The 51,933-nt window shown below is 44.1% G+C and carries 52 protein-coding genes and 3 pseudogenes; 15 read left to right on the top strand and 40 right to left on the bottom strand.

Going from position 1 to position 51,933, the window contains the following annotated elements; genetic code table 11:
* The 3 genes and pseudogenes from UA76_RS09620 to UA76_RS09610 all read right to left on the bottom strand — a co-directional run.
* Positions 1-609: hypothetical protein (locus UA76_RS09620; protein WP_047045377.1), on the bottom strand; the 609-nt coding region annotated here is incomplete at its 3' end.
* A 91-nt stretch (positions 610-700) separates the two neighbouring features.
* A pseudogene (locus tag UA76_RS09615) lies at positions 701-1,494 on the bottom strand (hypothetical protein).
* A 67-nt stretch (positions 1,495-1,561) separates the two neighbouring features.
* A complete protein-coding gene (locus UA76_RS09610) occupies positions 1,562-2,596 on the bottom strand; it encodes a DUF1214 domain-containing protein (RefSeq protein ID WP_052772000.1) in 1,035 nt (344 codons plus the stop codon).
* Positions 2,597-2,971: 375 nt separating this feature from the next.
* On the opposite strand from UA76_RS09610, the gene UA76_RS09605 reads away from it, so the two are divergent.
* Together UA76_RS09605 and UA76_RS09600 are read left to right on the top strand one after the other, a co-directional pair.
* The gene (locus tag UA76_RS09605; protein WP_047045375.1) at positions 2,972-3,958 is read left to right on the top strand and encodes a LysR family transcriptional regulator; all 987 of its coding nucleotides are present in this window, start codon (positions 2,972-2,974) and stop codon (positions 3,956-3,958) included.
* A 14-nt stretch (positions 3,959-3,972) separates the two neighbouring features.
* Positions 3,973-4,899, top strand: coding sequence for a LysR family transcriptional regulator (locus UA76_RS09600; protein ID WP_047045372.1), 927 nt, complete (start codon positions 3,973-3,975; stop codon positions 4,897-4,899).
* Between the two features lie 14 nt (positions 4,900-4,913).
* Here the strand turns inward: UA76_RS09600 and UA76_RS09595 are convergent, their stop codons facing one another.
* The gene (locus UA76_RS09595; RefSeq protein WP_047045368.1) at positions 4,914-5,894 is read right to left on the bottom strand and encodes a sugar-binding transcriptional regulator; all 981 of its coding nucleotides are present in this window, start codon (positions 5,892-5,894) and stop codon (positions 4,914-4,916) included.
* Between the two features lie 447 nt (positions 5,895-6,341).
* Between UA76_RS09595 and tal the strand changes: the two genes are divergently transcribed.
* Positions 6,342-7,292: a transaldolase gene (gene tal, locus UA76_RS09590; RefSeq protein ID WP_047045365.1), complete on the top strand. Its 951-nt coding sequence runs from the start codon at positions 6,342-6,344 to the stop codon at positions 7,290-7,292.
* A gap of 83 nt (positions 7,293-7,375) precedes the next feature.
* On the top strand, positions 7,376-9,367 hold the full coding sequence (tkt, locus tag UA76_RS09585; RefSeq protein WP_047045363.1) for a transketolase: 1,992 nt from the start codon (positions 7,376-7,378) through the stop codon (positions 9,365-9,367).
* A 131-nt stretch (positions 9,368-9,498) separates the two neighbouring features.
* On the opposite strand, the gene UA76_RS09580 is transcribed toward tkt, so the two are convergent.
* The 3 genes from UA76_RS09580 to UA76_RS09570 form a co-directional block, all read right to left on the bottom strand.
* Complete coding sequence (locus tag UA76_RS09580) at positions 9,499-11,367, bottom strand: methyl-accepting chemotaxis protein (protein ID WP_047045361.1); 1,869 nt, start codon at positions 11,365-11,367, stop codon at positions 9,499-9,501.
* Positions 11,368-11,608: 241 nt separating this feature from the next.
* Positions 11,609-12,301, bottom strand: coding sequence for a hypothetical protein (locus UA76_RS09575; protein WP_157617613.1), 693 nt, complete (start codon positions 12,299-12,301; stop codon positions 11,609-11,611).
* Positions 12,302-12,417: 116 nt separating this feature from the next.
* Positions 12,418-13,020 carry a 2OG-Fe(II) oxygenase gene (locus tag UA76_RS09570; protein ID WP_047045358.1) on the bottom strand — a complete coding sequence of 201 codons (603 nt, stop codon included), beginning with the start codon at positions 13,018-13,020 and terminating at the stop codon, positions 12,418-12,420.
* 226 nt (positions 13,021-13,246) lie between these two features.
* Here UA76_RS09570 and UA76_RS09565 point away from each other — a divergent pair, with 226 nt between their 5' ends.
* A complete protein-coding gene (locus UA76_RS09565) occupies positions 13,247-13,750 on the top strand; it encodes a copper resistance protein NlpE (protein WP_047045355.1) in 504 nt (167 codons plus the stop codon).
* A 104-nt stretch (positions 13,751-13,854) separates the two neighbouring features.
* On the opposite strand, the gene UA76_RS09560 is transcribed toward UA76_RS09565, so the two are convergent.
* From UA76_RS09560 to UA76_RS09510, 11 genes are all read right to left on the bottom strand, one after another.
* Positions 13,855-15,081 carry a hypothetical protein gene (locus tag UA76_RS09560; RefSeq protein WP_047045353.1) on the bottom strand — a complete coding sequence of 409 codons (1,227 nt, stop codon included), beginning with the start codon at positions 15,079-15,081 and terminating at the stop codon, positions 13,855-13,857.
* A 359-nt stretch (positions 15,082-15,440) separates the two neighbouring features.
* On the bottom strand, positions 15,441-16,022 hold the full coding sequence (locus UA76_RS09555) for a hypothetical protein (RefSeq protein ID WP_047045350.1): 582 nt from the start codon (positions 16,020-16,022) through the stop codon (positions 15,441-15,443).
* Positions 16,015-17,160: a T6SS phospholipase effector Tle1-like catalytic domain-containing protein gene (locus tag UA76_RS09545; protein ID WP_075202560.1), complete on the bottom strand. Its 1,146-nt coding sequence runs from the start codon at positions 17,158-17,160 to the stop codon at positions 16,015-16,017. Before UA76_RS09545 ends, UA76_RS09555 begins: the two co-directional genes overlap by 8 nt.
* Positions 17,161-17,404: 244 nt before the next feature.
* Complete coding sequence (locus tag UA76_RS24610; protein WP_052771999.1) at positions 17,405-18,223, bottom strand: hypothetical protein; 819 nt, start codon at positions 18,221-18,223, stop codon at positions 17,405-17,407.
* Positions 18,224-18,234: 11 nt separating this feature from the next.
* Positions 18,235-18,642: a hypothetical protein gene (locus tag UA76_RS24605; RefSeq protein WP_047045345.1), complete on the bottom strand. Its 408-nt coding sequence runs from the start codon at positions 18,640-18,642 to the stop codon at positions 18,235-18,237.
* 256 nt (positions 18,643-18,898) lie between these two features.
* Complete coding sequence (locus tag UA76_RS09530) at positions 18,899-19,741, bottom strand: class III extradiol dioxygenase family protein (RefSeq protein WP_047045343.1); 843 nt, start codon at positions 19,739-19,741, stop codon at positions 18,899-18,901.
* Positions 19,742-19,743: 2 nt separating this feature from the next.
* On the bottom strand, positions 19,744-20,097 hold the full coding sequence (locus UA76_RS09525) for a protocatechuate 4,5-dioxygenase subunit alpha (protein ID WP_047045339.1): 354 nt from the start codon (positions 20,095-20,097) through the stop codon (positions 19,744-19,746).
* A gap of 4 nt (positions 20,098-20,101) precedes the next feature.
* A complete protein-coding gene (locus UA76_RS09520; RefSeq protein ID WP_047045337.1) occupies positions 20,102-20,980 on the bottom strand; it encodes an amidohydrolase family protein in 879 nt (292 codons plus the stop codon).
* A 45-nt stretch (positions 20,981-21,025) separates the two neighbouring features.
* Positions 21,026-21,835: a PrpF domain-containing protein gene (locus UA76_RS09515; protein WP_272946015.1), complete on the bottom strand. Its 810-nt coding sequence runs from the start codon at positions 21,833-21,835 to the stop codon at positions 21,026-21,028.
* The gene (locus UA76_RS25195; RefSeq protein ID WP_272946014.1) at positions 21,829-22,092 is read right to left on the bottom strand and encodes a PrpF domain-containing protein; all 264 of its coding nucleotides are present in this window, start codon (positions 22,090-22,092) and stop codon (positions 21,829-21,831) included. The genes UA76_RS09515 and UA76_RS25195 overlap by 7 nt, the downstream gene beginning before the upstream one ends.
* Positions 22,085-22,762, bottom strand: a complete 678-nt coding sequence (locus UA76_RS09510; protein ID WP_047045333.1) for a 4-carboxy-4-hydroxy-2-oxoadipate aldolase/oxaloacetate decarboxylase — start codon at positions 22,760-22,762, stop codon at positions 22,085-22,087. The genes UA76_RS25195 and UA76_RS09510 overlap by 8 nt, the downstream gene beginning before the upstream one ends.
* A 304-nt stretch (positions 22,763-23,066) precedes the next feature.
* Between UA76_RS09510 and UA76_RS09505 the strand changes: the two genes are divergently transcribed.
* Together UA76_RS09505 and aroQ are read left to right on the top strand one after the other, a co-directional pair.
* Positions 23,067-23,918, top strand: coding sequence for a shikimate dehydrogenase family protein (locus UA76_RS09505; protein ID WP_047045332.1), 852 nt, complete (start codon positions 23,067-23,069; stop codon positions 23,916-23,918).
* Positions 23,919-23,952: 34 nt separating this feature from the next.
* Positions 23,953-24,393 (top strand): type II 3-dehydroquinate dehydratase, encoded by a 441-nt coding sequence (gene aroQ / locus UA76_RS09500; RefSeq protein WP_047045329.1) that lies wholly within the window; start codon positions 23,953-23,955, stop codon positions 24,391-24,393.
* Between the two features lie 133 nt (positions 24,394-24,526).
* Here aroQ and UA76_RS09495 read toward each other — a convergent pair whose 3' ends face one another.
* Positions 24,527-25,087 carry a TetR/AcrR family transcriptional regulator gene (locus UA76_RS09495; protein ID WP_047045327.1) on the bottom strand — a complete coding sequence of 187 codons (561 nt, stop codon included), beginning with the start codon at positions 25,085-25,087 and terminating at the stop codon, positions 24,527-24,529.
* Positions 25,088-25,186: 99 nt separating this feature from the next.
* Here UA76_RS09495 and UA76_RS09490 point away from each other — a divergent pair, with 99 nt between their 5' ends.
* Positions 25,187-25,720 carry a dihydrofolate reductase family protein gene (locus UA76_RS09490; RefSeq protein ID WP_047045325.1) on the top strand — a complete coding sequence of 178 codons (534 nt, stop codon included), beginning with the start codon at positions 25,187-25,189 and terminating at the stop codon, positions 25,718-25,720.
* 137 nt (positions 25,721-25,857) lie between these two features.
* Here the strand turns inward: UA76_RS09490 and UA76_RS09485 are convergent, their stop codons facing one another.
* The 4 genes from UA76_RS09485 to UA76_RS09470 all read right to left on the bottom strand — a co-directional run bounded on the left by UA76_RS09485 (position 25,858) and on the right by UA76_RS09470 (position 28,465).
* The gene (locus UA76_RS09485; protein WP_157617612.1) at positions 25,858-26,079 is read right to left on the bottom strand and encodes a hypothetical protein; all 222 of its coding nucleotides are present in this window, start codon (positions 26,077-26,079) and stop codon (positions 25,858-25,860) included.
* 35 nt (positions 26,080-26,114) lie between these two features.
* A complete protein-coding gene (locus UA76_RS09480; protein ID WP_047045319.1) occupies positions 26,115-26,879 on the bottom strand; it encodes a hypothetical protein in 765 nt (254 codons plus the stop codon).
* A gap of 132 nt (positions 26,880-27,011) precedes the next feature.
* Entirely contained in the window at positions 27,012-27,212 is a 201-nt protein-coding gene (locus UA76_RS09475; protein ID WP_047045316.1) for a hypothetical protein, read from the bottom strand.
* A gap of 404 nt (positions 27,213-27,616) precedes the next feature.
* Complete coding sequence (locus UA76_RS09470; RefSeq protein ID WP_047045313.1) at positions 27,617-28,465, bottom strand: SDR family oxidoreductase; 849 nt, start codon at positions 28,463-28,465, stop codon at positions 27,617-27,619.
* Positions 28,466-28,564: 99 nt separating this feature from the next.
* Between UA76_RS09470 and UA76_RS09465 the strand changes: the two genes are divergently transcribed.
* On the top strand, positions 28,565-29,467 hold the full coding sequence (locus UA76_RS09465) for a LysR family transcriptional regulator (protein ID WP_047045311.1): 903 nt from the start codon (positions 28,565-28,567) through the stop codon (positions 29,465-29,467).
* Between the two features lie 191 nt (positions 29,468-29,658).
* Here UA76_RS09465 and UA76_RS09460 read toward each other — a convergent pair whose 3' ends face one another.
* From UA76_RS09460 to UA76_RS09435, 7 genes and pseudogenes are all read right to left on the bottom strand, one after another.
* Positions 29,659-31,998 carry a family 20 glycosylhydrolase gene (locus UA76_RS09460; RefSeq protein ID WP_238322246.1) on the bottom strand — a complete coding sequence of 780 codons (2,340 nt, stop codon included), beginning with the start codon at positions 31,996-31,998 and terminating at the stop codon, positions 29,659-29,661.
* Positions 31,992-32,435 carry a hypothetical protein gene (locus UA76_RS24600; RefSeq protein WP_238322245.1) on the bottom strand — a complete coding sequence of 148 codons (444 nt, stop codon included), beginning with the start codon at positions 32,433-32,435 and terminating at the stop codon, positions 31,992-31,994. Before UA76_RS24600 ends, UA76_RS09460 begins: the two co-directional genes overlap by 7 nt.
* Positions 32,436-32,584: 149 nt before the next feature.
* Positions 32,585-33,466 (bottom strand): DUF7916 family protein, encoded by an 882-nt coding sequence (locus UA76_RS09455; RefSeq protein ID WP_047045308.1) that lies wholly within the window; start codon positions 33,464-33,466, stop codon positions 32,585-32,587.
* Positions 33,447-33,808 (bottom strand): annotated as a pseudogene (locus UA76_RS09450) (PTS lactose/cellobiose transporter subunit IIA). The gene UA76_RS09455 and the pseudogene UA76_RS09450 overlap by 20 nt, the downstream one beginning before the upstream one ends.
* A pseudogene (locus tag UA76_RS09445) lies at positions 33,792-34,997 on the bottom strand (PTS sugar transporter subunit IIC). Before UA76_RS09445 ends, UA76_RS09450 begins: the two co-directional pseudogenes overlap by 17 nt.
* A 142-nt stretch (positions 34,998-35,139) precedes the next feature.
* Positions 35,140-35,463, bottom strand: coding sequence for a PTS sugar transporter subunit IIB (locus tag UA76_RS09440; protein ID WP_047045305.1), 324 nt, complete (start codon positions 35,461-35,463; stop codon positions 35,140-35,142).
* 314 nt (positions 35,464-35,777) lie between these two features.
* Positions 35,778-36,776 carry a LacI family DNA-binding transcriptional regulator gene (locus tag UA76_RS09435; protein WP_047045303.1) on the bottom strand — a complete coding sequence of 333 codons (999 nt, stop codon included), beginning with the start codon at positions 36,774-36,776 and terminating at the stop codon, positions 35,778-35,780.
* A gap of 258 nt (positions 36,777-37,034) precedes the next feature.
* Between UA76_RS09435 and UA76_RS09430 the strand changes: the two genes are divergently transcribed.
* Positions 37,035-37,373: a hypothetical protein gene (locus UA76_RS09430; RefSeq protein ID WP_047045301.1), complete on the top strand. Its 339-nt coding sequence runs from the start codon at positions 37,035-37,037 to the stop codon at positions 37,371-37,373.
* Between the two features lie 101 nt (positions 37,374-37,474).
* Here the strand turns inward: UA76_RS09430 and UA76_RS24595 are convergent, their stop codons facing one another.
* The 8 genes from UA76_RS24595 to UA76_RS09400 all read right to left on the bottom strand — a co-directional run bounded on the left by UA76_RS24595 (position 37,475) and on the right by UA76_RS09400 (position 44,336).
* Positions 37,475-37,813 carry a hypothetical protein gene (locus UA76_RS24595; RefSeq protein ID WP_238322244.1) on the bottom strand — a complete coding sequence of 113 codons (339 nt, stop codon included), beginning with the start codon at positions 37,811-37,813 and terminating at the stop codon, positions 37,475-37,477.
* On the bottom strand, positions 37,810-39,297 hold the full coding sequence (locus UA76_RS09425) for a sugar phosphate isomerase/epimerase and 4-hydroxyphenylpyruvate domain-containing protein (protein ID WP_238322243.1): 1,488 nt from the start codon (positions 39,295-39,297) through the stop codon (positions 37,810-37,812). Before UA76_RS09425 ends, UA76_RS24595 begins: the two co-directional genes overlap by 4 nt.
* Positions 39,298-39,320: 23 nt before the next feature.
* Entirely contained in the window at positions 39,321-40,403 is a 1,083-nt protein-coding gene (locus tag UA76_RS09420; protein WP_047045298.1) for a Gfo/Idh/MocA family protein, read from the bottom strand.
* Positions 40,404-40,424: 21 nt separating this feature from the next.
* Complete coding sequence (locus UA76_RS24590) at positions 40,425-40,961, bottom strand: AEC family transporter (RefSeq protein WP_238322242.1); 537 nt, start codon at positions 40,959-40,961, stop codon at positions 40,425-40,427.
* 2 nt (positions 40,962-40,963) lie between these two features.
* Positions 40,964-41,347 (bottom strand): AEC family transporter, encoded by a 384-nt coding sequence (locus UA76_RS24585; RefSeq protein WP_238322241.1) that lies wholly within the window; start codon positions 41,345-41,347, stop codon positions 40,964-40,966.
* Between the two features lie 151 nt (positions 41,348-41,498).
* On the bottom strand, positions 41,499-42,764 hold the full coding sequence (locus UA76_RS09410) for a TRAP transporter large permease (RefSeq protein ID WP_047045295.1): 1,266 nt from the start codon (positions 42,762-42,764) through the stop codon (positions 41,499-41,501).
* Positions 42,765-42,773: 9 nt separating this feature from the next.
* On the bottom strand, positions 42,774-43,268 hold the full coding sequence (locus tag UA76_RS09405; RefSeq protein WP_047045292.1) for a TRAP transporter small permease: 495 nt from the start codon (positions 43,266-43,268) through the stop codon (positions 42,774-42,776).
* 63 nt (positions 43,269-43,331) lie between these two features.
* Complete coding sequence (locus UA76_RS09400; RefSeq protein WP_047045289.1) at positions 43,332-44,336, bottom strand: DctP family TRAP transporter solute-binding subunit; 1,005 nt, start codon at positions 44,334-44,336, stop codon at positions 43,332-43,334.
* Positions 44,337-44,802: 466 nt separating this feature from the next.
* On the opposite strand from UA76_RS09400, the gene UA76_RS09395 reads away from it, so the two are divergent.
* The 5 genes from UA76_RS09395 to UA76_RS09375 all read left to right on the top strand — a co-directional run bounded on the left by UA76_RS09395 (position 44,803) and on the right by UA76_RS09375 (position 49,698).
* Positions 44,803-46,074 carry a LysR family transcriptional regulator gene (locus tag UA76_RS09395; RefSeq protein ID WP_047045288.1) on the top strand — a complete coding sequence of 424 codons (1,272 nt, stop codon included), beginning with the start codon at positions 44,803-44,805 and terminating at the stop codon, positions 46,072-46,074.
* A 70-nt stretch (positions 46,075-46,144) separates the two neighbouring features.
* Positions 46,145-46,837, top strand: a complete 693-nt coding sequence (locus UA76_RS09390; protein ID WP_047045285.1) for an NAD(P)-binding domain-containing protein — start codon at positions 46,145-46,147, stop codon at positions 46,835-46,837.
* 52 nt (positions 46,838-46,889) lie between these two features.
* Entirely contained in the window at positions 46,890-47,840 is a 951-nt protein-coding gene (locus UA76_RS09385) for a Gfo/Idh/MocA family oxidoreductase (RefSeq protein WP_047045284.1), read from the top strand.
* A gap of 9 nt (positions 47,841-47,849) precedes the next feature.
* A complete protein-coding gene (locus tag UA76_RS09380; RefSeq protein WP_238322240.1) occupies positions 47,850-48,899 on the top strand; it encodes an aldo/keto reductase in 1,050 nt (349 codons plus the stop codon).
* Between the two features lie 67 nt (positions 48,900-48,966).
* Positions 48,967-49,698 carry a PIG-L deacetylase family protein gene (locus tag UA76_RS09375; protein WP_047045281.1) on the top strand — a complete coding sequence of 244 codons (732 nt, stop codon included), beginning with the start codon at positions 48,967-48,969 and terminating at the stop codon, positions 49,696-49,698.
* A gap of 594 nt (positions 49,699-50,292) precedes the next feature.
* Here UA76_RS09375 and UA76_RS09370 read toward each other — a convergent pair.
* Together UA76_RS09370 and UA76_RS09365 are read right to left on the bottom strand one after the other, a co-directional pair.
* Entirely contained in the window at positions 50,293-50,640 is a 348-nt protein-coding gene (locus UA76_RS09370) for a hypothetical protein (RefSeq protein WP_047045279.1), read from the bottom strand.
* A gap of 80 nt (positions 50,641-50,720) precedes the next feature.
* Positions 50,721-51,164 (bottom strand): hypothetical protein, encoded by a 444-nt coding sequence (locus UA76_RS09365; RefSeq protein WP_047045277.1) that lies wholly within the window; start codon positions 51,162-51,164, stop codon positions 50,721-50,723.
* Positions 51,165-51,933 lie beyond the last annotated feature (769 nt).

Below are 51,933 nucleotides of genomic sequence, written 5' to 3'. Positions count from 1 at the left end.
GGTGTCGTTCCAAGGCTGAAGACCGTATAGGTTTACCGATACCAAGTGTGCATCGTCACCGCCCAATGCGTCTTTTGATGAGATTGCGCCTAGCGTTGCTGCCTGGCCAGAACCTGTTGAGTAACCGTTTAGTGTGTTCGAGTAAGCGTCGTGGCTTTGAGGTGCCATGCTGTCTAGGTAACCCGTATCAATATCGATGTACGAGTAGTTCACCGATGGGAATAGCATGGTTACGCCGTTAGTTGCAGTCAGTGGTAGCATGTAGCCCGCTGTGTACATGTTTGACGGGTCAGACAAGTTAACGTCTGCATAAACACCACCAAAACGCTCGTCAAAGTTTGCCAAACGGAAGCGGAAGTTCTCTGATTGCGTGAAGTACTCACCAATCATAATGGTTTGAGTCGTGTATTCGTTGTTGCCGTATAGGTTATTAAAACCGCCACCAGCAACCAGCTTGATTTCGCCGGTATGGTCGGTTGCGATACCACCACGCCATGCTGTGTTACGTGGGTCTGCGTCGTGAACGTCTGAGTCCGCTGCGAACGCTGCGCCAGAAAGAGAAAGTGCTGCTGCTACGCCAAGTGCTAAAAGAGATTTGCTGCTTTTCATTATATGTGCCTTTAAGTATTAACTTGTTTGTTTAAAGACACATCCGTGTGCTTAAATTCCGTGGATGTTTTCAGGGTTGAGATTGTTTGAATTAGAACTGATAGTTCACTTCAATTCTGTGGTCGCCGTTCGCGTAATTGGTATTTTCAGTCCAGTTAGCGAAGTAACGTACATTTGTGCGTGGATTGATTTGGTAACTCAATGCAGCTTCATGTAAGAAAACACTGTCATCCCCATCCATACCATGATTTTTAAACGCATCTGAACCTGACATTGTACCTGTGTACATTGGGTTGTAGTTCAGCCAAATGTTGTCTGTAATGTCCAGTTTTCCGTAAAGTCCAGCCACATAGAAAGTACCATGTAGGTCCCAGCGATCTTGCGCCTGGGCTTCGCCCACGCCAGAACCATCGAGTGATTCACCAAATGCCACGCCCATACCTGCAAGTGGGTACAGATTGATAGGTCCCATTTTTGGCAATGCCTGAATGAAACTGTATGACGCCGTACCCTGTGTTCCACGGTCAGTAAAACCGAGATTCACATCAACTTGAGCACCACGGCCATTAGTCATATCAACATTAAAATTGCGGTAGCGGATAGAATCGATACTGTCGTCAGCACCACGGCCATTCCAGCCACTGCATCCCCAGCAAAACCTTTCACTTCGACAACATTCATACCCATAGTGGTATCGCTGCCTGTGTCATACGTTTGACCGATTTTTAGATTTAAGCCTTTGTCTGTGTAGCCTAGACCTGCTTGTGTGTAGACTGCAAGCGGGTCAGACATGTCCTGAACGTCCGCATCGTTTGCGATTGCGTGTGCTGAAAGGGTCAATGCCGTTGCGATACCAAGACATAAAATTGTTTTACTGCTTTTCATTAGAAGTGCCTTTTTATTTGTTAAGGGCACGTCCTTGTGCTGATATTATTTATTTACTTTGAATAGATTACATTTGTGACAGTTTTGGCATTACATATTCGCCATCAATGATGTTTTGAGCCGGCTCATAAACACGCATTAGTAGGTTCCAACCTTCTGTTGTGTCGAGGCGGTTGCCTACATCACCACACACCTCCGGATTGCCATAGTGCATCGTAAATGTGCCATCTTCATTCATCTCTGCTACTTCGCTATTAATGTTGTTGGTTTCAGAAAACATGTAACCAGAGTCGTTGTATACCGTGATTGACCAAAACGCGTTGTTTTCTGGCACTTCGTATGTCGCGGTATAGCATTCACCTACTCCTTTATGAGGAGCTTGTGCGATATAGACGGTCTCTTCACTTGGGAATAGGCCCCAAGACGTTGCAACTGCCATGTTATGGCCTTCGTAACGGTCGACTTCACCACGCTTACCTTGCCAATCATTCGGGTATTGAGTAATGGTGTCACGCATCTCTTTTTCATAGCCTGCGCGCATCTCTACCATGCCTTCCCAATCCCAATTCACCATTGGTTTAGGCTCAACACTGCCAGACTGAATGTCTACACCATTGAGTAAGTCACGTGCGATTTGCACATCGGCATCATCTTTAGCATCAAACAGCTGAATACGTGGAATAGCAACAATGTAGCGAGTGTCAGCTTGTTCATCGAAAGTATGTGTACCTGTCCCTTTGACAATATCAATTGTTTTGTGGTCGTTATCGAGTAAGTAAACAGACACATAACGATCTTCAGAATGCTTTGGTATCGTGATACTGAAACCGTCAGCGGTATCAATTGGTACGCCTGCATAGAGCGTGTCGCGATTCATTCGTGGTACGGGCTGCACTTCTGTTGGCGTTGGTTCAGTGAAAACAATACCTGTATTCATGCCGCCAGCTTGGTGAAAACGGAAAATGCGTGCGTCCATTTCAGCTTGAACAAAGTTTTCTTTCGTTATTTGAATTGGCGCTTCTTCTGCAATAGCATGTGAAGCAGCTAGCGAAAGTGCTAAAGTTAAACCAAGTGCGATTGGAGATTTAGTTAGTATAGACATAGCTTATTTCTCTTTTAATTCATTAAGTTGTCCATCCCTGCTGCTTTTTAATTTGTGTCACATCACTTGACGGGGAGTAATATATCCAAAGTGATATTAGATAAAAAAGGAATTGGAGTTGTTTTAAATATTCCTCAGATTCATAGATTTTATTTTATAAAATCTGCACAATGAATTAATGACCTACTCCCTCCAATCACAAACTTCAAGAACCGAAAATACAATGAGTTAAGAGTATCACTCAGCCCAAAACATCCAGAGCCAACCTCTAATTACAACATTGTTATTAATAATTGTTGTGGCTATTATGAAAGTTAGTTATGTTTAGTATTCCTCAAATTCATAGCCAATAGTGGTCACTACGGAGGGTGGGGTATGAAAGACGAAGATATGTTTAGGTTTGATTTCAATAGCCTAAAAATACTTAAAGTGCTCGGTGAAGAAAGAAATACCAAACAAGTTTGTGAAAGACTCGGTATTGGGCAGCCAGCCGTAAGTAAAGCCTTGAATAAGCTAAGAACACAATTTTCAGATCCGCTGTTCACCCGAACACCTGAAGGGCTTGAGCCAACACCCAAATGCGAACAACTTCTGGTTAAACTCCCTCAAGTTGTCTCCGATATAGATGAACTGTTCAAAGATGAAACCACTTTTAATCCAGCAGAATATGAAGGCGATATTCGCATACACATTAACTCTTCTCTTTGTCACCCACTGACCAGCATACTGATAGAGGAGCTCAGCCAGCTCGCTCCTAAAGCAACATTGCAAATGGAAGATTGGTCATACGATACCGAACAGCAGTTGATTTTTGGCCAAGTAGACATTGGCGTAAATTTTTACCCTATTCAAATCTCGCAAGAGCTCGCTCAACATATCATTTGTTACCCTCGATTTAAGTTGTGCTGTCGAGACGATCACCCACTTCTAGATAAACTGCCTATTACAGTAGAGAACATTGCCGATTCTCCGTTAATCCTTGCAACGATGCCGGGATTTAGCGAAGGTCAAAACTACATTGAGATGTATCTAAAACGGCGTGGCTTTCTACCAAATGTCGTTCTGCGCACCGACAAACTCGATATTTGCAGTCACATTCTCAAGAAGACAGATGCAATAATGCCCGTTTGCGAAGTGGTGAAACCACTAATGAAAGAAGAGCGTCTTGCCCTCATTGATGTTGATCATCTCGATGAAGTGACCCACAGCCCCATCGCTTACTATATTTCTCACCGCACCATCGAACGTCCGTATTCTCAATGGCTCATAGAAAACTTATGCCGGATCATGAATGACATCAAAGAGATGTACACTGACCCTGACTTTCATTATGTCTACCCAACAATCTACGATGAAAAGTAAGCGAGGAATGATCAATGAATGATAATGAAATGCTCAGCCTCGACTTCAATAGCATTAAACTGCTTAAAGTACTTGGAGAAGAGTTAAACACCACACGAGCCGCTGACAGACTCTACCTAAGCCAGTCTGCTGTGAGCAAAGCCTTAAAACGCTTGCGAGAACAGTTAGACGACCCACTGTTTAGCCGAAGTACGAATGGGTTAGAACCGACGGAAAAGTGTCAGCGCTTACTTAAGAAGCTACCAAACTTGATGACATCGTTAAACGATCTTTATGGACATAAGGAAGGCTTTGAACCCCTTACCTATACGGGTGATATTAAGATTAATATCAACACTACCCTGTGCCGCCCGTTAATGACCAACCTGTTTATGCGTTTGCATGAACTCGCCCCACACGCAACGATCTCTCTAGAAAACTGGTCCATGCGAACAGAGGCTAAAATTAAACAAGGGGTGATTGACCTTGGCATTAATTACAGCACGGTCGATCTTTCAAAAGAAGTAGTAGCGGTAACCACCAACACACCAGAATTTCGTTTGTGCTGTCATAAAGACAGCCCTTTGACCAAACTCGACAAAGTATCAGTAGCGGATATTGCTCAGTATCCAATCGTTCTGGCCATCATGCCTGATCACAATCAGAAAGGCAGTCACATGGTCCGCTATTTCCAAGAAAGAGGTTACAACCCGCACATCTTACTCAAGTCAGACAAAATCGACATCTGTATGGATACCGTGCGCAAAGTGCACAGTGTGATGGGCATATGTGAAATCGCTCAATCAGAAATGTTCGAAGAGCTAACATTACTAAACATCAATCATTGGGAAGATATTTTCCACAGACCGATTGCCTGCCATGTTGCCTACAAATTTAAAGACACCTCTTATACAAAATGGCTGATTAACATTATACAAGAGGTGATTGAAGAGCTGTATTAAACCAACTGAGTAGATTATTTCATTTGTTCGTCTAGGTTCAATACCGTCAGCGCGTTACTGACACTGGTGGCAATCACATCCACTACTCCAGTTCGTAGCGCGCCTAATAAAGCCAGTGGCTTACTGTTTTCAGCAGCGATGGCAATCACTTCTGAAATCGGGCGATATTCTTCTATACCCAGACCAATAACGCGATCGCTCATGACAGTTTCTGCAGAGTTACCGTGAATATCAAAGAAATCGTACCCCGCAAAATCGCCGACAACACCTTGATGGAGGCGAGATTGCACCACTTCATCCGGAGTAAACCAGCCTAAATCCACCATATAACTATTCTCACTCATGTCGCCAATACCCACCAGCGCGACATCAGCCTTGCGTGCTAAATCGAGAGTCTGTTTAACCGTGCCATTTTGCATAAAGGCAAGTTTCTGTTCGCGGTTTTCCGCGTAAGCGGGCGCATACAGAGTTTCCGAGCTACCCCCGTATACTTTGGCAAACTGCCTACAAATGTGATCGGCGTTAAACATGCCGCCTCTAGGGTGAATGCCACCAATACCACAGACAAACTTACAATCTCTTGGGGCGATGACCCCAGTGTGGTGGGCGACCGCAGAGACATTACGCCCTTGTCCTACCGTTACAACCATGCCGTTTTGTAAGCTATTAGACATGTACTTGGCTACCAAGCCCGCCACTTGCAAGCGTTGCTGCTCTTCATTAGGTTGGTCTAGCGCCACCAGTGCTCGCTTTACACCAAAGCGTTCAATTAACCTTTGTTCGATCTTCGCACTAAATACAGGATGATATTTCACGGTGATCTCTACAATGCCTTCATCCCGTGCTTGTTTTAGCATTCGGCCAATTTTTGCACGTGATACAGAGAACTTTTTTGAGATCTCTTCTTGAGTTGCGCCATCTTGATAGTAAGCGACGGCAATCTCAGTCAGCAGATCCGTATTGTCATCGGGAAGGTCATGAGTAGATTGAGTCATAAGTACCTCTAATAATTTTCCTGCAGCAGATCATCTGCTCATTGACCTAGCATATGTTAACCCCCTACCTAAATGCAACATTTGCTCACTGTAATGACAAATTCTCACGGTTATAAAATGGGTATTTTTCGTGCCTCTAGCGCCTATTTCATAAGGCAAACGTTTATTTCGCGCAGGCAAGAAAGTTAAATCAAAAAAAGTAAGGCAAAAGTCACTAATCCCTTACCGTAGTAATTGACTTTAAATCTAGATGAGTTAAATATGGATACATCATTTACTCAGCAGACGAGCAAATGTTCATAGCAATTGTTCTACTGCTGAATTTAATTAGTGCAGCTAGTCGTATTTGTTTAATACCCCCAACAAAAACAACTGGCCGCGCAGCTTGCAAATATATGAGCCGAACTCAACGAAACTCGGCTTTGCCCAAGAAATAGGATGATCGAAATGAGCAACAAATTAGAGCAGCTACGCAAACTGACAACTGTGGTAGCAGATACTGGTGAAATCGAAGCAATTAAAAAATACCAACCAGAAGACGCAACAACTAACCCTTCTCTAATTCTTAAAGCGGCTCAAATTGCAGAGTACGCACCACTGATTGATGCTTCAATCGAATACGCTAAGGCGCAAAGCAGCGACAAAGCTCAACAGGTTCAAGACACTTGCGACATGCTTGCAGTGAACATCGGTAAAGAAATCCTGAAAACAATCCCAGGTCGTATTTCAACTGAAGTTGACGCTCGTCTTTCTTACGACACTGAAGGCAGCGTTGCAAAAGCACGTCAGCTAGTAAAAATGTACAACGATGCTGGTATCACGAACGATCGCATCCTAATCAAACTGGCTTCGACTTGGGAAGGTATCCGCGCTGCTGAAATCCTAGAAAAAGAAGGCATCAACTGTAACCTTACTCTTCTATTCTCATTCGCTCAGGCTCGTGCTTGTGCTGAAGCAGGTGTATTCCTAATCTCACCATTCGTTGGTCGTATCATGGACTGGTACAAAGCGAAAGAAGGTCGTGACTTTGAAGCGTCAGAAGATCCAGGTGTAATCTCAGTAACTGACATCTACAACTACTACAAAGATTACGGCTACAACACTGTTGTTATGGGCGCAAGCTTCCGTAACATCGGCGAGATCCTAGAACTTGCTGGTTGTGACCGTCTAACTATCGCTCCAGCTCTTCTAGCTGAACTAGAAGCTGCTGAAGGCGAAGTTGTAGAGAAGCTGGTTGACTCTAAAGGTTCTAAAGAGCGCCCTGCTCCTATGACTCACGCTGAGTTCCTATGGGAGCATAACCTAGACGCAATGGCCGTTGAGAAAGTGGCAGAAGGTATCCGTAACTTCGCCGTTGACCAAGGCAAACTAGAAGACATGATCGCAGCTAAGCTGTAATCACACAGAATTAAAAAAGGGGAACGTTTGCGTTCCCCTTTCAATTTCCAATCCAATATTTAAATTTGAAATCGGTATTCATTATGGATCGTAAAAATCTAGCTAATGCAATTCGTGCTCTAAGCATGGACGGCGTACAACAAGCAAACTCTGGCCACCCAGGCGCACCTATGGGCATGGCTGACATCGCTGAAGTTCTTTGGCGTGATCACCTAAACCACAACCCATCAAACCCAGAGTGGGCAGACCGCGACCGTTTCGTCCTTTCAAACGGCCACGGCTCAATGCTGATTTACTCTCTGCTTCACCTAGCAGGCTACGAGCTTTCTATTGATGATCTTAAGAACTTCCGTCAACTACACTCTAAGACTCCAGGTCACCCAGAGTACGGTTACGCACCAGGTATCGAAACAACAACTGGCCCACTAGGCCAAGGTATCACTAACGCTGTAGGTATGGCGCTTGCTGAGAAAACTCTAGCAGCGCAATTCAACAAAGAAGGCTACGACATCGTTGACCACTTCACTTATGCATTCATGGGTGATGGCTGCCTGATGGAAGGTATCTCTCACGAAGCATGTTCTCTAGCAGGTACGCTAGGTCTTGGTAAGCTAATCGCGTTCTGGGATGACAACGGCATCTCTATCGACGGTGAAGTTGAAGGTTGGTTCTCTGACGATACGCCTAAGCGTTTTGAAGCTTACGGCTGGCACGTAATCCCAGCAGTAGACGGTCACGATGCAGAAGCTATCAACGCAGCTATCGTTGCAGCGAAAGCTGACCCACGCCCTACTCTAATTTGTACTAAGACAATCATCGGTTTTGGTTCACCAAACAAATCTGGTTCACACGACTGTCACGGTGCACCACTAGGCGCTGAAGAAATTGTAGCGACACGTAAACAACTAGGTTGGGAGCACGGTCCTTTTGAAATTCCGTCGGAAGTCTACGCAGAGTGGGATGCGAAAGAAGCAGGCGCAGCTAAGGAAGCAGCGTGGAACGAGAAACTTGCAGCTTATGAAGCAGCACACCCTGAGTTGGCAACTGAATTCAAACGCCGCGTAAACGGTGAACTTCCTGCACAGTGGGAAGAGAAAGCAAACCAAATCATTGCTGACCTTCAAGCAAATCCTGCAAACATCGCATCACGTAAAGCGTCTCAAAACGCACTAGAAGCGTTTGGCGCTATGCTACCAGAATTCCTAGGTGGCTCTGCTGACCTTGCACCTTCTAACCTAACTATGTGGTCTGGTTCTAAGTCTGTTTCTGCTGAAGATCCAGCGGGTAACTACATCCACTACGGTGTACGTGAATTCGGTATGACTGCGATCATGAACGGTATCGCTCTGCACGGTGGCTTCGTACCATACGGCGCAACGTTCCTAATGTTCATGGAATACGCTCGTAACGCAATGCGTATGGCTGCTCTGATGAAAGTTCAGAACATCCAAGTTTACACGCACGACTCTATCGGCCTTGGCGAAGATGGCCCAACTCACCAACCAGTTGAGCAAATGGCTTCTCTACGTCTGACGCCAAACATGAGCACATGGCGTCCATGTGACCAAGTTGAGTCAGCAGTCGCTTGGAAACTGGCAATCGAACGTAAAGACGGCCCAACGTCTCTAATCTTCTCTCGTCAAAACCTTGCACAGCAAGAGCGTAGCGAAGAGCAAGTTGCAAACATCGCACGCGGTGGTTACATCCTGAAAGATTGTGAAGGTAAGCCAGAACTAATCCTTATCGCTACAGGTTCTGAAGTTGAACTAGCAGTTGAAGCAGCAGCACAACTAACTGCAGAAGGTAAGAAAGTACGCGTAGTATCTATGCCTGCAACTGACGCATTCGACAAGCAAGACGCAACTTACCGTGAAGAAGTTCTACCTTCAGACGTAACAGCTCGTATCGCGGTAGAAGCTGGTATCGCTGACTTCTGGTACAAGTACGTTGGCTTCGATGGCAAGATCATCGGTATGACAACTTTCGGCGAATCTGCACCTGCAGGTGAGCTATTCAAGATGTTCGGTTTCACTACAGAAAACGTAGTAAACACAGCGAAAGAGCTACTTGCTTAATCGTCTGAACACCTTAATTTAAAGCTTGTCACAAGCTAAGGCCTAGTCGTTTATCGACTAGGCCTTAATTTTACTTCCATCAAATTTTGTCTATCTCTAGTTACTCATTCAATAAAGCCCAAATCATCTGACTAAACAGTAAACTTGTTCAAAATCGCATCTTGCTCTCGTATATTCTCTGTCTGCGCTTGCATCGCTATATTAGCGTTTTGTGCCGCGTCGGAGACTTGAGTAGATAGGTCTTTAATTTTTACTGTGTTGTTATTGATCTCTTCCGCAACCAAACTTTGTTCTTCCGCCGCCGACGCAATCTGAATGTTCATATCACTAATTCGTTGGATAGCATCGCGAATTCGCTCGAGTGCAACATTCGCCTCTTGAGCCCGTTCCACCGCGCTGATTGCAGTTGTTTTGCTGGTGTTCATAGCATTCGACACTGAGCTAGCTCCTGCTTGAAGCTGCTCAATCATATTGCGAATTTCCGTAGTTGATTCTTGGGTACGTTGTGCCAGTGTGCGCACTTCATCTGCCACCACGGCAAACCCACGTCCTGACTCCCCTGCACGCGCAGCCTCAATCGCGGCATTCAGCGCCAGTAGGTTTGTTTGGTCGGCAATATCATTGATAACTTTCAAGATTGTCTCAATATTGTCGGTCGCCGATTCAAGCACTTTGACTTCCTCTACTGCCTCATCAATTTTCTGCGATAAGTTATCGATGGCCGCTGTCGTCTCACTCACTACTTCAGTACCCGTACTGGTTGCATCATCCGCTTCTTGTGCGGCGGCGGCGGCACCTTGTGCATTATTCGCAACATCGCCTGAAGTCGTGGCCATTTCATGCATCGCCGTCGCCAACTGCTCTAGCTCATGAAGTTGATCTTGCATCGCTGATGCCGACTCTTGTAAGCCCATAGAGGTCATCTCAGAGCCACGCAGAATCTCTTCACCAATTGCTTTCGATTGAGTAATTAACTGCTGCAACTTGCCCGTGAACTCATTAAAACCCGAAGCCAGTGTCGAAAACTCTTTGTCCGTGTTGGTATCGAGACGGATAGTGAGATCACCTTGACCCGTTGCGACATCTTGAATTGCTTCACCTAAGGTATCAAGGGGTCGCATGAGTGTTTTGATCAAGACCAGCAGAATCACAATACTGATCACTAGCGCGATTACGGTATAAATCACCGAGCTGTTTCTCAGGTCGGCAAGTGACTGATACGCGACCGCTTCATCAAGTACGACGCCGATATACCAATCTTCGCCTGGGACTTTAGAAAAGGCCAGCGTATAAGCTTTGTCATCGATCATGGCTTGTTGCGGCTCATCTTGAATCGGCGCGCTGCCTAAGAACTCCGACATCGGTTTACCGTTAAACTCTGTCGTTGGGTGTGCAATGGTTGTGCCGTCTCCAGCGACGATAAACACATAACCTGCATTGAAGAGTTGCACTTTGTTGACCACTTCGGCGAGCGCCGCCAAGCTCACATCATAAAATATCGCGCCTATAAATTTGCCTTTATCTCGAACTGGCGTCGCAATGGATACTAATATTTCACCGGTAGCCGAGTCGGCATAAGGGGCGGTAATCACGAGTTTGCCTGATTGCTTCGCATCCACATACCAAGGTCGAACCCTTGGGTCCCACGTTGGCCCTGGGTTCCATGAAGGGTCATTGTTGATATTCGAACCATCTTTTTCAAAACCCAAACCAGCTAGCAAAAAGGTATCTTTCACGATTGGTCGAGTAATGACTTGAGTAATAGACTCTGGAGATAAGTCCACTTCAAGCATACTAGTTGCGTACTCTGCAATAGCTTTACGCCCATTAATTTCCGCGGCAGTCGTATTTCGTACTCCATCAACAATCTCGGTGACACTAGACGTTACCTGCGTTTTTATCTCGCTTTTTACAGTGTGATATTGCTGAAGTGTTAGGAGGGTGACAGTCGCCAAAAGTAACACAGACGAAGCGGCCACAATCTTATGGCTGAATTTCATTCCCTAGTCCTCATCCAAAAGTAATGCTGCTATTAATAGATTTATAGTTACGAACTGAGTATTCAGCCAGTAAAAGCTGCAATTTTTCTATGTTTTTATCAGGCTTAGGAATCGGAAGTTGGGGTTATTTCTGTCTTCAACCTTCATAGTACTATAGGGTTAACCAGTTCTCGCCTTTGCAAAAAAAAGGCTTGGTTTTAGCCAAGCCTTTAAAGTCTGTCTTTGCTCATCATTAAGGCGCTTAAAACTCGTAGGTATAGGAGCCACCAATTTTTGAGTTATCACCAAAGCTATCGTCTGAAACATACCCAAAGATATTGAAAGACTGTTTATCAGTTAGCTTGTGGCTAACACCTGCGCCATACCAATGACCAGAGTAGTCATCCGAACCGATGGAGCCACCACCAAAGGCCATCAGGCTCCACTTTTCAGTCAACGGTTTAACAGCAAAACCACCCAAATATCCACCGTGGCTACTAGCCGGCATTAGTACATAATCGCTCTCTAACCCTGCATCATCGTGATTTTGGTCCATTAAAAACTCACCATCGTTGTATGAGTACCCCGCCATTGGAAAAATCTGCCAACCTGCAGGTTCAAAGCCAAAGTGAGTTAAAGGAACAAACGTACCAATGCTGTAGTTGTTCTTATATGCACCGTCGTCATAATCAGATCGACTAAAGTTGAAGTTGAGTATTCCCATCGGCAAGAGCCAAGAGCCACCGATTCGCCACTCTTCTCCTTCAAGATCAGTTCGCCCATTGATCATTCGCGCTTCATCTAGGCCAATCGAACCCGAAATTCGCACTGAATCGGTATAAGCAATCCCTGCTTTCGTTACTATTCTTGTTGGATCTTCGTGGTGCTTTTCCTCAGCTGCCACCCCTAAAGACATCACGCTACATAGCGCGACAACCATAGCTGTACTTCGCATTTTTCTTTTCCAAGACAGGATTGTCAGCGCCCGATTGGCACTGCATTAGAACCGTTCAGAATAACGAAGAGAGCCAATTATTTGCGAATATAGGTTATTCCAAAACGCAGGTACTTTTAGTTTGCAATATCCAAAAGATTATCTTTCACGCCATTAGTTCTAAACCATCCCGCAATGCTGAATCGCTCTCTTTCTGTTGGAAGTACTTCGTGTGGAAACTGCTCAGACAAAAATACGAAAAGACGACCTGCTTTAGGCTTAATCTTGAGTAGTTCATTATCATCAAGGTCGTAGACCACCAAATCACCACCATCTTCATCTTTCCATTCGTCATTCATGTAGAATACGGTAGTTAAACGACGATTTTCGTTACCTCTAAAGCAATCCAGATGCTTTTGGTAAAAGTCACCAACTTCATATTTCGCGAAGTGCGCTTCATATTCAAATAGGCCGAGGAAAAACGCTTGATTGGCCGCTTGCCTTATCACTTCCATCTTACTCAAGAATTGTTGAACAGGTTCACCAAGATCGGATGACAGCCAACAGATTTTGTCACTTCTTATGTCGGCGATTCGCGCAGAGTCGTCATTACGTCCAATTTTGGCTTTATTCCACTCGTCAGGTAAACAGCTTTTCAACGTTTCAACTTGCTCAGGAGACATAAAGTCATCCCAAATGTAATAGCCTTGATTGGAAATAGCTTCGATAAGTTTTTGCATGTATTGGTCTGTTCTAAAGGATGTAATGAGAGCGGGGTTATAGCGTACTATCCTCAACTATCAACTGCCAATTTTTATCGAAACGATTAACGAATTTACTCTATCTCATCAACTGATAAAGATTTGACACAACTCCATTAATTGATTGCATTGTTCTGACGAGAATTTAAGGCCATTGTTTACTATCGTTGATGTATTCACGCTAAGTATTCTGAGGAAATCCGCAATGAAAAAGCTAACTCTGCTATTGCTATGTAGCATGGCCATTATTACCGGCTGTGACAACACCCCTATACCTGAGGCGGTCGAAGTTGTTGCATCTGACGCGCCAAGCAGTGATATTTCAGATGCTATCCAGCAAGCTGAAACGTCGGAAGTTGAAGAAGTTATCCTTGCTCAGCCTGCTCACAATGCCAATAACTCATTAGATTGGGATGGTACCTATATTGGCAAGCTGCCTTGCGCCGATTGCAGTGGCATCAATGTGACACTGAACCTCAATAAAGACGGGACTTACATACTGGTTCAAAGTTATGAAGGCGAACAGGAAGGACGGTTTACTTCAGAGGGTCAGTTCATCTGGAATGAACTAGGCAACACCATTACGCTAGAGCAGCAGTCAGCTCCAAACCAATACTTTGTGGGTGAAAACGTATTGATGAAGCTAGGCATGAACGGTGAAAGAATTACTGGGGATCTAGCAAAACATTACTGGCTAACAAAACAATAGCTCTTGCGGTTCAAGCTCCCATAGAGACATGAAAATAGAAACTTAAAAGCCCTCGATTATTATCGAGGGCTTGTTTAATTCTGCTGTAGCGAGTTCGTCTCTTATCAGTCGTACAAAGAAACCATAGGTGGTAGATCTTTGTGTCGCATCTTCTTAGTTTTGACTTTCTTACCTCGAATCTTCATTCCCATGCCCAATACAGCGGTAACTTTCGCAAGACCTATGTAAACAAAATCACTCGCAGGGGTAGCCCCGCCAAGTAGAATTTCTGATTCATAGTCATGTTTCCAGTTCTTAGACTCTTTGGAAAACGCCATGACGATTTTTTTCTCTGAATGGTATCTGTTCCAGTTTTCAATACCGTCTTGGATGATCAGAGGAAACGACTTGTCAGTGACTCTTATTCCCAAACACATGTTGTAAGAGACCCTAAGAGGACTACTGCTAGCTGAGCCTTGAGAATACTGGGCAGCGTATCCTGGCTTACCACTAGTAGAGTGGAATCCAGAACTGGTTACTCCAGGGCCGGATTTATGAGCGTTGGCCATTTGTAATAGTTTGTAGACGTTCAAATTGCCCGCCGACGTTCTAGGTAGGTCAAGAATGAACCGACGACGCAAATAATTGGCTTGACGATCATTTTGAAGTGTTAGCGTTGTCCCTGCCTTCCTCATAATCGATCGATTATTCAGGTACTTCAATGGCACCAGACCGTTAACCAGAATCGATTTCATTACATGCTCTGGTACGGCCTTTAGTCCCATAAAAACCACAGGATCACTCGTCAGATTTTTAGCAATAACATCCGACTTTTTAATTTCCAACTTAGTCCTAGGGTGCTCAGACATATTGGCTTGATTACTTCTAAACTCGTGATCAAATTGATTAACTGCTTCAAGACTGCTTCTTTTGGAAAGGATTTCTGCTGTGCGATTTCTATGGTGCTTGAAAAATGAATCAACACTATGTGTTGCCGGAGCGGCTAACTCTTGCTCAATCAGGATAATCTGGCGAATCAGAAAATCCGGAGACTTATTTTTTACCTTGGGTAAGATGACATTGTTCGTAAGGTAAATAAGATTAGACGTAGAAAAACCTTGGAAAAGGCGCACATCTGCCAATACAGGACGCGTTATAATCTCCGGTCTTAGAACATTGAGCAACTGCAATACAAGCGCTACGTAGCGAACGTGTCCCTCCATTTCATTCAATCCGAGCTGATGCGTTTCAAATCTAGGGAACTGGCACTTAGCAAACTCTACCGACGCCGCTGTTCGGGTAAATCCTTTGGTTTTAAGCCACTCTACTGCCGTCGTTGGGGATTCCCACATATTGCCCTCCTTGGTATTTTATGCGTTCTCTAAGCTTTAATAGGTAACCACTTAGCAGCTATATCTAATTTTAAGTTATCTACTAAGCCTCTGAAAGGTAGCAGAAATAAAGGGAATAAAATGACAAATGTTAATGACATGTGAATCATACATGAAGCTAAACCAAAAAATATGAAATCAACAATTCTGATACTTACAAATCATTTAAAATGCAGATCCAGCATAATAAGCCTGATTAAATAGTGACACTCACTACTTAACAGTCAATCCATCACCTACAGCTTTATCTTGAACACGTTAAACCTATTTGTGAAAACAAAGCCATCAGCATCTAAAGAAATAGAACCTAAAAGTTTTTGCTATTCAAAAGGTGTAAGCGATGTTTCACCTATACCTTCAAACAAGACAACAACGTCTGTCAGGTTCTCAGGGCTTTTTACCACCCAGCCATTCGGGTCAGCGTTATCCTTTGGCGCGCAATTATCTATCTTGGAATAGCAAGAAAATGTGTATAACAACATGATGTTGTCCTCATCAACCACGACTTGCATTACAGGCCACGCGGTAGAGAACTCTTTGTAGTAGTCATGCATTGCTTTCATTTTCTTCTCAGCTAGTGAAGAATCGATCGGCTCATCAATGCGATAGTAGATTAGTTGCTCGTTCAGATCCCACCCTTTTCGCCAAACTCCATTTATGCGCTTAGGTACCCCTGTTCGTCCTATATCAGCGCTTGCACCAGGGTATCCGTTCACCGCCCCAAACCCAAAACTTGTCCACCCTCCACCAGTAGATTGAACAGATACACTCTGAATTCCATAGAAATCTGAAACGCTACCAGCGTTACCAATTTTTGCACCTATTGGCGGCTGTGAGCTTGAGCAAGCCATAGCGGCCAGCATAGGGAAAACACAGCAAATCAGTTTAGATATTTTAGTCATTATCCCAAATATTCCTTTTCAAAATGGTTTTCTCACTATTTTGATATGTCACGCTATTTACTATAGTTTCGTATAACGTCTTGTAAGGTAGGTTGATTACTTTATCGTGTGATCGATGAACATAATCATTTTTGTGATGTTTTAGAATATCTTTCCAGTATTGCTCAGTAACGTCACCCAATGCTACTTTCTCTATTCCGTCCCAAAGCCTCTTACATACATCATCACCAACATAGTCCGGCGTGATATTAGACTGATAATCAGGTTCAACCCACCTAATCCCAGCCACCTGACCTTGCTGCTTCATTCTTTCTAATGCCACACCAGCAAGTCCTCCACTTACCGGCCGAAGTTCGAAGTAATGCAATGTCCAGTTGTACAACTTCACTTCACCGTAATGCCCTGTGGACTCAAAGCATACCTTTCGCCAAGTTTCTGATTTGTCTTTTAAAACGGCCAAAACTTCAGGGCTTTGTTCATACCCTCCTCCACGATATGGGATGCTGAAAGGCTCCGTCTTCACCAACTCACGATTGTAAGACTCTTCTACAGGAAACCCAACGTAGCGGGGCAAATCTTTGCGTCCGTACTGCAAAATAGAGGGATATCCCCCACCAATATCCGCATGACACCCCGGAAAGACTTCTTCATGAAAGTTCTCTGGTAGCCATTGCTGCTGATTGCTCGCCAACGATGTCAAAGGAAAGTTTCTACGATATTCATGGGCCGCAACGATTTGCAGCGCCGTATTCACCATAGTGGGCTCGATACCTTGCTTAAAGTTGCCTTCGTCGTCGTTTCCTGCCAAGTAAAACGAGGCTACGGTGTCAAATAGCCCTAGAAACCGGACGCTAACGGTTTTGGTTTTATCCACTTGGTAACCACCTCGCTTGGAAAACGATGAGCTACTTTCATCAGCAAGTAAATTGGGGATAACTTCCCCGTCAACGGGTTCATCAGAGATAGATGTAGAATAGTCTGGGATACCGTCATAGACAGCATTGACGAAATGTCGGGACAACGCAGCTCCACGGCTAAACCCAATCACATCAAAAGCAATATGAGTAATATCTTCATACACGCCTTTTTGAGAAAGCCCGACTAAGGTGCTCTTTAGTTGACTTAGCAGCTTTGCCATTTGTAAAACGCGCCATTTTCGCCATCAATATAGTTAAACAACGGCACTTTCTGCAATTTCATTGCCTCGTAAAAGTCACCAAGAAACAATTGATTCAAATTCACACCAAAAGCTTGTTCCAATTTGGTCTCGTCTAACTGGTTGTCTACCATTTCTGGTATTTGATTTGGGTCTTTAATGTCCGTTGTTCCTATACCAGAGACATAGATCTTAGCGGACTCGCCATCAATTTGAGGATAAGCAGCTAATAACCTAGCAACATTAGTGCGTGATTTATTCCCACGCAGCTCCTTGTATACATCATTCTATCGTTGTTCCCTGTTCCATCAAAAAACACACCGATACGAAACACTCTCTCTGCACGCAGATTAACGATGGGGATACCACTTGCCACAGAGTTTGAATCATTCAATGCGACAACACTGCTCCCGTGCAACAACCTCCCGGGATGCTCATATATTACCTGAGTTGGAGCATGGTATGTGTTGATACTAGAGTTACTGCCCCGGCCTACGTTTAAAAGCTCATTGAGATTTAAGGCTACTCCTTTTTTATCCAGCCAAGCCTTATTCAGCGATTGAAACTGTTCGGGTGTCATTTTCTCGGGTAAATACAACAAATGCTGGTTTTCGCATTCGGTACCTTCCACTTTCCAGTACACGGGAATAGCGCTCTGCATATTCACAGGCCTGAGTTCATCACTAAGCTTGTTTTCATCTGAATAAGTTAGGCAGAAGCGACAATTACCCTCTCCGAGAATCTTGTACTCTTGAACCAACTTACTGTCATGGAAGTGATAATAGTAGCCTTGTGTAGCAAGTCCTAAACGATCACCGAATTGTACTGCGGGCATGATCGGCATTAACGATTCATTAGGTTTACTGGTTCCCATCGCGACGGGGGATACGAGACTAATACTTACTGGTGCAGCTAACTGAGCGGATTGAGTGTAGAGCTTTCTGGGTAGGTTAGTTTTGGTAATAGCATGCTGAAGAAAACCCAATGAAGAAACTGATTCTTTCCAACTAAAATTTCGCTCATCGTCTACTACCGCCGATAACACAATATCCCACCCTACATGTTTTTGAAATCAGCCATCGAACATGAAAGTGCAAAGCAGTATTCGAACTCTTCTCGCTGATCGACTGTATTCTGGATCAACGTTTCAGATGCAGTCTGTTTGGAGGTCTTATAGGACGTAATCGGATTATGATGGCTAGAGTAAGCGGCACTTCTATAAGTAGCTTGCAGCGGAGTATCGACAAGCTTCCAATTACCACTCTCAATTTGCTGTTTTAACGCTTGTAAGTATGCACGATAGTCCCCCGTCAGCAATGGAGTTAACTGTCTCATCAGCTCATCAGGTAACTCATGATGAAAATCACAAACTTGGCTGTGACTTGTTAGAACTTGCTCTAAATGTCCAAAGTCGGTCAGTTGGTCACCGACTTCTTGCCCATAAGGCACCACTTTTAGTTTCACTCACCCTTCCATATATGCAGCTATCACAATATGGTCGTGAGTTTACAAAAACCGTGCTAGAGGGCAGCATTAAACGTAATCTTTTTTATGATTTATTCGTCACATGCATGACTTAGATGTAATAACTAACACTGACATTTATCAAACCAACTGGCTTACATACAAAACGAGCCACTGACCGTCATTTACCGTGGCTGGCTTACTGACAATCAATGGCTCTCACTGACGTTATTATTGTGTTCTTCTGGAAGTTGGCTTACTTGTGGTTTTCGATAAGCATTGTGCCCGCACCTGTATTTGAAATCGGCGCGTGATAATTACTCATTAGCACTTCCAAGCTACCCGTCAGTGCTCCACGCATTCCAAGCCACATGATGAGCTCCGCCCCTTGAGCACCGCCCTGTTCAACCAAATCAAAAACGGACAGTTTGGTTAATGCTTCCGGCTCACTGATCAGCTTTTCCATACAGTAGAGATCGAATTCTTTGTTAATAAAGCCTGCACGTTCTCCATCAAGTTGATGAGATAGACCGCCAGTTCCAAGTACCACAACGTTCAAGTCTTCACCAAAGCTCTCTACTGCCTCACCAATTGCGCGACCTAAGTCATAGCAACGTTTAGGAGAAGGCATTGGGTGCTGTTCGACGTTAATGCACACGGGAATAACCTTCATGTGCGAATAACTATGACCAGGCCACATTAGCTGCATTGGTACCGTTAAGCCATGGTCGACCTTCATCTCTTGGCAGATAGTAATATCAAACTCGTTCTCTACTAGCTGATTGCAAATATGCCAAGATAGCTCTGGGTAACCGTTGATTGTTGGGATAGTTGGGATGCCCCAACCCTCATCCGCATTTTGATAACTGGCCGCCACTCCAATAGCAAATGTCGGTTTCTTATCTAGAAAGAATTCCAACCCATGATCGTTGTAAAACACGATCGCGACGTCTGGCTGTTTAACTTCTAGCCATTGGTGAATGGGCGGGTACGCGTCAAATAGCGGCTTCCAATAGTCCGTTTGCTGCAGGTTTTGATCGATTGCTCTGCCAATGGCAGGAATGTGTGATGTGGTAATACCGCCGATAATGTTAGCCATAACTATTTCCCTGCCTCTACTAGCATTTGTTTAAATTCTTCCAGTGTTTTACCCGTTTGAATAGCGCCAATGTCTTGTACATTCAGCCCCAACATGCCGACAAACTTAGCGAGATAATAGATGCTGCCACCTTGCTCAATTAGCCCTAGCACATCTCTATCACGCACAGCTATTTTCTGCGCTTCGCTTAATCCAAACTTGTCGCAATACGCCATTTCGTCAGCTTTGAACTCGTCGCGTCCTTGCTGGCCATTGAGCGAATAGCACATTTTGTTCAGCGGATAGCCTTTCTGCGCCATCTCACCATCAAACATGGTGGTTCCTGGAATTTGATGTTTCTTTTCTAAATAAGACATAAGATTACTCGCTCTCAGACCAATACAGTTTCATTGGGTTGGTAATTAGTAGGGCTTGTTGAAGCTCAGGCGTTGTCGCTATTAGTGGAATTACGTCGACAAGGTGTCCATCATCTGGTGTATGGGATTTCATGTTTGGGTGCGGCCAGTCAGTTCCCCACAAAACGCGCGTTGGAAACTGTTCCACTAACGCTTTTGCAAATGGCACCACATCAGAATAATCTGGCGGCGTTTGTGTCAATCGCTCTGGACAACTGACCTTAGTCCAAATGTTTGGATTTCGTTCCATCATGGCAATGAACTTGTTGAAGTTTTCGCTATCTACGCCGGCTGCGATATCTGGGCGTCCCATATGGTCGACCACTACCGTCATATCTAACTCATCAAGGAATGGCGCCACTTCATCTATGTCTTGAGCTTCGAAGTAAACGACTATGTGCCAACCTAGTGGACGTACCTTGTCGGCAATTATCTTTAACACCGACTTAGGGGCTGTATCCACAAGGCGTTTTACAAAGTTAAAACGCACACCGCGTACTCCCGCTTTGTCCATCATTACCAACTCTTCATCAGTGACGTTTTCATCAACGAAAGCGATACCTCTTGCCAAGTCACCAGCCGTATTTAACGCATCAATAAGCGCTGCATTGTCTGTACCATGGCACGAGGCTTGAACAATGACATTACGTTCAAAACCTAAGTAGTCACGCAGAGCAAACAGCTGTTCCTTAGACGCGTCACATGGCGTGTACTTTCGCTTAGGAGAATATGGGAATTGCGACGCAGGTCCGAAGACATGACAATGTGCATCCACTGCACCTTTCGGCACTTCAAATGCTGGCTTACTTGGGTTTGGGTGAAACGGTAAGTAATCTTTATCCATGATCTATCCTTCTAGGTTTGAAGTCCTTGCCAAGCTTGGTTTCGCTTAGGCAAACACGACGCCGTCAAACAGTTTTCTCGCGGTACGCAAATTCGCCGCGGAGTAGACTCGTTGGTTATCTAAGTTCAATACAATGGTCATCTTGCCAATCGGGTGTTCGACATCCACCTCAATACGACTTTGGTCTTTTAAATTTTCTAATAATGACGCCACCATTTGATTAGCAGGAGAACTAGGGATCAAACAGGCTGTCGCAACACTGACTGCGCCAAGAACGCCAATGGAGGCATGGCAACGATGCGGAATAAATGTTCGTGTTGAAACCATACCACCTGATGACGCTGGACTTATCAGCGACATTTTAGGGACAGAAAGATTGGTCACGTCCCCTAAGTTCATTTTGGGACCGGCTTGAAGTCTAATAGACTCTAGCCGCTGCTTCAGTTCGCTATTAGTCTCAAGCTCATCTCTAGACTCTTGCCCTGTTAATCCAAAATCTGACGCCTTTAGAACAACCACTGGCATGCCGTTATCGATTAACGTGACTTCTACACCATCAATCACATCAAGCGCACTCCCGCTTGGCAATAAAGAGCCACACGTCGAGCCGGCCGTATTCTCAAACGTTACTTCAATAGGAGCGGCTGTATTAGGCACGCCATCGATGCTGCATTCACCTTGATAGGTGACTTCTCGGTTTGGCGTTTGCACCGTAACCGTCGCGACTTGCTGAGTATTCTCCATGAATATCCGCACGTCTGTTTGCCCCTGATTGGCAGCCACCAGCCCGCGTTCAATCGCAAAAGCAGCCACACCCGCAAGTATGTTTCCACAGTTTTGCTTGCCACTTACCAAGCTTGATCGACAAACACTTGTAAGAACAGGTAATCGACATCCACATTCAGTCGAGAAGAGCGTTCGACAATCGCCACTTTCGAAGTCAGCGGATCGGCGCCACCGATACCGTCTATCTGACGTGAGTCTGGCGAGCCCATAATGGATAACAGTAGCGAGTCTCGCTCAGTCGTGTCTTCAGGTAGATCTGAACGTAAAAAGTACGCCCCTTTCGATGTTCCTGAACGCATCCACATACACGGAATTCCGCTAGACATACTTCAGCCCTTTTTCAGCTAAGCGGCCTCGCATATCGTAAATATCCAAACCCAACTCGCCATTCGCCAAGCGAACCCTTTTTTGCTCTTCTCGCTCTATACGAGCTAACGACGCATGCAGAACTTCCTCAGCTTCGTCCCGGCGTACCACGACCACACCGTCCTCATCAGCAATAATGACGTCACCAGGGTAAATAATCTCATTGGCGCAATTCATCGGAATGTTTACTGAGCCTAGTGTCTCTTTGATTGTGCCTTCACTGAAGACAGCTTTTGACCAAACAGGAAAGTTCATTTCGCGTAAGTCGCGGGTATCGCGCACTCCACCGTCGATGATTAAACCGACAACTCCACGGCTTTGCGCCGATGTCGCAAGCAGATCACCAAAGTAGCCATGACTGGACGGACTGGTTGGCGCAAACACTAAAAAGTCTCCTGGCTTCGCTTGCTCAATCGCCACATGCATCATCCAGTTATCCCCCGCAGCACCCGAAATAGTAAGGGCCGAGCCAGCAACCGCTTCACATTCAAAGATTGGGCGTAAATAATGAGCTAACAGCCCTCGGCGACCTTGAGCTTCATGAATCGTCGCGACACCACACTTTCTTAAACCTTCGATTAAAGCGTTATCCACTCGCTGTATGTTCTGTACAACAATATTTTGACTCATCACATTATCTCCACTGAATCACATAGCAACCAATCATCTGTATAACAACCGAGCACAAAATAGGCTGTTGTTTTACTGTGAAATCACTATAGCGACCAACCCCACTTCACGACTATTTCAATTTATTTTGATGGTATAAGTTTTTGAGAAAACACAACTCGCCCAGCCTCGAACGCCCTTAGCCATAGCACTATCTCTTGATTCAATTAGCAAAAACTGAATGGATTTCTAATAAAACGAATGAGGATATTAAGGAAAGAAAATTTATGATGAGTTGAAATCATAAACAGAAGAGATAAACGATATGATTCAATGCCGCCTTATTGGAAAAGACATTGCCAAATCCATGTCTCCCCTATTTCACAACCAGCTATCCAAATATCTTGATATCGATCTTGATTATCAGCTTAAAGAGTTGGATCACTCTACTTTTACCCAGTTTCTCGGCCTTTCCTATCAACTGCAGCACCAAGGAATCAGTTGCGCTAACGTCACTTATCCCTATAAAGAACTCGCCTATAGTATTGCTGATGAAGTAGACAGCAGTGCAAAAAAAGTCTGCGCCGCTAATACTTTATTGTTCAAGCATGGAAAGATTCATGCCTTTAACACTGACTACTCTGGTTTCATTAAAGCTTATCGAGCTAACCGACAAGCCTTACCTGGAAAAGTGGTTATCGTAGGTTGCGGGGGCGTGGGCAAGGCAATCGCTACCGCTTTGCAGGAACTGCAAGCAGCGTCCATATCACTGTACGATAAAGATCTGAAAAAGATGCAGACACTTTCCGCTGCGCTCGGTAACCGCTTTGGCAAAGTAGAAATGCTTACTGAGCGAGCTCTGTCAGATGCGATCGCCTCTGCAGACGGTGTTGTTAATTGCACACCTCTTGGTCATTACGCTCACCCTGGCAGCGCAGTCCCTCTCAACTTAATTGAGAAACAATCTTGGGTATTTGATGCCGTATATACACCGATCAATACGCCTTTCATATGCCAGGCGCAAAAGAAAAACATGACAGTGATAACGGGAGAGCAACTGTTTATTCATCAAGCAATCGATGCATTTGAGCTGTTTACTCAGAAAAAAGTGGCAAAAAATCAGTTCGAAACATTTCGTAAGTCTCGCCTCGAACCGCTACTCGAAGTACAGTATTAAAGAAATCGAACACCAGATAGTAAGGACGTATATCGTGAAAAAGATTTTAATTTTGAATGGCCCAAATCTTAATCTGTTGGGATCTCGTGAACCCACTCAATATGGGCATGAAACCCTCGCCGATGTTGAAGCCAATTGCCAACGAGTTGCGCAAAAATGGGACTGTCAAACTCAAGCTTTTCAAAGCAACATTGAAGGCGAGTTGATCAACGCTATTCATCAAGCAGGGGTAGAGTTCAAAAATGGCAGTCTAGCTGGCATTGTGTTCAACCCAGGCGCCTATACCCACACATCTATCGCCCTACACGATGCTATCAAAGGCGTGGATGTCCCTGTTATTGAAGTCCACATATCCAACGTGCATGCCCGCGAGTCATTTCGCCATCACTCTTACATTTCACCTGTCGCGGCGGGTACCATTGTAGGAATGGGCACCAAGGGCTATGAACTTGCGATTCAGTTCCTATTAGATTGAACCAACCAAGGCATCACTGACAAGCACGTCTACTCTTTTTCGAACGCATCTATTGAGGTGCGTTTTTACGTTTTATCTGTTTGTGTGGTAGGGATTAGTGCGAATTTCGACGGCAGTATAACGACAATAACATTCAAGCTTTTTCTAGAGAGCGACAAATCAACCTTAGTGGCCCGTCCATCATTTCGGGTTTGATTAAACTCGTATCACTACAACAACTAGTCGAAAACGCGAAACCATGTAAATAGTCGGCTAACAAGTCAAGGCCGTCTTTCTCCACCTTTTTACCTAGAGCCAAAGGGGCAACAATAACTTGATATCGCTCCGTAAAGACATGCGCTGGGCCGTGGGATGTCATACTCAGCATAGTTTGAAGAAGCCCACTATACTCCCTCAACAGTTCGATATAACTGACACATAATCGCTTCAATTCCTCTTGCCATTGTGAATTTTCTTGCGGCTGATAAATGTCCGCGACAAGCGATGTCGTAAGTGCCTCCAGTAGTGCATTCTTGTTTTTAAAGTAGTAATAAATCGCCATTGGGTCGACATTCAGTTCAGTCGCAAGCAAACGGACACTTGGGACTTTCCCATTCATTCTCATCAAACACTTAGCCGTTACTAAGATGTTTTCAGCATTCAGTTGTGACTGTTTCCCCACAGGTCTTCCGCGTTTTTTTTCATTGACAGCCATTTGCTCTACCCGATAAACTAAAATTAATTCTACAATGTAGAATTAATTTTAAATCACTTTATTTCTCCATTCAAGCGCATCTAATTTTGTGAGGTACTTATGGCAAACATCGTATTTATTGCAACCAGTCTAGATGGGTTCATTGCAGATAAACAAGGCAAACTCGATTGGCTAGAGTCAGTACCCAATCCAGATAATGTTGATACAGGCTTCTTTGCATTGATGGAGCGAGTAGATGGCTTGGTGATGGGACGAAATACACTCGATGTAGTATTGAGTTTTGATTGCGATTGGCCGTACTCAAAACCAGTATTTGTATTGAGCAACACCATGACAGAAGTTCCACAAGGCTACGAGGACAAAGTTTTCTTGATCAATGGTGAGCTAAGAAATGTCATCAAGGAATTGAATGCTAAAGGCTACAAAGATCTCTATATCGATGGCGGCGTAACTATTCAAAACTTCCTTAAAGAAGACCTAATTGATGAAATGGTTATCACACGCTTCCCTATCCTACTTGGCGGCGGCGCACCGTTGTTTGGCGACCTACAAAAACCATTGAACTTCAAAGTAACCAAAAGCGAAGTAGTACTCGATACCTTAATTCAAACCTCTTACGTGAGAGAGAAGTAATTTTGCAAAGGGACAATCAATAAAACAGGGCGGCTCACCGAGCCGCCCTTAAATGCAAACATAAAAAACTAAATCCTAAACAAGTCGTAACTTATCTTAAGTTGCGAATTACTGAGGCATAGGTCTGCATCCATTGACTAGTTAACTGAAGTCCATTTTTTGATTAGGTTTTCCGCCAAATCTTCTTCTTCAGTAGCAATTGAGAAAGCACCGCCACGTTCAGTTTCAGATATTACAAGTAGGCGACCGTTGGTATCTTGGTAGGTCATCACGACTCCCTCCCCATCAATGTCAAGAAGCAGCTCCCCATCAACAACAGACCAAAGGCCCTGACTGTCGTCACGACCGTCCTCACTCATAGCTAATGTGCCATCTGCCTTAAAGTCCATGGTGACTAGTACTGGATCTGGTGTATAGTCTCCGACTCATCCCAAATAAAATACCATTTTCTATCACTGAACAGACCGTCCTCAAAAGACAAGCCTTGGCCTTCTAGGTCGTTAATTGACCATAGTATCAAGTCTTGGTCTTGAACCGGAACAGCAAGAGCAAGGCTCTGCGATGTGTAGATAAAGCTATCTGTTGTAACTCCATCTTCACCCTCAACGATAAAGTCGTTACCTGTCATGGTATAAGGGAAACAATCGTCAAATGCCCCATTCTCGAAGATGCATGCCTCATCAACAGTGAATTTAATTTTCTCCACACCCTCATCTGAAGCATATCGCTCGTTGAGGCTGATAAATGACCAGATAGTGTCACTATCTGCAACTAGATATTCTTGAAGATCGCTAATTATCTTTTCTTGCTGGAAATCACCGTTAGCATCCTTTACAAAATCCACACCATCTAGGTCTTCTCCAGAGTTTTGGAACTCATCAATCTCGCTCTTGAGCTCATCACTAGTTGCTAAAAGCTCTGATGCTACCGAATCCAAATCTGCTGCGTTACGAGGTAACTCTTTGGTTAGTCCTCGCGCTAAAGCGTGGGCTACTTTTGCATCTTCAGCTTCACTTCCAACTTTCGCTGCAACATAGTCGCCAGTAATCACTTCTTTCGGCACATTTAGGGTTGCAGCCAACTCTTCAACCGTAACGCCCGAGGCTTCTGCAAGCGTTGTAAATGGCGTCACTACGCCTGACTCAGAGTTTGCTACCATATCGTAGGAGCTTTGAACGAAACCAATACGATCACTGTCTGTAGACTGACCAGCAATAATTCGAGTTACAATAGGATAATCAATGTACTCTTCTTTAATGGTGAAGGTACCATCTTCAGATGTAAAACCAAGTTACACACCACAACTACGATCATTATTGGTATCAGCACAAACTTCAGCACCACCCACATAACCATCAATGACGGTGATCTGTTTTTCTTTTGCTGTATCGTCACCACCTTGGGACCCTGAAGAATTTGAATCGCTACCACAACCGCTTAACATGATTCCAGAAACAACCGCCACCGCTAAATACGATTTATTGAATTTCATTTGTATCTCTCTGTATGATTAAGACCAAGCCTGGATTTGTGATTTTTGTTCCATTAACTTAGAAGATTGAACTCAATTGCCATACTAACTCGAACGCATATCACCTAGTTGCATTTTTCTATCTCATAAGTGTTACAAAATATGCATCCATACATATCGAAAATATTAGCTATTTTTCAATAAGTTAACAAATTTAAGCCTGTCGCACTTCGCTTTTTATCTGCACAAAATCTCTGAAATTTATTGACTTTCGTAATGATATTTTTGATCGATGGTATGAAATACGTTTCGAGCTTTGAACGGAACAAGAGATAAAACATGTGAAAGATTTTCTATTTACGATTCTAAGTAAACGAGATTGTTAAGGCTCTCAATTTATGAAAGCCTTCTTGTGTGATCAGCATTTAATTTGCCAACAACCAGTCAGATAAACGAGTGCGAGCAGTTAGAGGATGGTCTAATGTACTAGGTTCAGGCTGTTCTCCAACTTTCTCTGTATACGACAAGAGATCGACCGCATCCAGTAAAGTGTCATCACCCACCTCTTTGGCATAGTCCCAAGCCTCGCTTTCTGTCATGTGGTATCTGCCAAGTTTCTTAGTTTGCGCAAACAGATCCGCTGCTTCGGCGATTGTGAAGCTTTCCGGCCCTAACAACGTTAATCGTTTATTAAACAGCTCTGGCAATTTATAACTTTGTGCGACGGCTTTGGCGTAGTCTTGAGCGCTAATCCAGCGTAGAGGTTGAGTTGACTGACACATGGTCGAGACCGTTTCTTGGTCTACCAACAAATTTAAAGTTTCGAAAAACCAGCTCGGCAGATATGTGATATACGGTATACCACTGTTCTTTAGTAGGTTTTCTGCCTCTAGTTTCGCCTTTGTATCGACTCGGAAACTGTTCTTTTCATACGCCGTCGCGGTAGAAATCATGGTAATAAGTTTAATAGACGATTTGTCGACAGCCCCAAGAATGCGCTTTGTTCCCTCAACGTGATTACGAAGGTAAGTCTCAGGGCTATTGCCACTAAGGTTGATATGAATCGCTTCAACTCCCTTCAACGCAGGAATTAAGCTTTCTTCATCAAACAGGTCTGCTTCAACAAACTCATACCGCGGCCCTTTAAATAAATCTCGCGCTTTAGATGAATCTCGAGAAATGATACGAACGCTATTCCCCTCTCGAGCGAACTCTTTTGCGACAGGTAAACCAAGCATGCCCGTGGCACCGACAACAGCAATTGATTTATACATAATTAGACTCCTTGTGAATATGTAATCAATCATAAGGGTCATTGATTAATATTATTAGTAGGATAAAGTGAGAGCCTGCTTACCAAAAATGGGATAAAAATGGATCTTGAAGCGAGCTTATGGTTTTCAACAGTGGTCAGAATGGGATCTTTTTCGAAAGCCGCGACTGAATTAGGGGTGCCAACTAGCACGGTGAGCCGACGCATCGCCAATCTAGAGAGTCAATTGGGAACGACGCTATTAGTGAGAAACACTCGTAGCATGCAACTCACTCAATCTGGCAATGAATATTTAACGCTAACCAAACAACTCGAAATAGGCTATCAGTCACTAAAAGATTGGCAAGACAATCAATCCCAAGTTTCTGGAACATTACGTATCACCGCCCCTCTTCAGTTTGTTGATTGGCCACTCAGTGACTGGGTTATTGAGTTTAAATCCACTTACCCAAAAATCAACATTGAACTCGTTGGCAGTAACGAAAACCTTGATTTTTATGAAGATAGAATTGATATCGCTTTTCGCCAAGGCCCCTTATCCAATTCCGACTTAAAACAACGCCGCTTGTTTGAACTGCAATACGGGATCTATGCGTCACCGAACTGGCTCAAGGAACACCGCGACTGTCTAGATTTAGCCTGGCTGCAGGATCAAGAGGTGATAAACATTGGCGTTAAAGGCAAAGGCTTTCCATGGCTGATTAAGCAAAACAACAAACTGCACGCTATTGTTCCGAAATCGGGATTGTTACTCGAATCTCCTCAGCAAGCAGTACGAGCGGCTAAAGCAGGTTTAGGATTAATATATGTACCGTACTTCGATGCCCATTCTGCGATAACTAAAGGTGAATTAGTTCCAGTGTGTGAATCACTATGGCCCGATGGGATCAGTTTTTACCTTGTATTTCATGAGTCGAGAACCAAATCTAAAAAGCTGTCGACGTTTATCGATTTTATCTTAGATAAACAGAAGTCACTGATGACACTACCCGGTATTTGTTAGGCTTTCGAAAAAATTTCGTTGGTCAGTTTGTGTATTTACGAAGGCTTTTGAACAGCTGAAGGTTATCCAATAACACAATTAGAAACGCTACAAATTTTATCGCATTTGTTAATCAACGTGAACTAACCAGTTGCACACAAAAAAGCCAGTCATAGGGGGCGACTGGCTTATTCCTACTATGTGAAAGCGGCTTACTGCTGAACGCTTTCTACACGACTACTGCGGCCCGAGTGGGTAACGCTACGAGTTTTTACGTTTGTAGCATGACTCACATCAACTGACCCATAGTAAGGAATCCATGTTGTCCCATCATCAAGGGAATACTGATTCTGTAAGCCAGGGAATCGCGTGTTAATCGTCAATTCACCCGACTCAACTACCGCACCAGGTAGTGGTATACGGTAGTTGACTCCAACAGTTTCATCAATTTGATTATATGTATCAACGGGTTGGATGTATTCCAATTTGGCTAATGCATGCTTACCGAGAGTATTCGAGAACACATCCCAAGCGCGATCCATTGCTGTTTTACCATTTGCATCTGGCTGATCCTCTATGGGCATATCGGTCACCCATGCACGCTCTGCTACACCGAGTAATTTAGGAAAGACCAAATACTCCATGATTTCAGGCGACTTTGCATTTTCAGCGAACAGCTGCCCCTGCAATCCGGATATGTTGTTCTTGCCCTCTTCAGACAAATGTACCCACGCTGGATTCCAAGGCACCGCATTACCTAACTTGTCGGTTTTGCCATTGACGTAAATGTTGAAAGGACGGTATTCAAAGGTTTTCTTCGTGTCTGTGTAGCCGGCCCAGTGATAACCCACTTCGTCTGGATGCTTGTTGTAAGCGAGGTCAAAATACAAATTTGTCGCATGAGACAGAACGACTTTGTAACCTTGGTTAGCAAACACATAAGACTGATGCTCATTTCCCCATCCCCACACGTTATTCCAAAATATTGGGAAGACTTCACCATAGTCTGCGGTTCCTGTTCCATTATGAGTCAGTACATCACCCCAACTCGCCATTTGAAAACCATTTTGACGAATGATGTTCGCCCACTTAACAAAGAAGTAATCAAACAATTCTGCGTCTGTTTTTCCTGCGGTTTCCGGGTTGTCTTGTATAGCTGGAGACTTCGCCCACCACTCATTTGGCCCTAAGTGAGGCAGCTCATCACCACCACCATGAAGACGAGTAGCTTTCGCTTCTGGTACAGAATCGTACATGGCTTTGGTTTCGCTTATCACTTTGTTTAGGAACTCATATGTACCAGGTAGGGATGGATTCACTAAGTTATCGGTATAAAACTGTGGCGTATAGAATTTCGATTCATCAAGTGGATCAATTAATCGATAACGATTTGCTTCAACAAGGTCACTGTCTTTGTACTTATTGTAGCGGTACTCCATAGCCTTGATCGCTGCACGCGCGTGGGCAGGAAAATCGTATTCCAAAATAACATCTATGTGACGGTCAGCTGCGTATTTCAGGATCTCTTTAAAATCTTCAACTGTATAATAGCCCCAACCTTTACCTAGATAGTTTTGTTGGGCGATCTCAAAGCCTTGGTATTTTGGTGCCACACCATTATTGGCCTCTACGACATTGCTTGGTTTACCTTCAATGCCATCACCCGGTTGAAACTCATTACTCGAACCCATAAACGTGTGCAACATGGTAGTTTCTTCCGTATCAAAACCTCGTTTTGACCCAAATTCTGTTAGCTCTGGAATTCCCGGAATTTCGATACGCCAACCTTCATCATTGGCAATGTTGATTTCGAATTTATTGATTTTGTAATAGGCCAGCAAGTCAATCAGCTTCAAGACTGTCTCTTTACTTTGGAAGTTACGAGCGACGTCCAGCATCATGCCACGATATTCAAAACGAGGCGCATCCAATGCACTCATTGCAGGCAATACCGCATGCTGCATTTTGTTTCCTACTACAGACGCTTTATACACTTCTTTCGGTATTAGTTGCCTTAAAGTTTGAATACCATAAAACACACCGCTTGCATCTTTACCTTCAATCACAATGCCATTAAACGGATCAATATCAATACGATAACCTTCGCTATCAGGCGTGCCGTCGGAGTCAGTATCTAAACTTGGGTTCAATTTAAGTGTAATCAAATTGGCGGTATCAACTTGTCCTGCATTAATAGGGAACTCACCCACTATAAGATCTTTTAATGCACTCTGTAGATACAACGCTTCATTGCTTAGGCTATCCGGTGCGTTGATCGCTCCCATCCACCCAAGTAAAGTAAGGAACGCACCATCTTTATCTTGAGCCGACTGCAATTGAGGAACAACTTGGTTTTTCAGAGCAAGTTCCATCGTTGGAGTTGTATTTTCTTCAAATCGAAGTGCTGGGGTTTGGACTGGCATCGTGTCATGTATGCTTTGCCTAGTTTGCTTAAAATCTGATGGGTCCATGTGAACGTCTACAGAAACAGCTCTTGGTGCCTCACCATTAAACGAGATATGGAAACCCGACGGAGAGTCATTCTTTAGCATTTGCCAATACTGAGCTGTAATAAATATTTCGCGAGATTCCCCGGATAAATTGGTTCAAAACCAGAAATAGGCTCTAAAACAAAATAGTCGCCACTTTTCGATGTATCAGCATTTTTCAGTACAAGATTCTGAGCTGCTATCTCTGCACGAGCAAGGTTTCCATCTTCACTGTCTAGCGGTAGGACAGATGCTGGTGGTCGAACCGAACTGTAGTACAGTGACCAGCCACTTTCACCAAGTGCTTCTGAGCCATTATTGGTAATGGTCAAACTTCCAAGAAACTTGTTTTCACCGATGTTGTGGTCAATGACTTTCCATAACAAATCTAACTGTTCTGCCTGCGGGTGATGGGTAGCCGCAAGCGCAGTGGTAGGCATTGCCATACTGGAAGCCAATGCAATCGTTAGCAGTTTTAATGGTAACCTTAACTTGTTCATTCTAAATTCACTCCATGATTAATTCACATGAACAAACTGCCCATGTGTACACAAATAAATGAGGGTTTTAATCGAACGTAATAGCAAAGGTTCATTCTTCATTAGGATGAACCTTGCTATTTGATATCGGCCTTAATGGCCAACAGAAGTTATCTTCGGTTGATCATGCGTTTAAATTGGTGGCGACGACCACGAAGGGTCAGGCCAAGTCGCATGATATTTTCTGGAGGGGCGATACCGCTGTATCCACCATCGCCGATGTGAACGATATCCGCACCAGCAGCTTTCGAGGCCATCGCCACTTTTTCAATGTAAGACTCTGTCGCGCCTTCTTGCGATGTTCCAATCGCTAGCATGCCCAACATGCCACTTTCGTGTACCGCGGAGATCATCTTTTTGGCCATGTCTGCGCACACACCTGGTGTGGTGTACGGTGCTGGGAACATCATGATATCGGCCCCCGCTTCTGCAAACCCTGGAACGATGTTTAAGTTATAATCGTTTCCTACGCCACCAGCGTGCATTTTGCCTGCAACAATGATGATCTCTTTCGAAACATTACGAACTAAACCAATCGCATCCATAATTGTTTCTTGCGTGACACAGTTGCCTGGGTTTCCGGTTAACATGACATAATCAAGACCAAGCTCAACGGCGCGTTCAACCGTTTCTTTGGTCACCGTTCGACCGACATCTACATGGCTTACGTCAGCCGGTACAGGTTCTAGGTTACAACCCACTAAGCGACCAGTTAACGCTTTAACCTGTTCAATGGTCATGAACTCGTCTGCCACCTCAGACAGTACTTTGATTTTTGGGTCCATGACGTCCAAACAATTCAGTGTGATCATGTCTCCACCGAACGCCGCAGCAATTTCCGGCCCTGACACTAAATCAATGGGTGGGGTAATGGAAACCACATTCTCCACCATGATTGTTCGACCTTCAGAGTTTCGAATGCTATTTAAAATCTGTTCACGCGACGCATTGCGAACATCCTCTGCCGTGTAATCAAATATGCGCTTCTTCACGAGCTTGACTCCTTTGTAACTGATGATGAATGGCGACGATTTCTTCCGCTAATTCGCGGCACAACATCGTTGTCATGATATGGTCTTGAATGTGCGTCAGGATCAAGGTCATCGTGACCTTGCCTGCCCCTCATCGAAGCCAATCAAAGATGTTTGAGCTTTATGCACACTGACTAGAGCTTCATCTCCAGATTTAAGATAAGTTTCAGCCTGCTTGAATTGCCCTTTTCTTGCATCGCGCATTGCTTCCATGAAAGAAGAGCGAGCTTCACCTACCTGACAAAGGAGGGTCATCAGAAACTCTTCTGTAATTTCAGATTCACTATTAATTTCGAACTGCATCTAAACCACCTTCCGTTACTGTCTCTGTTGCTGGCTTGGTCTTCGCTTCCATTGCTTTTTCTTCGGCAAGTAATTGACGCTCATGAACTTTAAGGAATGGATAGAAAACAATCGCACTCACAACAATGCTGCTTAGTACAACTAACGCGGCAGTACCTGAGTTCGTTGCAATGATGGCGCCGATTGGTGCTGGCATTGTCCAAGGTGGAATCGCAATGATTTTTGCTAGGAAACCCGACTTAAATGCCATCCATACAATCGCGGTATTTAGTGTTGGCGCAAGCATCCAAGGAATGAAGTAAATTGGGTTCATTACAATTGGTGTACCAAAAATAACCGGTTCGTTGATGTTAAATGTGCCTGGGATAATGGACATTTTACCGATGGTTTTCAGTTGAGTGGCTTTAGAGCGCATCATCAATACTACGAGGCCCCAAGTACCACCAGCGCCCCGACAAAGATGAAGAAGTCCATTACTGGGTTGATGAAAATGGCAGGAAGCGGCTCACCTGCAGCTAGCGCTTCTTGGTTCAACCCTAAGTTGATGAGAAGCATAGGCCAATGATACCGCCAACAACCGATCCCCATGAATACCACTAAACCACAGCATTTGAACCAGTAGTACGGCAATTAAACATGCGATGAAGCTATCAGATGCGAGAACGAGAGGTTGGAACAGTTCCATAATAGCTGAAGGAATCTTCATACCATATTGGTTCAAATAGACGTTCACAGACATGACAATGACTGAAATGAATACGATTGGGATAAGCAAATCAAACGACGCTGAGATCTTTGGTGGCACCGCTGCAGGCATTTTGATTCGGATGTTGTACTTAATCAGTAAACGCTGCATCTCCGGAACAAATAGACCACAGATGATGGCCGTAAACGCCCCCGTACCACCAAGAAATGCGCCCGGCAATACACCACCAATATCGACGCTGACCATAGGTGCTGCGGCAAGCAAGAACGCAAACATGGACAACATGCCGGTATTCATTGGGCGCAGTTTATACGCTTCAGCTAAACTAAACCCGATGCCGAAAGCAGCGTATAAAGCAAAGATACCCATACTTAGTTGGAATGGCGCCATGATGTTATCAAAACCGATGACTTCAATTAAGCCATGCCATGCATCGAAAAATGCGTTTCCCTCAGAGGGAGGAAACGCCAACACTAATAGCATTGACCCTACAATTAAAAATGGCATCGTCGAAACAAAGCCATCTTTAATTGCATTAACGTGCTTTTGAGCAGAGATTTTGCCAGCCACTGGAGCGACGACATTTTCCACAAAACTCAGTACTTTATCAAAAATAGCCATTGTCTTACTTCTCCACTGTTGCATGCGTTTGATACAGATCCAGTGCTTGTGCTAACACTGCTTCCCCATTCAACATGCCGTAATCCATCATGTTGATTAGCCCGCACCCTTTACCAATGCTTGCGGCGCTGTTCTTAAACTCCTCGTATTTGAACTTCACTTGGGGCGCAACTAAGCACACATCGCTCCATTGAATGCATTCATCAAACTCTGAAATAGAATGAGCTGAGATTTCACACTCCAGCCCTTTTTCTTTCGCAGTATCTTCCATCTTCGCAACAAGCATGCTCGTCGACATGCCAGCCGCACAGCATAAGAATATTTTCATCTATCCTCTCCTTAGGTATTTTCTAGTCCGAAACTTAATGTAACCGGTTTCGGAAACCGGTTACATTTATAACTTAAGTAAATTTTCATCGCTAATTAATCAACCGCATATGCAACATTGATCAATACTTTTAAAACAAATGGAGAGAAAAATGAGACGTGCGCCACTATTAATTGATCAATTTTTAAACAGAAAACAGATCGATTAATAGCCTTTATTGTAAGAAAAAGCGATGCCATTTCAAAAATAGCATCGCTAAAATCAGGGAAAATAGGTGTACTGTGTAGTTAGCCTGAATAGCCCACAACTGGCTATTAATTTTGTTTAGTAGAATCTCGTAAAACTAAATAGCCTTTCATCATTTCTGACTCAAACTTTACTTCTCCTTGAGCCAACTTTTGAGCCACTTCCATTGCTCTAGCCATAATGGCTTGGATTGGGAGATCAACCGTTGTGAGAGCTGGGGTAACAAAGGCACTGTATGGGTCATTATCGATACTCACGACCGATACCTCGTCGGGTATAGATATTCCTTGCTCAGTGAAAGCTTTAATCAAACCTACAGCGATATCGTCAGAAGCCGCAAGCATTGCACTGCCGTACTCCCCGTTTTCTAATAGTTGTTTTCCTGTCGTATAACCTTCAATAAAACCAAATGAACAATGGCTTATACGAGAAGTAATAGTGAGGCTTTGATGCTTCTCTTTCGCTAGTGAAAAACCCTCTATTCGAGATATGGACGTCGGGGTAGTTGGAGCTGGGCCAATATAAGTGATATCTCTATGCCCCAACTCAATTAAGTGATCAAAAGCGAGTTCAACCGCATTTTTTTGATCAAATGCAATTGAGAATCCCGCCTCGTCAGGCAATATTCGCCCTACATTGACCAATGGAATATCTATCGATTTGTTTAACGCAATGACTTGCTCAGCAGACAGCATACGGCTGTAAAGAACGATCACATCACACTTCTTTTCGACCAAAGAGTGAACAGCTTCTAACTCACTCTCTGCTTGATTGTGACCATCTGCGATGAGTAACTGTTTACCCATTTCATCTGCACTGACAGATGCTTGCTTAAGTAGAATACCAAAATAGCTACCCGTATAATCGGACAAAACCAGACCGACACTGTTACCACTTCGAGTGGCTAATGCTCTCGCTACAGAGCTTGGCTTATAATTAAGCTCTTTCATTACTGCGTTGACTAACTCTTTTGTGCTTTCTTTGACTTGTCCTGTCCCATTAATGACTCTCGATACGGTCGCTTTCGAAACGCCTGCCATACGGGATACATCAGAAATTGTCGTCATCCATGCCTCTTAACACCATCAGCTTATTGAAAACAAAGATAACAGAAAATTGATTAACTTGTGTAGTGTTCAAATGCGGCCCATTTTACATAACAGGATTGTTTAGGTGTGAAAATATGCGGGACAAAAATGTGCCTCAAAGTGTCTAATAAATATTTGGACATAGCGTAGAATCACCACCTTTACCAGTTCATTATCTACTACGTTCTCTCCCCTGTTAGTGATAATATCCCCGCATCTACATCAAAGAGAAAATCTATGTTTATCCATCGTGTCAACGATATTGACTGGCTGGTAATTACGGCTTTTGAAGAACTGAAGCCTCTATTTATCGAAGACGCTGGTCGAATTCCTTCTTGTTTTTCCACCACCAGCGAACTCAGCTTGATAGACCAAGCCAAACGCGCCTATGGTTTCTTACCAAAACTCAGTGGTGTCATCACCGATACTGGCACTTTTCAAAGCAAGAATAACGAGGAAGACTTGAACCCACAGCTTGCGTGCGTAGTGGAAGGGCGTGGTCGCGTGTTTATTTATCACGGTGGATATGTGGCTTTTGTCGATGACGAGCAAACTTTTATTACTCGAATTGATTAGCGAAGAGTCAACAATAGAAAATTTAGGTGGCTGAATAATAGCAACCCGCCGCTCCTCTACCTTTATTGAGAAACGACAGGAAGCATTTTGACTAACACCAATTAATAACGATCCGCTTGCGCGGCTAGGCGAATAAAGGCATTGGTTTCACCATACTTTTGGTAGCTGCCAACTCGTTGTACAACCTCGAAGAATAAGCCATTTATCTCCTTAGTGTAGAAATGATAGAAGCTGCCTGTGTCGTCTTCGGTGTAAAGAATGTTGTTCTCTTTCAATCGTTGAATCAATTCGTCGCTTAAATCGAACTGTGCTTGAATATCCAAATAGTAATTGTTTGGTATCTTCAGCTGGTAGATAGGCGACAAGTTGTTGACTGCCGTAAAGATATCCTCACACTCAAGAGCAATCTGGTTGATGCTCGCGCCATTGGATTCATTCAAGAATCGCTGAGTTTGTGTACGCTTGGCACTAGTACTGTTGAGCGCCACTTTAATACGATTATTAGGCTTTTAATCGTACGGCTGGTGATAAGGCCATTAATATCTGGAAGGTCGTAGCTCTCTTCCGGTACAAAGCCAAATATCGACTTGTAGAAGAACAAGTTGGAGAGTAAGTTCTCTGACGGAACCACTTGGCCAATATGGTCTATGCGAACAAAGTTAGGGTCAGACTTTTTATGGTTGGCCACGGGTTCAAAGTCGACTTCGTAAAAGCGCTCAGCTTGCGCTTGGTCAAGCAAGTGAATTAACAGATTTTCGGAGTTTCTGAGCGTTGGGATATCTAGCTCATTCTCTTGGCGAGGTTGGTGAATAGTTGGACTATTGTAACGCATGGCCAATTCAACCAAACGACGTGTATCGTCAGTCAGAACACCCAAAGCGCACACCGATTCACCATGCCCTTCCAAATAACTTTGTGCATTACTGTTTTTTTCATAGTTGAATACAAAGTTAATGTCGCCATGGTGGTAAAGATCGACATTCTTGCTCTTGTGTGTATGAGTTTTCTCAAAACCCAGTGACTCAAGCACATCCGAAAATCCGTTGTTTTCTCTGTCTTGCACAGCAAATTCAATAAAGCTCAAATCATGAATTTGTGGAGCGTCAAACTCATCATTCGTTTGGTCTTCAAGCCACTTGAGTGATCGAACTCCGTCCACCGCTTTTTTAATTGGCGAAGATGAACGGAAATCATCATTAAATACTTCATGTGAAAGATAATCATTATAGCCTTTGTCTTTCAGCGCCTGAACGAATTCGATTACTGGGAAGTCCCCCTGCCCTGGGAAACAGCGGTAATGACGGCTGTATTGCAAGATATCCATCTGCATTTTCGGCGCATCAGCTACCTGAACTAAGGCAATTTTCTCTGTCGGAATATCGTTAATAAGCGTATCCAACGTGTTGCCGCGAGCAAACATATGGAACGTATCCAATACAACACCTAAGTTAGGGTGATCGACCATTTTTACCAAGTTCCACGCATCATCATAATCGGCAATATGGCGTCCCCATGCTAGAGCCTCGTAGCCAAGCTGCATGCCTTCATGCTGAGCAAGCATTGCCAACGCATGCAGATCATCAGCACATTGCTCTGCAATCGGTGAGGATGCCGGATGAACGTTACTGCACATCATCAATCGGCTAGTACCTAGCTGATGAGCAATCTCTATTTTGCGCTCAAGCATATTGTACTTCTTTCGACGAAGCGGCTCCGGCATCCCTTCCATATCGCGAAAAGGTTGTAGAACTAAAATTTCCAGCCCAAGACTGTCGGCAATGCGTTTGACGTCGGCCGCTGAACCACGGTATTGCGTCAGGTCGTTTTCAAAGATCTCAATAGCATGGAAGCCTGCCTTAGCTGCCGCATGCATTTTTTGCTCTAACGTGCCGGAAAGGCAAACAGTTGCAATTGAATATTTCATTGTTACATCTCCTTAACGCATAATTAAGCGGTAGCTAGCTCTTGTTGTTTCTGAACTTCTCGAACTGAAACATATTCACCACTTTCACAAGCTTGAATAATGGCGTCGATCACGAGTAGGTTCTGAAGGCCATCACGAACGCTCACACGTGGTTTTGTTTCTTGTCCGCGAATCAACGAGCAGAAATGCTCTAATTGCAGCTTCAAAGGGTCTTCTCGGTTGATAGCTTCACTTCGTTCTTCCATCGCGTTCCACCATGATGGAGTCACATCATTTGCGAAACTTTTTACCTGCATAGTGGGTACAGACAGACAGCCATTGGTTCCCGCAATGTGATAACAGTCTTCCGTTTCATAAGTCGCGTAAGATTTATTCTCTTGAGAGGTTTGCTCCCAACTGCGAGGGCTTGCGGATGCATCGGAAAGGACAAATGACCCTAAAGTGCCATTTGCAAAGCGTAGCGAAATGACACACGTATCTTCCACCTCAAATTCACGCGCCACGTTTGAACTCAGTGCTTGTACGCCGACAATATCCCCGACCAGATAACGTAAGTTACCAATCTCATGAATCATATTGATCAAAATTGGACCGCCGCCTTTTACTTTGCGCCATTCCCCTTCGTTGAAGTAGTAATCGGGTTTGTAGAAGGCGGCGCTGCCCGTTACAGAGACAAGCTTGCCTAGCTCACCACTTTCAACAACAGAACGCGCCGTCTCCAACAAAGGGCTATAAGCTCGATGATGACCAACTAACAACTTCGCTTGTGTTTGCGTTACTCGGTCAAGCAGAGCAATTCCGTCTTCAATCGAATCCGTAACTGGCTTTTCCACAATCGCTGGCACACCTGCGTCGATACATTGATGGGCTTGAAGTGCGTGTAGTTTATTAGGCGTTGCGAGAATGACACCGTCTGGTTTGTCTTGAGTAAACAGTGCGTCCAAGCTATCGAATACGGGTACGCCATATTGCTCAGCAACATCAACCGCACCCGGTGATGGATCGACGATTGAGGCCAATTCACATTGGTTGCTTTCCGCCACCAACTTGATGTGTGTTTTTCCAATGAGCCCTGCTCCAGCAACTGAAATTCTAAGTTTTTCCATGACTTAACCTTTTTTATTCTTCTAACTAATAAGGGCAACAACAACGGACAGGGATACCCCTGACGCCACAGTTGTTGTTACAAGTGTATTGGTACAAAAAGTGTGTTGTTGATACAGCCCGCCCAGAATCGGATAAATCGAAAGCATGGGTGAGGCGCTAAAGATGAGTAATGCCACAGCCAAATCGCCTTCTACTGGGAACAGGTATAACAACCCAAATGCAAACAATGGGAACATCACCAACTTAATGATGGCGACGACGGACAAGCGCGGTATTTGAACCAGCTTTGTCGACTGCGCAAGTAATCCACCTATGGCAAAAAGCGCGAGGGCAATGGACGTTTGCGCAAACATGGTGACACTGGACTGTATGGCTAGTGGAACTTGAATCGCCATGACATTGACTGTAATGGCAACCAGAATGGCAATAATAATTGGGTTCCTGCGTAGCCGGTCAAAGATGGTCATTAACCTCTGACTGAGCGATGTATTTTGACCACTTGCTGTTTCTAGCAGAATCAGGCTCAAAGGAATGAACAATAGATTCTCAACTAGCACTACTAATAAGAAGCTTCCGCCATACCACCATCGAAGATAGCCAATATGATAGGAAAACCAACGAACGCGCTATTTGGCATTCCGCTTCCAAGACTATTGATATAAGTGTCTAGCCAACCTAATTTTAAAAACTTTCGACTAACGTAAATAGCCAATAACATACTAAGTAAGCCAGAAATCGCATACACCAAGACGTAATTGCCATTCATAGCCTGCTGCAAATCAAGTTGAGTGACGCTAATGAAGATCACCGCAGGTAGCGAGATATAAAGCACAAAGCGACTCACATCTTTAATGAATTTCTCATACACAAATGCACGTCGAACTGCGATAAACCCTACTGCAACGCAGATGAACAATGGCAGTAATATTTCTATGACAGGCATACAGTCACTCGTTTTTTAGATGAACAAAGCCCCTGCGAGCTCGCAATGCTCGCAGAATCAATCGTCACTTTTGTTGGTCCCCGAGCTCAGCTAAAGAGCTCGTGGGAGTTATTTGCTTTAGACAGATTCCCTAATTGATAGGATTTCCTAGCTAATATCCAAACAGATTTGGTAAGAAGAGCACGCTTTGCGGCACGAAAGTGATGAAGAACAATACGGCCACTTCCAGTAAGAACAAAGGAATAACCTGCTTCGAAATCTTGGCAATACCCACATTCGAGATGGTATTTGAAACGAACAGACAGATCCCCATTGGCGGTGTGATAAGGCCTATCATCAGGTTGAAAATCACTACTGTGCCAAAGTGCACTGGGTCGATTCCAAAACTCATCGCTATAGGGTGAAAAATAGGAATCAAGATCAGCATGGCGGCAATACCTTCTAGGAAGAGGCCAACACCTAGCAAGATGAGATTAACCATAATCAGAAACATGATTGGGTCTGAAATGGTGCTCAACACGTATTCACTGATATGCTGCGGGACACGAGAGAAAGTCAAAATCCAGTTCGCTACCGCCACAACAGCAATAAGAATTAGGACAACCGATGAATCACGCATCGAACGCATGAATACTTCAGGTAGGTCGCTGATTTTCAGTGACTTGTAGACAAACATCCCGACCATCAGCGCATAGAATGCAGCAAATGCAGCCGCTTCGGTTGGAGTAACAATCCCCATCAAAATTGAGCCAAGAATGAAAATCGGCATCGTCAACGGAATGAAAGCTTTAATCAGTGCTTTTCGGCGGCTTGTACGCTCGACACGAGCTTCAATATTGTTACGCGTTGCGTAATAGAACACAAATAGCGATAGCGCCATAGCTGATAGCAGCCCAGGTACGATTCCCGCCAAGAATAGCGCAGGAACTGAAACGCCACTCGCAATCAAGGCGTAGATAATAACCGGAATACTCGGTGGAATCATCGGGCCAATAACGGAAGAAGCCGCGGTTAGAGCCGAAGAAAACTCCTTGCTGTAGCCTTGTTTTTCCATCTGTGGAATGAAGACTCGCCCTAGTGCTGATGTGTCGGCTACGGCAGAACCAGATATCCCCGCAAACATTACAGACGACCATACGTTCACTTGCGCTAAGCCACCACGAAAGTGTCCAACTAACGCATTGGCAAAATCGATAATACGGCTAGTAATACCACTTTTATTCATGAGTTCGCCTGCAAGTACGAACAACGGAACTGCAAGAATTGAATAGGAATCAAGACCACTAAAAATACGTTGAGATACTAGGCTGATTGAGATTGGCGTGGCCGAGATGTAAAACGACATCGCCAAAATAATACTAAATACCAATGGCACGCCAAATACTAGCATGGTGCCCATTAAAGCAATTGAAGGCATGGTCGCTCCTTAAATATCGTTTTGAGTCAATGATGGTGCGGAAGAAAAGCGTAACTGCTTCAAGTGCAAACCAAGTCGCATGATAGCGGCAATGAAAAGACAAGCTCCGCCAATCACCAGAGCAGACTGAAAGTAGCTCATGCTCAAGCCAATTCCTGGGGATTCAATCCCACCGCGTCGCAGAACAAACTGATACCCAGACCAAGTTAAAATAATCGAGCTTGCCAAAACGGAAAGGTCAACAATCACTTCCAACGCTTTCTGAAAGGCACGCGAGCGAACGGAATCTAAGACAGAGAACTTAATATGTAGACCTTCCAAATAACACAACGGCATCGCAAACATCACACCATAGATCATGGCGTACTTGCTGACTTCTTCTCCCCATAGAATGGAGATATTGAAGAAGTATCGACTAAACGTGGTTGCGAGCATGACAGCAAACAGCGTGAAGAGTGATGAGCCAGCTAATATCGCGAGCAGTTTTTTGTAGTATCCAATCATAGAGTCCTCCCCGTAAAACAAGCGCCATCACAACGCCTAAGCATTGCAATGGCGACTAGCGAGTTAGTTAGATGCTGCTTCTACAGCCTCTAAAGCGCCATTAATCCATTTCTGGTCAACTGACGTTTCTAACCACCTGATCACTTGTGGCTGCGTCGCTTCTCGGAATTGATTCAATTGCTCTGGAGACAGTGAAGTGATCTTCATCCCTTTCTTCGATAAGGTTTCGAGGCCTTCAGCTGAGTTCACCTGCTGGATAGCACGCCCCACCGTACCTGCAACTTTTGCAGCGCGGTCGATAATATCGCGATCTTTAGCATTCAGAGACGAGTAGAAATCGTCATTAATCAGCAGGAAGTCAGTTCCGTACACATGCCCATCAAGCGTGATGTATTCTTGCAGCTCATAGAACTTACTTGCGTTAATAACGCTGACCGGGTTCTCCTGACCATCAATAACACCTGTTGTCAGTGCCGCTGGAACTTCAGGGAAGGAAATTGGCGTTGGTTCTGCGCCCAATGACTTGACTAACTCCACGTATAAAGGCGTTGTCATAACGCGAATCTTCAGACCTTTCATGTCCTCAGGCGAGCGAATTTCTCGTTTAGAGTTCGTGAAGTGACGGAAACCTGTTTCACCATAAGCTAAGTTGCGTAGGCCCGTGGTATTTAAACACTGCTCATTGAGCTTCTGACCAAATTCACCATCTAGCACTTCCCAAGCCACGGGCTCTGAAGGGAATAGGTATGGGATTTCTAAGACATTCGCCTCTTTACACAACTTTGAGTACGCCCCTGACACCATAGTCATGGTGAGCATACCTTCTTGTGTGGATTGAAGAAGTTCCGTTTCACCACCTAGCTGGCCTGATGGGAACACATTCACGTTGATTCGTCCGCCTGACTCTGCTTCAACGATGTTTTTGAAGACTTGAGTAGCAGCGCCCTTCTTCGAGATTGTCCAATCTTGCGAATCTACGTGACCAATTGTGATATCAACGGCAGCACTAGTGGTAGCAGCATAAGCAAGCGGAAGGGTCAGAGCGAGTAGTGTTTTAATTGTTTTCATTGTTAAACCTCCTGTTTCAGCAGGAATCAACCTATCACCAAGATTTAACAACCAACAATTCAGATAGTGAAAGAGTTATTCAAATTTTAGATAACCCTGTCAATACAAAGTATAAAGCCAAGCCTTTGTTGAGCATTAAATACATTAAAAATCAATCAGTTAAACAATTTTAAAGTGCAATAAGAGTTAGAAAAACATCGCAATGTCAATTTTAAAATACATTTATAAAAAATTGAATGAAGTCACAGGAAGTCACAATTAATTCACATACATTGTACCAACAAAACAAAAACGAGAGACATCATTAACACAATAGACAATCCTCAATAATTACAAATACACAAATAATAAATACAAAACATAGATAGATTGATAAACATATAATCAAGCTATTAAATACTATAAATATAAATATTAATTAAGCAATTGATAAAGCTTGCAAATACAACAAGAAGTAGAGTCCATTATGTTTAAAGTGCCTAACTTACGTCATCTAAGAGCGATCTCAGAAGTGGTGAAAACGGGGAGTATCAGTAAAGCATCAGAAACAGTTTTTCTGTCCCAACCAGCAATCACGCAGGCAATATCAAAGCTTGAGAAATCATTGAACTGTGAGTTGTTTGAGCGAGCATCGGACGGTATGACTCCCACCGATCAAGGTGAAGTATTCTCAGAAAGGATCGACCGCGCTCTAGATACGATCAGTCAGGGCATTGCCGATAGCCTTAAGCAAGCCAACGGACAAAGAAAAAGCAATGTTCAACGCTATCTGTACAACATTACCACCACCCAATTAAAAGCTCTAATTGCGGTGTCCAATGGTGGAAGCTTTACAGAAGCCAGTAGAATATTGGAAGTATCACAATCGTCGGTATATCGTGCGGCAAAGGACTTGGAAGATATTCTTTCTATTACTATTTTTGAAAAAAGTAGTAACGGAATACAAATAAGCAAAGCAGGCGGAATATTAGTCATTGCCAGTAAGCTTGCTTTTATAGAAATTAATCAAGGCATCGAAGAGATCGAACTATTAGAAGAAAACTATAAAAGTACAATTACAGTTGGCTGCTTACCATTAGCGAGAACCTGTCTTTTACCCCAAACGATGAATCAATTTCTAGAAGACTACCCGGACTGCCAGATTAAAGTTATTGATGGCCCTTACCCCGATTTGCTTAACCATTTGCGTCATGGAAACATCGACATTCTTATTGGGGCACTGCGCTTTCCTTCCCCTAGCACGGATATTCGTCAAGAAACACTGTTCCAATCTAAAAACACCATACTGTCGCGTAAAGACCACCCATTGCAGTCAAAGGAAAAGCTCTCCATTTCCGACCTCAAGGAAGCCAGCTGGGTTGTATCAGGTTTAAACACGCCTGGACGCAGTATTTTTGAAGAGATATTTACCGCCCATGACGAAGAAGCCCCTTCACGGCTTGTCGAAGCCAGTTCTCAAATGCTAGTGAGGGAATTATTAATGGGCAGTGACCGATTAACCATACTCTCACAACATCAAGTTAAACGTGAACTCGATGAGGGCCAGTTTAGAATCCTACCTTTTGAATGCCGTAGCCAATCTCGACCGATTGGGCTTACGATGCGCAAAAACTGGCATGCCACGTCTGTGCAGTCCTATTTTGTTCAATTGCTGCGTCAAAATGGTGTGCAGCTCATGCTTAATTTACGCCATTGTTGTGCTTATTTTTTATCAAAACTGAATACCCTCTCACTTTAAATGATTTTTCGCTCTCTGTACCAAATGCTATTTTTTTCACAAGTCAACGTAGTACGAGAGAGCGAATCATATGGCAACAATATCTAGAGTCGCCTTTATTGGATTTGGCGACATAGCAAAAAGCTTCATTAAGCGCTGGGAATCTAAAATGCCCGATGTCTTATGTGCTTACGACAATAAAATCGAATCAAGCAGTCAAAAGCAATCTTTACTGATGGAGTACATCAATCACGGCGTTCAAGGGACTTTCTATCCAGACGAAGCAACAATGGGTGCAGAACTTATCTTTTGCACCGTTGAACCTAGCGATGTTCAAGACGCAATAGAACAAGTTCGTGAAAGCCTAAAATCTGGCTGCTATTTCTTCGATTGCAGTGAACTTACGCCAGATTCAAAGCAGCAATTAGCGTCGAATTTTCATGCTGACACTCATTACATTGACGTCGCGATTATTTCGTCATTAAACGAACAAGCTTGTTCGATTTCAGTCCTGATATCTGGAGCAGAAGCCCTACGCGCTGCAGCATCACTTAAGCAGTTGAACTTCGACGTTTACGTCGTTTCTGACAAAGCAGGTGATGCCACCATGATGAATACCATCGGCGCGACTTGGTTTGAGGGCCTAGAAACCTTAACCGACCAATGTGTCAGTGAAGCCAAACGTGCTGGGCTTGAAAAAAGCATACTCGATTATTTGAGCAATCATCAGCCTGAACAAGAAATGCCAAAGCTTTCTGACGCCATGCTTGCTCGCTTGGACTAAACACTGTCCAACTCATTCTATTGAATAAAAAATAATTAATTAAGGAAGAACTATGAACGTTTGCATTGTTGGCGCAACGGGCGCTTTTGGTCGCAAGCACATTGATGCGGTGCTCGAAATTTCTGACGTAAACATCACGGCGCTGGTTTCTCCAGAGCAAGACAAACTCGACGAACTGATCACTGAGCTAAAATTGGAAGCGGTTGGGTATACCGAACTTAGTGCAGCGTTAAGCCAAGACTCAATTGACGCAGTGATCCTAGCAACGCCAACTCAAATGCATGCTTCACAAGCCATCGCCTGTATGGAAGCTGGGAAACACGTACTGGTTGAAATCCCAATGGCAGACAACATTGAGGACAGCTACAAAGTCGTTGAAACGCAAAAACGCACAGGGCTTGTTGCCATGGCTGGCCATACTCGCCGCTTTAATCCAAGCCATCAGTGGATTCATAACAAAATCCAAGCAGGCGAGCTGACCATTCAACAGATGGACGTTCAAACCTACTTCTTCCGTCGCACCAACACCAACGCTAAAGGTGAGCCAAGAACATGGACCGATCACCTACTATGGCACCACGCTTGCCATACGGTAGACCTGTTCCAATACCAGGTGGGCGAGCAAGCGAATAAGCTGCAAGCGCTACAAGGGCCTATCCATCCAGAGCTTAACATCGCAATGGACATGAGCATTGGCATGAAAACGCCATCTGGTGCGCTATGTACCCTATCACTTTCGTTCAACAACGAAGGGCCGTTCGGCACATTCTTCCGCTACATCTGTAAAGAAGGTACCTACATCGCTCGCTACGATGACCTATTCGATGGCTACGATAACCCAATCGACCTTGAAGGCGTTGCCGTCTCAAATAACGGTATTGAGCTTATTGATCGCGAGTTCTTTGATGCCATTCGCACGGGTCGCGAACCAAATTCCAGTGTGGCAAGTTGCCTTCCTGCAATGGAAACACTGAATGAACTAGAAAAACTGCTAGAAGCGTAGGAAACCATTATGGCTATCATCGGCACTGCTACCATAAACACGACTACGACAGGCACTTCTATTATAGGTGCGGAAAAACTCGCACCTGTTGCATTGGGGTGTATGAACCTATCCCATGCGTATGGTGTTCCCCCAAGAGAAGAGCACGCCATATCACTGCTTAATCAAGCGTTAGATACTGGCTATAACATGCTAGACACGGCAGCGCTTTACGGTTTCGGTACCAATGAATCCCTACTAGCCAAAGCAGTTATGCATCGCAGAGACGAGTTTTTTCTCGCCAGTAAGTGCGGCATGTTTAAAGGCCCTGATGGTAAACGTGCCATCGATGGACGCCCCAAAACACTGCGTAAAACATGCGGAGACTCACTAAAGCGACTGAACACCGATGTAATCGACCTGTATTACCTTCATCGTTGGGACAAAAACGTCCCTATTGAAGACAGTGTGGGCGAGCTTTCTCGCTTAGTAGACGAAGGTAAAATCCGACACATTGGGTTATCTGAAGTATCTGCCGATACCTTAATCAAAGCGCACGCAGTACACCCTATTGCGGCGGTACAATCAGAGTACTCGCTGTGGTCACGCAACCCTGAAATTGCGGTACTTGATGCCTGCAAAGACTTGGGCACAGCTTTTGTCTCGTTCTCTCCGCTTGGGCGTGGAATCCTGACCGGCACGCTAACCAACAATCAATTTGCAGCCGGCGATATCCGCCGCGCAATGCCAAGGTTTAGCAACGATCACTTTGACCACAACCTTACGGTGATTGAGAAGCTCGCATCATTGAAGGCAGTTTTCGCCGAAGAAAACGCACACTTGCCAGAGCCGACACTTGCGCAGTTTGCCATTGCATGGCTTTTAGCAAAGCAGCCTAACTCGATCGTGCTCCCTGGTACAACAAGTTTCAAACACTTAGAAGATAACTGGAATGGGCAAAAATACGCCATTTCCAACTCTTTGCTTGAGGTTATCGACCAAACCATACTGCAATCGGCCTTTTCCGGAGGTCGCTATAACACCGTGACTCAAGCAGAAATTGATACCGAAGAATTCTAATTCTCATAACAACGAACAGTTAGCTCGCTTAACAAGAGTGAGCCCCTAGGAAGTAAAGGATCTCATCATGACAAAAAAAACAGCTCTCGTCGTCAGTGCACATTCCGCAGATTTTGTTTGGCGCTGCGGTGGCGCAATTGCCCTTCATCAACAACTGGGTTACGAAGTAACCATCGCATGCCTTTCTTACGGTGAGCGTGGCGAATCGGCAAAACTTTGGAAACAAGAAGGCATGACGCTAGAAGACGTAAAACGCATCCGTCATCAAGAAGCGACAGCAGCGGCCAACGCATTGGGTGTAAACGATATTCGATTCTTTGATTTTGGCGACTATCCACTTGAAATTGATAAAGAAGGCAAATACCAGCTAGTCGATTTAATTCGCGAAGTTCAGCCAGAGTTCATCCTAACCCACTCAAAATGGGACCCTTACAATACCGATCATATGTACACCACCGAAGTTGTACTGCAATGCCGCATGATTGCGCAAGCATGGGGCCACAACCCAGGCGAGAAAGTACTTGGTGCACCACAGGTTTACATGTTCGAACCGCACCAAAGTGAACAGATGGAATGGAAACCCAATACCTTCCTAGACATTTCTGAAGTATGGGAAAAGAAAAAGGCGGCGATTGAGTGTATGCAAGGCCAAGAGCACCTTTGGAAGTTCTATGAGAACCTAGCTGAAAACCGTGGTAACCACTTTAGACGAAATTCAGGTGGCCAAGCTGGCGGAAGAAGCTGTGAGTACTCAGAAGGCTTCCAAGCCCTCTACCCAAATTGTGTGGATTCTTTATAGTCGATTCAGCGGCTGAAAAAATGAACCTCCCAGTCATCGGGAGGTTTTTGTTTTCGTTGTATGGCTTTGTACAGTAAGCCCACTTTCAAGCGACAGTGGCAAAGCAAAAGTATTGAACGGGTCGTCTTTGGTGTTACGCGCAGCTTTTAAAATGCTGATCTCCCCGTCATTCTAGTTTGGTCAGTTTTTCTCCGCGTAATTTTCTTTGAACCATAACGGGAGCCAAATGAAAGGATGTCCACTCTTTTCGGCGTTCGTAGTTAGTTTGGGTCGTGGCATCAAAGCCACACAGAAATGAGCGTCTCAAAGCCTAAGGTTTTCAGGATAGGCGATACACAGTGATGATAGGGTGTGGCTTCAAAGCTAATTGTTGGCTACGTGCGGTTGTCATGCATGATCCTTCTTGTAATACGCTGACTTTAGTTCACACAATTAGCTTAGAAAAGCCCACATTCCTGTTTCAAGAGTTCCCTACTTTTTAGATGTAATCGATTGGTTTGTTAGTTATCGAAAGACGTTTCTTAGGGTGTCTGTCCCACTAATCCACTTCTGTCCCACTAAACTTCCAAATAAGCAATTGAATTTTGACTTATGCTATTTAGCAATCATATTCTGGGCAATCTCTCGAAGCGTCTTATCGTTGCTTGTGTACTTGTTACGGATCTGCTTAGAATAATCTTTTATGTCATCTATTAAGCCATTGCTTTCATCTTGTAAAAAGGTCTCTAAGGTGGTGGTAGTTGTTGTGCTTTTATTCTTATTAAAATAAGATTTTAACCGCCCAATGACTTCATTGTTCGTGTAGTCTAGACTTAAAATGTTTTTATTATCAATCATAGTATAGTACACACCCCACCAACTTTTGATTAACTTATCGTTCTCGTCTCCTGAAGCTACCCCTTTCTCTCTCCAGTTTTCTATTGCGGATAGTGCTTCCCGCATCCATGCTCTTAACTCCGTTTTTAACACCGCCCCAACATATGAGTCGTCGGCTTTACTTTTGCCTTGGGGTGTTTCTTTTTTTATAAAATGATCGTGCGCATGCGACAACTCATGAGTAAAAGCTGATATTGCCCTACCGAGAATGGGGATACTTTTCCATTATTCACATAGTCCTTGACGGCATCTAACCAATTTTTTGAAATGGTTAATTTTTTTTCGTTGAAACTAAAACTTCCTCCGGAACCCTCGCCTCTTACTATTACGAGATCTCCGCTATCTCTTAGTGCTTTCCATAAATCTCCAGTTGTTGAACCAAACTTATCAAGAATAACTTGGTCACTTACGTCTCCCATCCAGTCAGCATCATCCCCAACAAATTTCAATTGCATTGTATGGTTGTATTTTTTATTCGAGCGGTTATCCATGAATACAATATTTTTCCTCACATTACTTTTCTTCTGAACAACAGAATTAGCAACCACTTTATTTCTATTCTTTTTCGACTTCTCTACTTGTGCATACATATCTCAAACCTTTTTTAATTTGGCTTTATCGCATGTTATAGGCTTTCTTTCATTGCCTATAACATGGTGGCGAAGCCACCGTGAACTTTAACTCGACTACCTCTTTACTAAAAATGGCTCTTTTTTAACCCCTGACCTTACCGATAAATGAACACTGTTAATCAGCCATTGCCTTTCACCATCACACCTCATCCAGCGCCGACTTTGTATTACCAAAAACCTTTGTCGTCACGTGCATATATGTCTTGACTGTCTTTGAGCTGGTGTGTTCAAGCAATACCACGGGCCAATTAGGGCGTCTGTCCCCCCCTCTAGCCCAATAAAGGTTCTCAGCTATACAAAAGAACCAAGATGCACAGCAGCTATTTGACACAGATGTACCTAATATGCGTACCTAGGTCCATCCCATCATTTAAAATGTATTAGGATGCATAATCGAAGGGGTATGGTCAGATTCTGGTATCGCAGTAACAATAAATCCGTTACTTCCAACCTGTAATCTGACAAAGTGGCTATTGTCCACCTCAATTTTAACCTCAAAACCATTCCCACTCCCTTTGATAGAGTAATTTCCCGCAGTAAGGTTATCGTCTATAAATTCCGCAAACTGGTCTCCTGAAGCGATGTTATATGGAGCTCTCATAAACTCATTTAAATGTCTATTTATCATATGCCACCCCCGCAGTAGCTGAGCCAGACTCCAAAAAAAAATGCCTTGGCCCCACTGGAAAGCGATTAGGTACTGTCAATAGAAGATTTGGTCTCGTAT

The organism is Vibrio mexicanus (genome assembly GCF_001012815.1).
GTDB lineage: Bacteria > Pseudomonadota > Gammaproteobacteria > Enterobacterales > Vibrionaceae > Vibrio > Vibrio mexicanus.
The sequence above is the reverse complement of the archived record's forward strand: the minus strand, read 5'-3'. Positions and strand labels throughout refer to the sequence as shown.

Bases quoted from the DNA above. Each gene is read 5' to 3' on its own strand.
- UA76_RS09390 (WP_047045285.1), top strand. From the start codon at position 46,145: ATGGCAACAATATCTAGAGTCGCCTTTATTGGATTTGGCGACATAGCA.
- UA76_RS09470 (WP_047045313.1), bottom strand. From the start codon at position 28,465: ATGTATAAATCAATTGCTGTTGTCGGTGCCACGGGCATGCTTGGTTTA.
- UA76_RS09365 (WP_047045277.1), bottom strand. From the start codon at position 51,164: ATGTATGCACAAGTAGAGAAGTCGAAAAAGAATAGAAATAAAGTGGTT.
- UA76_RS09430 (WP_047045301.1), top strand. From the start codon at position 37,035: ATGTTTATCCATCGTGTCAACGATATTGACTGGCTGGTAATTACGGCT.
- UA76_RS09565 (WP_047045355.1), top strand. From the start codon at position 13,247: ATGAAAAAGCTAACTCTGCTATTGCTATGTAGCATGGCCATTATTACC.
- UA76_RS09460 (WP_238322246.1), bottom strand. From the start codon at position 31,998: ATGCTAAAGAATGACTCTCCGTCGGGTTTCCATATCTCGTTTAATGGT.
- UA76_RS09480 (WP_047045319.1), bottom strand. From the start codon at position 26,879: ATGGTAGCAAACTCTGAGTCAGGCGTAGTGACGCCATTTACAACGCTT.
- UA76_RS09420 (WP_047045298.1), bottom strand. From the start codon at position 40,403: ATGGAAAAACTTAGAATTTCAGTTGCTGGAGCAGGGCTCATTGGAAAA.
- UA76_RS09580 (WP_047045361.1), bottom strand. From the start codon at position 11,367: ATGAAATTCAGCCATAAGATTGTGGCCGCTTCGTCTGTGTTACTTTTG.
- UA76_RS09555 (WP_047045350.1), bottom strand. From the start codon at position 16,022: ATGACTAAAATATCTAAACTGATTTGCTGTGTTTTCCCTATGCTGGCC.
- UA76_RS09490 (WP_047045325.1), top strand. From the start codon at position 25,187: ATGGCAAACATCGTATTTATTGCAACCAGTCTAGATGGGTTCATTGCA.
- UA76_RS09545 (WP_075202560.1), bottom strand. From the start codon at position 17,160: ATGGCAAAGCTGCTAAGTCAACTAAAGAGCACCTTAGTCGGGCTTTCT.
- UA76_RS09520 (WP_047045337.1), bottom strand. From the start codon at position 20,980: ATGGATAAAGATTACTTACCGTTTCACCCAAACCCAAGTAAGCCAGCA.
- UA76_RS09610 (WP_052772000.1), bottom strand. From the start codon at position 2,596: ATGTCTATACTAACTAAATCTCCAATCGCACTTGGTTTAACTTTAGCA.
- UA76_RS24585 (WP_238322241.1), bottom strand. From the start codon at position 41,347: ATGCCTGTCATAGAAATATTACTGCCATTGTTCATCTGCGTTGCAGTA.
- UA76_RS09410 (WP_047045295.1), bottom strand. From the start codon at position 42,764: ATGCCTTCAATTGCTTTAATGGGCACCATGCTAGTATTTGGCGTGCCA.
- UA76_RS09605 (WP_047045375.1), top strand. From the start codon at position 2,972: ATGAAAGACGAAGATATGTTTAGGTTTGATTTCAATAGCCTAAAAATA.
- UA76_RS09385 (WP_047045284.1), top strand. From the start codon at position 46,890: ATGAACGTTTGCATTGTTGGCGCAACGGGCGCTTTTGGTCGCAAGCAC.
- UA76_RS09395 (WP_047045288.1), top strand. From the start codon at position 44,803: ATGTTTAAAGTGCCTAACTTACGTCATCTAAGAGCGATCTCAGAAGTG.
- UA76_RS09530 (WP_047045343.1), bottom strand. From the start codon at position 19,741: ATGGCTAACATTATCGGCGGTATTACCACATCACACATTCCTGCCATT.
- UA76_RS09595 (WP_047045368.1), bottom strand. From the start codon at position 5,894: ATGACTCAATCTACTCATGACCTTCCCGATGACAATACGGATCTGCTG.
- UA76_RS09570 (WP_047045358.1), bottom strand. From the start codon at position 13,020: ATGCAAAAACTTATCGAAGCTATTTCCAATCAAGGCTATTACATTTGG.
- UA76_RS09400 (WP_047045289.1), bottom strand. From the start codon at position 44,336: ATGAAAACAATTAAAACACTACTCGCTCTGACCCTTCCGCTTGCTTAT.
- UA76_RS09380 (WP_238322240.1), top strand. From the start codon at position 47,850: ATGGCTATCATCGGCACTGCTACCATAAACACGACTACGACAGGCACT.
- UA76_RS09505 (WP_047045332.1), top strand. From the start codon at position 23,067: ATGATTCAATGCCGCCTTATTGGAAAAGACATTGCCAAATCCATGTCT.
- UA76_RS09560 (WP_047045353.1), bottom strand. From the start codon at position 15,081: ATGTGGGAATCCCCAACGACGGCAGTAGAGTGGCTTAAAACCAAAGGA.
- UA76_RS09405 (WP_047045292.1), bottom strand. From the start codon at position 43,268: ATGATTGGATACTACAAAAAACTGCTCGCGATATTAGCTGGCTCATCA.
- UA76_RS09435 (WP_047045303.1), bottom strand. From the start codon at position 36,776: ATGACGACAATTTCTGATGTATCCCGTATGGCAGGCGTTTCGAAAGCG.
- UA76_RS09465 (WP_047045311.1), top strand. From the start codon at position 28,565: ATGGATCTTGAAGCGAGCTTATGGTTTTCAACAGTGGTCAGAATGGGA.
- UA76_RS09510 (WP_047045333.1), bottom strand. From the start codon at position 22,762: ATGAGTCAAAATATTGTTGTACAGAACATACAGCGAGTGGATAACGCT.
- UA76_RS09475 (WP_047045316.1), bottom strand. From the start codon at position 27,212: ATGAAATTCAATAAATCGTATTTAGCGGTGGCGGTTGTTTCTGGAATC.
- UA76_RS25195 (WP_272946014.1), bottom strand. From the start codon at position 22,092: ATGTCTAGCGGAATTCCGTGTATGTGGATGCGTTCAGGAACATCGAAA.
- UA76_RS09485 (WP_157617612.1), bottom strand. From the start codon at position 26,079: ATGAGTGAGGACGGTCGTGACGACAGTCAGGGCCTTTGGTCTGTTGTT.
- tal (WP_047045365.1), top strand. From the start codon at position 6,342: ATGAGCAACAAATTAGAGCAGCTACGCAAACTGACAACTGTGGTAGCA.
- UA76_RS09440 (WP_047045305.1), bottom strand. From the start codon at position 35,463: ATGAAAATATTCTTATGCTGTGCGGCTGGCATGTCGACGAGCATGCTT.
- UA76_RS09495 (WP_047045327.1), bottom strand. From the start codon at position 25,087: ATGGCTGTCAATGAAAAAAAACGCGGAAGACCTGTGGGGAAACAGTCA.
- tkt (WP_047045363.1), top strand. From the start codon at position 7,376: ATGGATCGTAAAAATCTAGCTAATGCAATTCGTGCTCTAAGCATGGAC.
- UA76_RS24600 (WP_238322245.1), bottom strand. From the start codon at position 32,435: ATGAACAAGTTAAGGTTACCATTAAAACTGCTAACGATTGCATTGGCT.
- UA76_RS09370 (WP_047045279.1), bottom strand. From the start codon at position 50,640: ATGCGGGAAGCACTATCCGCAATAGAAAACTGGAGAGAGAAAGGGGTA.
- UA76_RS09575 (WP_157617613.1), bottom strand. From the start codon at position 12,301: ATGCGAAGTACAGCTATGGTTGTCGCGCTATGTAGCGTGATGTCTTTA.
- UA76_RS09600 (WP_047045372.1), top strand. From the start codon at position 3,973: ATGAATGATAATGAAATGCTCAGCCTCGACTTCAATAGCATTAAACTG.
- UA76_RS09525 (WP_047045339.1), bottom strand. From the start codon at position 20,097: ATGTCTTATTTAGAAAAGAAACATCAAATTCCAGGAACCACCATGTTT.
- UA76_RS09425 (WP_238322243.1), bottom strand. From the start codon at position 39,297: ATGAAATATTCAATTGCAACTGTTTGCCTTTCCGGCACGTTAGAGCAA.
- UA76_RS09375 (WP_047045281.1), top strand. From the start codon at position 48,967: ATGACAAAAAAAACAGCTCTCGTCGTCAGTGCACATTCCGCAGATTTT.